At 71.1% G+C, this 47,535-nt stretch carries 44 protein-coding genes and 1 pseudogene; 17 read left to right on the forward strand and 28 right to left on the reverse strand.

What is annotated here, in order from left to right; genetic code table 11:
- Positions 1-309 precede the first annotated feature (309 nt).
- On the forward strand, positions 310-1,056 hold the full coding sequence (locus tag KZ829_RS41060; RefSeq protein ID WP_220149245.1) for a GbsR/MarR family transcriptional regulator: 747 nt from the start codon (positions 310-312) through the stop codon (positions 1,054-1,056).
- Here KZ829_RS41060 and KZ829_RS45055 read toward each other — a convergent pair.
- Both KZ829_RS45055 and KZ829_RS41065 read right to left on the reverse strand, forming a co-directional pair.
- Positions 1,026-1,109, reverse strand: a pseudogene (locus KZ829_RS45055) (DNA-binding response regulator); the annotation flags it as partial. The gene KZ829_RS41060 and the pseudogene KZ829_RS45055 sit on opposite strands and share 31 nt — an antisense overlap.
- Before the next feature lie 114 nt (positions 1,110-1,223).
- Complete coding sequence (locus KZ829_RS41065) at positions 1,224-1,712, reverse strand: hypothetical protein (protein ID WP_220149246.1); 489 nt, start codon at positions 1,710-1,712, stop codon at positions 1,224-1,226.
- Positions 1,713-1,812: 100 nt separating this feature from the next.
- Here KZ829_RS41065 and KZ829_RS41070 point away from each other — a divergent pair, with 100 nt between their 5' ends.
- Complete coding sequence (locus KZ829_RS41070) at positions 1,813-2,676, forward strand: AraC family transcriptional regulator (RefSeq protein WP_220149247.1); 864 nt, start codon at positions 1,813-1,815, stop codon at positions 2,674-2,676.
- Between the two features lie 6 nt (positions 2,677-2,682).
- On the opposite strand, the gene KZ829_RS41075 is transcribed toward KZ829_RS41070, so the two are convergent.
- From KZ829_RS41075 to KZ829_RS41085, 3 genes are all read right to left on the reverse strand, one after another.
- Entirely contained in the window at positions 2,683-3,747 is a 1,065-nt protein-coding gene (locus KZ829_RS41075; protein WP_220149280.1) for a sulfotransferase family protein, read from the reverse strand.
- 143 nt (positions 3,748-3,890) lie between these two features.
- Positions 3,891-4,658 (reverse strand): SDR family oxidoreductase, encoded by a 768-nt coding sequence (locus KZ829_RS41080; RefSeq protein WP_220149248.1) that lies wholly within the window; start codon positions 4,656-4,658, stop codon positions 3,891-3,893.
- A gap of 4 nt (positions 4,659-4,662) precedes the next feature.
- Positions 4,663-5,793 carry a hypothetical protein gene (locus tag KZ829_RS41085; protein ID WP_220149249.1) on the reverse strand — a complete coding sequence of 377 codons (1,131 nt, stop codon included), beginning with the start codon at positions 5,791-5,793 and terminating at the stop codon, positions 4,663-4,665.
- Between the two features lie 81 nt (positions 5,794-5,874).
- Between KZ829_RS41085 and KZ829_RS41090 the strand changes: the two genes are divergently transcribed.
- Positions 5,875-6,855: an alcohol dehydrogenase catalytic domain-containing protein gene (locus KZ829_RS41090; protein WP_246637109.1), complete on the forward strand. Its 981-nt coding sequence runs from the start codon at positions 5,875-5,877 to the stop codon at positions 6,853-6,855.
- 269 nt (positions 6,856-7,124) lie between these two features.
- Complete coding sequence (locus tag KZ829_RS44750) at positions 7,125-8,642, forward strand: TROVE domain-containing protein (protein WP_308285878.1); 1,518 nt, start codon at positions 7,125-7,127, stop codon at positions 8,640-8,642.
- Here the strand turns inward: KZ829_RS44750 and KZ829_RS41100 are convergent.
- Positions 8,636-9,205: a hypothetical protein gene (locus tag KZ829_RS41100; protein ID WP_220149250.1), complete on the reverse strand. Its 570-nt coding sequence runs from the start codon at positions 9,203-9,205 to the stop codon at positions 8,636-8,638. The two genes, KZ829_RS44750 and KZ829_RS41100, sit on opposite strands and share 7 nt — an antisense overlap.
- Positions 9,206-9,288: 83 nt before the next feature.
- Between KZ829_RS41100 and KZ829_RS41105 the strand changes: the two genes are divergently transcribed.
- The gene (locus KZ829_RS41105) at positions 9,289-11,175 is read left to right on the forward strand and encodes an ABC transporter ATP-binding protein (protein ID WP_220149251.1); all 1,887 of its coding nucleotides are present in this window, start codon (positions 9,289-9,291) and stop codon (positions 11,173-11,175) included.
- Here KZ829_RS41105 and KZ829_RS41110 read toward each other — a convergent pair.
- The gene (locus tag KZ829_RS41110) at positions 11,138-11,626 is read right to left on the reverse strand and encodes a hypothetical protein (RefSeq protein ID WP_220149252.1); all 489 of its coding nucleotides are present in this window, start codon (positions 11,624-11,626) and stop codon (positions 11,138-11,140) included. The two genes, KZ829_RS41105 and KZ829_RS41110, sit on opposite strands and share 38 nt — an antisense overlap.
- Before the next feature lie 1,046 nt (positions 11,627-12,672).
- Here KZ829_RS41110 and KZ829_RS41115 point away from each other — a divergent pair.
- Positions 12,673-13,236 carry a TIGR03086 family metal-binding protein gene (locus tag KZ829_RS41115; protein ID WP_220149253.1) on the forward strand — a complete coding sequence of 188 codons (564 nt, stop codon included), beginning with the start codon at positions 12,673-12,675 and terminating at the stop codon, positions 13,234-13,236.
- Between the two features lie 428 nt (positions 13,237-13,664).
- Here KZ829_RS41115 and KZ829_RS41120 read toward each other — a convergent pair whose 3' ends face one another.
- Both KZ829_RS41120 and KZ829_RS41125 read right to left on the reverse strand, forming a co-directional pair.
- Positions 13,665-14,750, reverse strand: a complete 1,086-nt coding sequence (locus KZ829_RS41120) for an NAD(P)H-dependent flavin oxidoreductase (protein ID WP_220149254.1) — start codon at positions 14,748-14,750, stop codon at positions 13,665-13,667.
- A complete protein-coding gene (locus tag KZ829_RS41125) occupies positions 14,740-16,323 on the reverse strand; it encodes an acyl-CoA synthetase (RefSeq protein WP_220149255.1) in 1,584 nt (527 codons plus the stop codon). Before KZ829_RS41125 ends, KZ829_RS41120 begins: the two co-directional genes overlap by 11 nt.
- A gap of 62 nt (positions 16,324-16,385) precedes the next feature.
- On the opposite strand from KZ829_RS41125, the gene KZ829_RS41130 reads away from it, so the two are divergent.
- A complete protein-coding gene (locus KZ829_RS41130; RefSeq protein ID WP_220149256.1) occupies positions 16,386-17,165 on the forward strand; it encodes a crotonase/enoyl-CoA hydratase family protein in 780 nt (259 codons plus the stop codon).
- A gap of 169 nt (positions 17,166-17,334) precedes the next feature.
- On the opposite strand, the gene KZ829_RS41135 is transcribed toward KZ829_RS41130, so the two are convergent.
- Positions 17,335-18,870, reverse strand: a complete 1,536-nt coding sequence (locus KZ829_RS41135; RefSeq protein ID WP_220149257.1) for an acyl-CoA synthetase — start codon at positions 18,868-18,870, stop codon at positions 17,335-17,337.
- A gap of 89 nt (positions 18,871-18,959) precedes the next feature.
- Here KZ829_RS41135 and KZ829_RS41140 point away from each other — a divergent pair, with 89 nt between their 5' ends.
- From KZ829_RS41140 to KZ829_RS41160, 5 genes are all read left to right on the forward strand, one after another.
- Entirely contained in the window at positions 18,960-19,889 is a 930-nt protein-coding gene (locus KZ829_RS41140; RefSeq protein ID WP_308285880.1) for a Zn-ribbon domain-containing OB-fold protein, read from the forward strand.
- The gene (locus KZ829_RS41145) at positions 19,886-20,842 is read left to right on the forward strand and encodes a thiolase family protein (RefSeq protein WP_220149258.1); all 957 of its coding nucleotides are present in this window, start codon (positions 19,886-19,888) and stop codon (positions 20,840-20,842) included. The genes KZ829_RS41140 and KZ829_RS41145 overlap by 4 nt, the downstream gene beginning before the upstream one ends.
- A complete protein-coding gene (locus KZ829_RS41150; protein ID WP_220149259.1) occupies positions 20,842-21,993 on the forward strand; it encodes a thiolase family protein in 1,152 nt (383 codons plus the stop codon). Before KZ829_RS41145 ends, KZ829_RS41150 begins: the two co-directional genes overlap by 1 nt.
- Positions 21,969-23,567, forward strand: a complete 1,599-nt coding sequence (locus KZ829_RS41155; protein ID WP_220149260.1) for an FAD-dependent oxidoreductase — start codon at positions 21,969-21,971, stop codon at positions 23,565-23,567. The genes KZ829_RS41150 and KZ829_RS41155 overlap by 25 nt, the downstream gene beginning before the upstream one ends.
- Positions 23,568-23,766: 199 nt before the next feature.
- On the forward strand, positions 23,767-25,569 hold the full coding sequence (locus tag KZ829_RS41160; RefSeq protein WP_220149261.1) for a right-handed parallel beta-helix repeat-containing protein: 1,803 nt from the start codon (positions 23,767-23,769) through the stop codon (positions 25,567-25,569).
- A gap of 110 nt (positions 25,570-25,679) precedes the next feature.
- Here KZ829_RS41160 and KZ829_RS41165 read toward each other — a convergent pair whose 3' ends face one another.
- The gene (locus KZ829_RS41165; protein WP_220149262.1) at positions 25,680-25,904 is read right to left on the reverse strand and encodes a hypothetical protein; all 225 of its coding nucleotides are present in this window, start codon (positions 25,902-25,904) and stop codon (positions 25,680-25,682) included.
- Positions 25,905-26,034: 130 nt separating this feature from the next.
- Between KZ829_RS41165 and KZ829_RS41170 the strand changes: the two genes are divergently transcribed.
- Positions 26,035-26,796, forward strand: coding sequence for an SIR2 family NAD-dependent protein deacylase (locus tag KZ829_RS41170; protein ID WP_220149263.1), 762 nt, complete (start codon positions 26,035-26,037; stop codon positions 26,794-26,796).
- A gap of 366 nt (positions 26,797-27,162) precedes the next feature.
- Complete coding sequence (locus KZ829_RS41175; protein ID WP_246637110.1) at positions 27,163-28,311, forward strand: AAA family ATPase; 1,149 nt, start codon at positions 27,163-27,165, stop codon at positions 28,309-28,311.
- Here KZ829_RS41175 and KZ829_RS41180 read toward each other — a convergent pair.
- The 4 genes from KZ829_RS41180 to KZ829_RS41195 are packed head-to-tail and all read right to left on the reverse strand — an operon-like array spanning position 28,296 to position 31,987.
- Positions 28,296-29,771 carry an acyl-CoA synthetase gene (locus KZ829_RS41180; RefSeq protein ID WP_220149264.1) on the reverse strand — a complete coding sequence of 492 codons (1,476 nt, stop codon included), beginning with the start codon at positions 29,769-29,771 and terminating at the stop codon, positions 28,296-28,298. The two genes, KZ829_RS41175 and KZ829_RS41180, sit on opposite strands and share 16 nt — an antisense overlap.
- Before the next feature lie 10 nt (positions 29,772-29,781).
- Positions 29,782-30,240, reverse strand: a complete 459-nt coding sequence (locus KZ829_RS41185) for a MaoC family dehydratase (RefSeq protein WP_220149265.1) — start codon at positions 30,238-30,240, stop codon at positions 29,782-29,784.
- Positions 30,237-31,154 (reverse strand): amidohydrolase family protein, encoded by a 918-nt coding sequence (locus tag KZ829_RS41190; protein WP_372454025.1) that lies wholly within the window; start codon positions 31,152-31,154, stop codon positions 30,237-30,239. The genes KZ829_RS41185 and KZ829_RS41190 overlap by 4 nt, the downstream gene beginning before the upstream one ends.
- Positions 31,106-31,987, reverse strand: a complete 882-nt coding sequence (locus KZ829_RS41195; RefSeq protein ID WP_220149266.1) for an SDR family oxidoreductase — start codon at positions 31,985-31,987, stop codon at positions 31,106-31,108. The genes KZ829_RS41190 and KZ829_RS41195 overlap by 49 nt, the downstream gene beginning before the upstream one ends.
- 128 nt (positions 31,988-32,115) lie before the next feature.
- Here KZ829_RS41195 and KZ829_RS41200 point away from each other — a divergent pair, with 128 nt between their 5' ends.
- A complete protein-coding gene (locus KZ829_RS41200; protein ID WP_220149267.1) occupies positions 32,116-32,541 on the forward strand; it encodes a MarR family winged helix-turn-helix transcriptional regulator in 426 nt (141 codons plus the stop codon).
- A gap of 31 nt (positions 32,542-32,572) precedes the next feature.
- On the opposite strand, the gene KZ829_RS41205 is transcribed toward KZ829_RS41200, so the two are convergent.
- The 3 genes from KZ829_RS41205 to lexA form a co-directional block, all read right to left on the reverse strand.
- Positions 32,573-33,598 carry an aldo/keto reductase gene (locus tag KZ829_RS41205; protein ID WP_246637111.1) on the reverse strand — a complete coding sequence of 342 codons (1,026 nt, stop codon included), beginning with the start codon at positions 33,596-33,598 and terminating at the stop codon, positions 32,573-32,575.
- Between the two features lie 34 nt (positions 33,599-33,632).
- Positions 33,633-34,811 carry an MFS transporter gene (locus KZ829_RS41210; protein ID WP_220149268.1) on the reverse strand — a complete coding sequence of 393 codons (1,179 nt, stop codon included), beginning with the start codon at positions 34,809-34,811 and terminating at the stop codon, positions 33,633-33,635.
- Between the two features lie 177 nt (positions 34,812-34,988).
- Positions 34,989-35,642, reverse strand: coding sequence for a transcriptional repressor LexA (gene lexA, locus KZ829_RS41215; RefSeq protein WP_220149269.1), 654 nt, complete (start codon positions 35,640-35,642; stop codon positions 34,989-34,991).
- A gap of 125 nt (positions 35,643-35,767) precedes the next feature.
- Here lexA and KZ829_RS41220 point away from each other — a divergent pair, with 125 nt between their 5' ends.
- Positions 35,768-36,283 (forward strand): hypothetical protein, encoded by a 516-nt coding sequence (locus tag KZ829_RS41220; RefSeq protein ID WP_220149270.1) that lies wholly within the window; start codon positions 35,768-35,770, stop codon positions 36,281-36,283.
- A 75-nt stretch (positions 36,284-36,358) separates the two neighbouring features.
- Here the strand turns inward: KZ829_RS41220 and KZ829_RS41225 are convergent, their stop codons facing one another.
- From KZ829_RS41225 to KZ829_RS41245, 5 genes are all read right to left on the reverse strand, one after another.
- The gene (locus KZ829_RS41225) at positions 36,359-37,654 is read right to left on the reverse strand and encodes an MFS transporter (protein WP_220149271.1); all 1,296 of its coding nucleotides are present in this window, start codon (positions 37,652-37,654) and stop codon (positions 36,359-36,361) included.
- Positions 37,651-38,199 carry an ArsR/SmtB family transcription factor gene (locus KZ829_RS41230; protein WP_220149272.1) on the reverse strand — a complete coding sequence of 183 codons (549 nt, stop codon included), beginning with the start codon at positions 38,197-38,199 and terminating at the stop codon, positions 37,651-37,653. Before KZ829_RS41230 ends, KZ829_RS41225 begins: the two co-directional genes overlap by 4 nt.
- A gap of 922 nt (positions 38,200-39,121) precedes the next feature.
- Complete coding sequence (locus KZ829_RS41235; RefSeq protein ID WP_220149273.1) at positions 39,122-40,585, reverse strand: hypothetical protein; 1,464 nt, start codon at positions 40,583-40,585, stop codon at positions 39,122-39,124.
- Positions 40,582-41,499: a hypothetical protein gene (locus KZ829_RS41240; protein ID WP_308285882.1), complete on the reverse strand. Its 918-nt coding sequence runs from the start codon at positions 41,497-41,499 to the stop codon at positions 40,582-40,584. Before KZ829_RS41240 ends, KZ829_RS41235 begins: the two co-directional genes overlap by 4 nt.
- Positions 41,496-42,506 carry a hypothetical protein gene (locus KZ829_RS41245; RefSeq protein ID WP_308285883.1) on the reverse strand — a complete coding sequence of 337 codons (1,011 nt, stop codon included), beginning with the start codon at positions 42,504-42,506 and terminating at the stop codon, positions 41,496-41,498. Before KZ829_RS41245 ends, KZ829_RS41240 begins: the two co-directional genes overlap by 4 nt.
- Before the next feature lie 230 nt (positions 42,507-42,736).
- On the opposite strand from KZ829_RS41245, the gene KZ829_RS41250 reads away from it, so the two are divergent.
- A complete protein-coding gene (locus tag KZ829_RS41250) occupies positions 42,737-43,609 on the forward strand; it encodes an alpha/beta fold hydrolase (RefSeq protein ID WP_220149275.1) in 873 nt (290 codons plus the stop codon).
- A gap of 47 nt (positions 43,610-43,656) precedes the next feature.
- Here KZ829_RS41250 and KZ829_RS44340 read toward each other — a convergent pair whose 3' ends face one another.
- From KZ829_RS44340 to KZ829_RS41275, 5 genes are all read right to left on the reverse strand, one after another.
- A complete protein-coding gene (locus KZ829_RS44340) occupies positions 43,657-43,791 on the reverse strand; it encodes a hypothetical protein (RefSeq protein WP_281428366.1) in 135 nt (44 codons plus the stop codon).
- A gap of 399 nt (positions 43,792-44,190) precedes the next feature.
- Positions 44,191-45,198 carry a branched-chain amino acid ABC transporter permease gene (locus tag KZ829_RS41260; RefSeq protein ID WP_220149276.1) on the reverse strand — a complete coding sequence of 336 codons (1,008 nt, stop codon included), beginning with the start codon at positions 45,196-45,198 and terminating at the stop codon, positions 44,191-44,193.
- On the reverse strand, positions 45,195-46,055 hold the full coding sequence (locus KZ829_RS41265) for a branched-chain amino acid ABC transporter permease (protein ID WP_220149277.1): 861 nt from the start codon (positions 46,053-46,055) through the stop codon (positions 45,195-45,197). The genes KZ829_RS41260 and KZ829_RS41265 overlap by 4 nt, the downstream gene beginning before the upstream one ends.
- Positions 46,056-46,128: 73 nt before the next feature.
- The gene (locus KZ829_RS41270) at positions 46,129-46,812 is read right to left on the reverse strand and encodes an ABC transporter ATP-binding protein (protein WP_220149278.1); all 684 of its coding nucleotides are present in this window, start codon (positions 46,810-46,812) and stop codon (positions 46,129-46,131) included.
- A partial coding sequence (locus tag KZ829_RS41275; protein WP_220149279.1) for an ABC transporter ATP-binding protein occupies positions 46,809-47,535 on the reverse strand: 727 nt, incomplete at its 5' end. The genes KZ829_RS41275 and KZ829_RS41270, both read right to left, overlap by 4 nt.

The following is a 47,535-nucleotide window of genomic DNA, read 5'->3' on the forward strand; positions in this document are numbered from 1 at the left end:
GCGTCCGTGCGGTCGGCGGCGATGACCTGGATGCGGCCGGCGGGGATGTTCAGGACGGCGGTGACGGCGGCGGTGGTGTCGAACTTGTTCATGATGCTCTCCCTGTGGAGTCGTTGTTTCCGATGCGAGAAACGCTACGTTGCGTTCGCGAATTCGGCAACAGGCTTGTTGCACTGGGCAAGATAACAGGCAGCTCAGTGCGGTCATTTCGTTGCAACGGCGGTTGAGCTAATGCAATGAAGGCGTTGCAATAGAGTGAGTTGAACGCTACGCTGGCGGGCGTCAGGAAGGCTTTGGAGGGAGATCACGGTGCCGGGCGGCAGACTCACCCAGCAGGAACGTCAACAGATCGCGCTCGGGCTGGCCGACAGCCTCGCGTATGCCGAGATCGCCCGGAGGCTCGACCGGCCCACCTCGACCATCACCCGTGAGGTGATGCGCAACGGCGGCCCCACCGGCTACCGCGCCGACCTGGCACACCGGGCCACCGAACGCCGCGCCCACCGCCGCAACCCGGCGCCGCCACGCACACCGGGCACACCCACGGCCCCGCACGGGCGCGACGCCGAGGCGGTCCGGGAGTTCGGCGAGACCATGACCACCCTGTTCATGCACCAGGGCCTGCCGAAGATGGTGGCCCGCGTGCTGACCGGCCTGTTCGTCACCGACGCCGGCAGCCTCACCGCGTCCGAGCTGGTCCAGCAGCTCCAGATCAGCCCGGCCTCGGTCTCCAAGGCCGTCGCGTTCCTGGAGGAGCAGGGCCTGATCCGCCGCACCCGCGACGACCACCGCCGCGAGCGCTACTTCGTCGACGGCGGGGTGTGGTACCAGTCGACCATCGCCAGCGCACGGGGCGTGGCCCGGGTCGCGGAGACGGCCCGGCAGGGCGTCAGCGTCCTCGGCGTGGGCACCCCGGCCGCCGTCCGCCTGGAGAACATCGCCCGGTACAGCGAGTTCATCAGCGAAAGCATGCTGCGCGCCGCCGAACAGGCCCGTGAGGTCCTCTACACCCGGCCCGACGAACCGCCACCGGGCGTCACCAGCCCGGTCTCATAGGCCGCGACCACCGCATGCACCCGATCCCGCGACTGGAGCTTGGTCAGGATCCGCCTGCGCTGGTCCCGGCCGGTTGGACGGTTCGCTCCCGTGCGTCCGCGGCTACCTGTTCTGGCTCCAGGAGCGCCGCGAACCCACCCCGGGCGACCGGATCCCGGACCTGTGGATCACGCGTCGCCGTACGGGTCGTGAGCCCAGGTGAGGACCCGGTCGACGTCGGTGCGGGTCCAGCCGATGGCCGGGTCGATGGAGACGAGCAGGGTGGGTGCCGGGCGGGCGGCGGCCCAGCGCAGGCCGGCCGCCGTGTGGTTGTCGTCGATCCAGGCGACGGGCCGGTCTCCGGCGACGAGGTCGACGGCCGGGACCTTGAGCTCCGGGTCGAACGGGACCGGCGGGAACTCGACGAACGGCAGCGGGCCGAGACCGAGGCAGGGCAGGTAGAGCTCGTTGGCGTAGGTGCCCCAGGCGGTCGCCCACCACAGCTCCCCGGCGGCGGCCAGCTCGCGGATCCAGTCGCCGTGCTCCGGGCAGTAGCGCACCGGCTCCTCGCCCTCGAAGAGCACCCGCTCCAGGTGGCCGTCCGGGCAGACCGGCGCGGCGAACGGGTTCAGCACCCCGTCGAGGTCGAGCAGAAGCAGCGGCGACTTTCGATCCACGGTCCGACCCTAGCCCTCCCGGCGGATGATCGGATCGGGCTCGAACGATCGGGCGCGGGGGTCCGGGAGCGGCCAGTCTTGAGAGCGGAAGGAGGACCTCGTGATCGCAGCGCTGAACCGTCTCACCGAACTGGTGGAGGAACCCGGTGACCTGGACGTCGCCGTCGTGGCGAAAACACTCGGCACCACCGAGTACCACCTGCGCCGGATGTTCTCGTCGCTGGCCGGGATGCCGCTGTCGGAGTACGTTCGCCGGCGCCGGATGACCGTGGCGGCCGCCGACGTGATCCGTGGCGAGGAGGATCTGCTGGGCATCGCGGTCCGGTACGGCTACGGCTCGACCGAGGCGTTCGGCCGGGCGTTCCGGGCGGTGCACGGCGCCGGCCCCGGTGACGTACGCCGTGACGGTGGTCCTCTCCGCACACAACCGCAGCTCAGGTTCCGCCTGACCGTCGAAGGGAGCACCCCCATGGACACCCGTATCGTCGACCGCCCCGCGTTCCGTCTGGTCGGCCACGCCGCCCGCGTCCCACTCATCCACTCCGGCGTCAACCCGCACATCCAGCAGCACATCGCCGGGCTGCCACCGGAGGCTCACCAGCGGCTCAAGGACCTCAGCGACACCGAGCCGGCCGGGCTGTTGCAGGTCACCGACGACGTCAGCCCGGACGCCGCGGAGGGCACCGAGCTGACCTACCTGCACGGGGCCGCGATCGCTGCCGGCACCACGCCACCGGACGACCTGGACGCCATCGAGGTGCCGGCCGGCCGCTGGGCGGTGTTCCACACAGCGGGGCCGTACCCGGCGGCGTTGCAGACGGCGTGGGCGGCGACCGCCACCGAGTGGTTCCCGTCGAACCCGTGGCGGCTGCGGCCGGGCCCGTCGATCGTGGCCATTCTGGAGCGGGCGGCCGATTTCAGCTCCGCCACCTGCGAACTGTGGATGCCGGTGGAGCCCGCCTAGAAGAGACTAGGCGAACGCACGGTCGACGTCGCCGGGGGTCAGGCCGAAGTCGGACAACTGGTAGGTGTGCGCGGGCTTACCCGTACCCCGCATGGTCTGCTCCTGGAAGGAGGCCATCGCGGCGCGCGCCGGGCCGGTGAGCCGGACCCCCAGGCGATCGTAGATCGACTCGACGGTGCGCTGCGGGGACGCGACGAAGTCCTCGTAGCGCACGTCGATGAAGCGCCCAGGATCGTGCCGGGCCCGGTCGGCGCGGAATCGGCGCAGTCCGCGCGACCAGAGTTCCAGCTGTGCTTTTCCGGCCACCGCGCCTTCGAAGACCGTGGACCAGCCGGCCGAGGCGCGGGTGTTGAGGCTGCACACCGAGGCGATCGCGGTTCGCGGATCCCGGTGGGTCTGGATGATCGTGGCGTCCGGATAGACGCTGAGCAGGGCGTCCAGTGCGAACAGGTGGCTGGGGTTCTTCAGCACCCAGCGCCGGCCGGGGTCGTTGAGGCCGATCAGCTGGAGGTTGCGGCGGTGCCGGCGATAGGCGGGCGTCCAGTCGATTTCGGACAGCCACCGCGAGTAGGACGGAATGTGAGCGGTGCACTCGAACGACACCGACGTCATCGACTGGCAGAGCAGCCGCCAGCACTCCTCCACCTGCTCGGGGCCCATGTGGTGCACGCCGTCCAGCCCGGCGCTCCGGTAGGCCTCACGCAGGGTGACGAAAATCGGGTCGTCCGGCCAGGTCTCGCGGGGCGGGCGCGGCTGCGGGACCTCGGTGAGCCACAGCTCCGGGCCCTGGTGGGCGGGGTCGGCGGCGAGCATCCGGTGCAGCGCGGTGGTGCCGGTGCGCGGCAGTCCGGTGACGAAGACCGGGTTCGGCAGCGTCACGCCGGCGTGTTCCGGAAATCGCCGCCACGCGGCTTCCGCCAGCAGGCGGGAGATCAGCGAGGCGCGCAACAGGCCGCGGGTCCGCTTGCTGCCGGCGGGGGTCAGGCATGCTTCTTCGGCGTACGCGGTGAGCAGCACCGACAGCGCGGACCGATGATCGTCGCCGGCGCCGAAGTCGTCGAGCCCGGTCATTCTGGTCGCCGAGGCGTGCAGGTCGTCGACCGTTCCCACGTCGGTGCGTTCGCTGGTGGTCGATGAACGTTTTTCAACGTGGCGAGGTCCCGACCGCCCGGCGCCGATCGACGAGTCCGGACCGATGCCAGGTTGAAAAATGTTCACCAGTGGAACTCCCCGCAGTTGACGTCGAGGCACGCTCCGGTGATGCCGCGGGCCAGATCCGAGGTGAGGAACAGGATCGCGTCGGCGACCTCGTCGGGTTCCGGCAGGCGGCGCAGGTCGGTGCCGGCCGCGACCTCGTCGTAGATCTGCCGGGCCGGGACGCCGCGCTGGGCGGCCTGGAACTCGAACCAGGCGCGCAGCGTGTCCGCCCAGATCCAGCCGGGGGCGACCGAGTTGACCCGTACGCCGTGGGGGCCGAGTTCGCTGGCCAGGTTCTGCGCCGCCGCGAGCAGGGCCGCCTTGGTGAGCCGGTAGGGCCCGAACGGGCGCCGCGAATGGCGTAGCACCGCCGAATTGACGACCACGATGGAGCCGCGCGTCTCGATCAGCGCGGGCGCGACCAGGCGGATCGTCCGGATCGCGGCCAGAACGTTGATCTCGAAGCTCTGCCCGGTCTCGTCCAGATCGACTTTGCGGAGGCTGCGCATCGGCGGCATCACGAAGGCGTTGTGCACCAGGGCGTCGATCCGGCCGAATTCCGCGATCGCCCGGTCGACCAGATTCTGGACAGCCGCGTCGTCGGTGAGGTCGGTGGGCACGGCCAGGGCGCGGCCGCCGATCTTGGCGGCCACCTCGTTCAGCGTCGTCTCGGTGCGGGCCGCGAGCACGACGTCGGCGCCCTGCTGAGCGGCCCGGAGGGCGACCGCCTGGCCGAGGCCGGGGCCGACGCCGGCGACCAGCACCACCCGGCCGTCGAGGAGCATCGGCTCAGCCCAGCATCCGGGCCGCGGTGGCGGCCTGCCGGGCGGCGATCCGTTCCCGCCACGCCTCGGGGCCGACCGGCCGGTAGTGCGGCAGCTGTTTGGGCAGGTCGTCGACGGCCATGATGTCGACCCGGGGCCCGTCCTCGGCGGTGAGCTCGCGGGACAGCCGCTGCCAGCGCAGTTGCACGTAGCCACGGCGGTGCCCGAGACGTTCCAGCCAGTTGGCGACGCCCGGGTTCCGTTCGCTCACCACGTACCGGATCATGCCGTCGGGGTCGATTCTGGCCTGGTCGCGGGTGAGGCTGGTCTGGTGGTTGATGTAGTCGAGCGAGACGTACCACATGCTGCCGAGCTGAATGCCCTGGTAGGGGGCGTCGCTGGCCGGGACGGTGATCACCATGGCCTGGTCGTCGTCCAGCTCGTAGTGGCCGGCCGAGGAGAACTGGGTGGTCAGGCCGCCGGGTGTGGAGCGGGGCGGGGTGAGCGTGTTGACCGGCAGGTTCAGGTAGAACCGCTCGGCGAACGCGAGGAAGGTACGCAGGCGGCTGATCAGGATCTTGCCGGCCACGCCGTACCGCTTGGTGAGCGCATCCAGCGTGGGCGGTGGTGGGGCCGCGCCGATCCGGTCGGCACGCTGGATGCGCAGCATCCCGGGCCGCTCGGTGGCCCAGTCGCTGAAGACCTCGCGGACCACCAGCATCCCGGCTCCGGGCAGGCCGGGGCCGAAGAACAGCCGGAAGGAACCGTCCGGTTCGGTGCGGATCTCCCGGTCGTCGAAGGCCGCGGTGCTGCCCGGCACGACGATCGGTGAGTAGGCGCCGTCGAGGATCTGGAAGCTCAGGTCGACGGTGCTGCCGCGCTGCCCGGTGACCACGTACTCGGCGTCGTCGCGCAGCCAGGCGTGGAAGTAGAGGGTGTCCGGGTTGTCCAGGCCCATCTTCGTGTACGGCCCGGTGGAGCGGACGAAATAGGGGAAGTCGCGCTGGTAGGCCCAGGCCATCTGCACCGAGGCGCGGATGCTGCCGGCCAGGTAGTCGTAGCCCTCGACGAGATCCTGCTCGTCACGGACGTGCGGGGCCGTGGTGATGACCCTCTCGGCCTCCTGGATCGCTTCCGCGAACGGTGTGGTTAGCACAGCATCGACGATAGAACTCGTTCTAGTTTTTGGTCAATCACGGATTGACTCCGCACTCACGGAGACTCCAGTCTGGACGGCATGCGCGCGTACCGGATGACCGAGTGGGGCGCCCCTCCGAGGGCCGTCACCGTGCCGGACCCCTCACCCCGGCCCGGCGAGGTGCTGGTCCGGGTCGCCGGTTGCGGGCTGTGCCGCTCCGACCTCACCATGCGGCGGATCCCGGCGGCCGCGGGCGCGGCGCTCGGCTGGCGGATGCCGTTCACGCTCGGGCACGAGACGGCCGGGTGGCGGGTGGACACCGGGGAGCCGGTGGCGCTCGCGTCGCCGTCGTCGTGCGGCGCGTGCCGGTACTGCGTGCGCGGGCAGGAGAGCGGGTGCCCGTACGGGCTGGCCGGGCGCGGCTACGGCCGGGACGGCGGGCTGGCCGAGTACGTGCTGGTCGACGATCAGCGGGCGCTGCTGCCGTTGGGGCCGCTGGATCCGCGGCACGCCGGGCCGCTCACCGACGCCGGGGCCACGGCCTATCACGCGGTGCGGCGGGCGCTGACCCGGATCGGGCCGGGCGGTACGGCGGTGGTGGTGGGCGCGGGTGGGCTGGGGGCTTTCGCGGTGCAGTTCCTGCGGGTGCTCACGGCGGCTTCGGTGGTGGCGGTGGACCCCTCTCCGGCGCGCCGTTCCTATGCCGCGTCCATTGGCGCCCATTCCTCCTGCACCGACTTATCCGATTTATCTGATATAGACGTCGTGCTGGACTTCGTCGGCACCGACGAGACGATCACCGCCGGGATCGCCGCGGTGCGGACCGGCGGCGCCTTCGGCCTGATCGGCTCGGCGGGCGGCCGGCTCACCGGCCCGTGGTTCTCGTCGCTGCCCCGCGACGGCGAGGTGTTCACCTTCCAGGGCTCGACGATCGCCGACGCGCAGGAGGTGATCGCCCTCGCCAGAGCCGGCCTCATCCGCAATCAGGTGGAGGAATTCGCATTCACCGAGATCGACGAGGCTTACACGAAACTGGCCACCGGCGCCCTCACCGGCCGCGCCGTCATCATCCTCGAATAATTCGGATGAACGTCGCCTGGGATCTTTGCTAATTTCTTCGCACGCGCCTCCCGGTGCCGTTTACCAGGGAGGTTCGGCAGGTCCGGATGCGGGCGCCCGGTGCGAAGGTGTCGGGTACTTCGAATCCTAACCGAGAGGTCGCGGGTTCGATTCCCGCTCCCCCGACTTTCCCCGGGGGATAGCTCAGCGGTAGAGCACTAACGTTTCCGCCGCCGATTCTGATCTCGGGCGCCCGTTTCCGGACCTGTATTTCGAGGGGAGTTCTTTTCGTGGCCAGGTTCAACATCGTCAAGGCCCGCCGCCCGGTGCTCGGCCACGAGGGCGCCCAGGGCGTCGCGCGGAGCCCGAAGAGCGAGCTGTTCCTTCTGGCGGTGGCCAACATGTCCGGGGAGAACACGTTCTACGAGGCCGCCGGTGATCGGGACCTCCGGTTCGCCGCGCTGATCCGTACGCTCGCCGTCCAGGATCCGGCGTGGACCCTCGCGTTCCTCGGCTGGCTGCGCGGCGCCGCCAACATGCGGTCCGCCTCCCTCGCCGGCGCGGCCGAGGCATCCCGCGCCCTGCTCGACGCCGGTCTGCCCGGAGGCCGCCGGATGATCGACGCGGTACTCCAGCGGGCCGACGAGCCGGGTGAGCTGCTCGCGTACTGGACCTCGCGGTACGGCCGGGCCGTGCCCAAGCCGGTCAAGCGTGGGATCGCCGACGCCGCCGAGCGCCTCTACACCGAGTTCTCCCTGCTCAAGTACGACACCGCGAGCAAGGGCTTCCGGTTCGCCGACGTCATCGACCTGGTGCACCCGTCCGCGTCCACCCCCGAGCAGGGCGACCTGTACCGGCACGCCCTCGAGCGCCGTCACGGCCGGCCGTTCACCCCGGCGCCGAGCCTGGAGATGGTCCACCGGAACGCGGCGCTGCGCGCCCGGGCCGTTGCCGACCCGTCCGTGCTGCTCGACACCGCGGCCCTGCGGGACGCCGGGATGACCTGGGAGGACGCTCTGTCCCTGGCCGGCTCCCGGGTGGGCAAGGCCGAACTGTGGACCGCCCTCATCCCGACCATGGGTTACATGGCTCTGCTGCGTAACCTACGGGGCTTCGACGAGGCCGGGGTGGACGACACGGTGGCCGCGACGGTGGCGGCACGGCTGGCGGACGCGGGACAGGTGGCACGGAGCCGGCAGTTCCCGTTCCGGTTCCTCGCGGCGTACCGGGCGGCGCCGTCGCTGCGATGGGGCCACGCGCTGGACCGGGCGCTGACCGCGTCGCTGGTCAACGTGCCGGCGCTACCCGGCCGTACGCTGGCGCTGGTGGACCGGTCCGGGTCGATGTTCGGCCAGATGTCGGCGCGGTCGCGGCTGACCAGCGCGGACGCGGCGGCGGTCTTCGGGGCGGCGGTGGCGATGCGCAACCCCGGCCGGGTCGACCTGGTCGAGTTCGGCAGCGACTCCAAGCCGGTCACGGTACGCAAGGGCGAGTCACTGCTGCGGGTCGTCGACCGGTTCCACAACCTCGGCGGCACCAACACCCTGGACGCGGTACGGCGCTGGTACAGCGGCCACGACCGAGTGCTGATCGTCACCGATGAACAGGCGCATCCGTACCAGACGGATCCCGGCTCGGCGGTGCCGCACGACGTGCCGCTCTACACCTGGAACCTGGTCGGCTACCGGGCCGGTCACGGGAAGACCGGGCCGAACCGGCACGTCTTCGGCGGGCTCACCGACGCGGCGTTCCGCATGGTGCCGCTCGTGGAGGCCGGTGTCCGCGGCGGCTGGCCCTGGAACTACTGACGCGCCGCCTCCGCGAACGGCACCGCCAGCATCGCGGGCGCGACCACGGAGAAGCTCGACCCGTCCGCGAAACCCAGGGCGAGCGTGCCCTCCGGGTCGCTGACACCGACCGCCGCCAGGACGGTCCGCGGGCACTGCCACAGCAGCTCCAGCCGGGGCAGCGGCGTGGGCTCGGCCCGGCCCAGCATCCGGCGCAGACGGTCGTGGAGCCCCGGCGGCCGGGCGGCAGGCGGCTCCTCGACCGGGGCGAACAGCAGCAGGCGGGCCCCGGTCAGTGCGAGTGCCGCCGCGGCGGCGGGTTCCGGCAGGTGCCGGTCCAGTTCGGCGGCGGTTCCCTCCAGTGCGCGGGGTGGGCTCGCCGTCGGGCCGGCACCGCCGAAGCCGAGCAGCCCTTCCGGCGCGCCCTCCCACCGAGTGATCCTGGCGATCGTCGACAGACCGGACTCCCGCGCGACCCACAACGCGGCGCGGAGCGTCTCGCCCACGTCCAGATGCTCACCGACCCGAAGCCGCAGTTCGCTCTGCCGCCGCGCCACCGGGTCGGCCTGCCGCATGAAGATCACTCCGAGATTCTGTCGTACCCCCGGCGCATCATCGACGGAAACCGGGTTGACCTCAACCTTGGATCAGGTGGGAGGTTCGCGTCATGAGCATGGATTTCGCGGCCTGGAATGCGATGTATCACCAGATGAACCAGCGGGAGGACAAGCGCCCGTTCTCCCGCGCCACGTTACGGCGCATCCTGGCCCTGGCCCGGCCACACCGGCGTAAACTCGCCGGATTCCTGCTGATCAGCGTGGTGACGGCGGTCCTCGCAGTGGCCGTCCCGGTGCTCGCCGGGCAGGTGGTCGACGCCATCGTGGAGGGCCGGGAGTACCGCCTGGTCCTCGCCCTGGCCGTGGCGATCGCGGTGATCGCGCTGCTGGAGGCAGGCCTCGGTCTGGTGCAGCGGTGGTTCTCGGCGCGGATCGGCGAGGGGCTGATCCTGGATCTGCGGACCCTGGTCTTCGACCACGTGCAGCGGATGCCGGTGGCGTTCTTCACCCGCACCCGGACGGGGGCGCTGGTCAGCCGGCTCAACAACGACGTGATCGGGGCGCAGCACGCGTTCAGCGAGACGCTGTCCGGTGTGGTCGGCAACCTGGTGGGGCTGGCCCTCACACTGGTCGTCATGGTCGGGCTGTCCTGGCAGATCACCCTGCTGTCGTTGGTGCTGCTGCCGGTGTTCGTGCTGCCGGCCCGGCGGGTCGGCGGGCGGCTGGCCGGCCTGGAGCGGGAAGCCGCCGAGCACAACGCGGCGATGAACACGCAGATGACCGAGCGCTTCTCGGCCCCCGGGGCGACGCTGGTCAAGCTCTACGGCAACCCGTCGGCCGAGTCGGCCGAGTTCGCGGCGCGGGCCCGCCGGGTGCGGGACATCGGCGTGCGCACGGCGATGGCCCAGTGGATGTTCCTTACCGCGCTCACCTCCGTGTCGGCGGTGGCGATCGCGCTGGTCTACGGGCTGGGCGGCTTCTATGCGCTGCGCGGCTCCCTCGACCCGGGCGCGGTGGTGGCGCTGGCCATCCTGCTCACGAGGATGTATGCACCTCTCACCTCACTGGCCAGCGCCCGGGTCGAGGTGATGAGCGCGCTGGTCAGCTTCGAGCGGGTCTTCGAGGTGCTCGACCTGAAACCGCTGATCGAGGAGAAGCCGGACGCCCGCCCGGTGCCGGACGGGCCGGTGACGGTGGAGTTCGACGACGTGCGGTTCGCGTACCCGTCGGCCGACAAGGTGTCGCTGGCCTCGCTGGAGGAGGTGGCGACGCTGGACACCCGCGGCGGCGAGGAGGTGCTGCACGGCATCTCGTTCCGGGCCGAGCCGGGGCAGATGGTGGCGCTGGTCGGGTCGTCCGGGGCCGGCAAGTCGACGATGGCGAGCCTGCTGCCGCGGCTGCACGACGCCGGTTCCGGTGCGGTCCGGCTCGGCGGGGTCGACGTCCGTGACCTGAGCGCTACCTCCCTGCGGCAGACGCTCGGCATGGTCACGCAGGACGGTCACCTGTTCCACGAGTCGGTGCGGGCCAACCTGATGCTGGCCCGGCCGTCGGCCACCGAGGAGGACCTGTGGGACGTGTTGCGGCGCGCCCACATCGCCGACCTGATCGCGTCGCTGCCGGACGGGCTGGACACGGTCATCGGCGAGCGCGGCTACCGGCTCTCCGGCGGGGAGCGGCAGCGGCTGACCATCGCCCGGCTGCTGCTGGCCCGGCCCCGGGTGGTGGTGCTCGACGAGGCGACCGCCCATCTGGACTCGACATCCGAGGCGGCGGTGCAGGCGGCGCTCGGCGAGGCGCTGTCCGGGCGCACGGCGGTGGTGATCGCCCACCGGCTGTCCACGGTCCGGGCGGCCGACCAGATCCTGGTCGTCGAGGACGGCCGGGTCGTCGAGCGGGGCACCCATCCGGAGCTGCTCGCCGCCGGTGGGCGATACGAGCAGCTCTACCGGACGCAGTTCAGCGAAGGGCAGCCGCCCGCCGTAGCGCGGGGGTGATCAGCTTGCGGGCCAGTGCCGGGTCGCCGCTGTCGGTCTCCCAGCCGGCGTCGGCGACCAGCACCACGGCCCGGCCTTTGCGGGCGACCACGAGGTAGGTGTGGTGGGTGATCCACTGGTCGACGTGCTCGAAGGTGTCGCTGTACCGCAGCAGCAGCGAGTCCGGGCCGGCGACACCGGTGGCCTCGATCCGCCAGGCGGTGTCCTCGCAGACCTTCAGGACGTCACGGAGTTCGCGCAGGTAGCGGCGGGCCGCACCGGGGCGGTAGACGCCGACGTACTCCATCACGGCGTTCGGCGCCCGGTTGGCGTCGATCACCGCGGTGACGGCGCGCTCGGCTTTGGCCTCGGGGTAGTCGCCCTCGCACGGCTGGGGTGGGCGCAGCCGGACCCAGCTGTCACGGTCCACCTCGAGCGGGGCGACACCGCCGAGGTCGTCGGGCCCGAGCATGGCCCCGTCCGGAATCGGGCCCGCCACGCCTCCGGGACGGGGCGCAGACCCGTGACCACCGCCAGGACCGGGCACAGACCCGTGACCACCGCCGGGAGCAGGCACAGAACCGCGGCTACCGTCGGGATCGGGCACAGACCCGTGACCACCGCCGGGAGCAGGCACAGAACCGCGACCGCCGTCGGGGGCGGGCACAGACCCGTGGCCGGCAGCACCGCCGGCCACAGGGCCGGTCGCGCTGCCCTGGCCGGCAGGGCTGGAGTGGGCGCGGATCCGGGCGGCCTGCCGCCATCGCGCTTCACGGGTCATCCAGTCGGGAATGTCGGCGGGCCCGTCGTCCGCCGGCCGCTGCACGGCGACCAGGACCGGTGGGGCTTCGACCGGAGCGCCTTCCCCGAACCCGGCGGGCCGGGCCGATGCCGGCGCACCCGACAGAGTGGTCACGCACACAACGGCCGCGAACAGGGCGAACGATCTCCGAATGGTCTGCATGTCAGCTCCAACGAGCGACGACGGTTACCGCTTCTCATCATCCGCCGGGCCGCCGGCGTCAGCGGCGTTTCCGCCCACCGCGGCCGAAAACTCACCCCACCGGCGGAGGCCACGCGATCCGGTGCCCGCTCCCAGCCGAAGCGCCGGTCGCGGTCGCCGCGCCCGAAGCGCTCGCCGCGGTCCCCGCACACGAAGCACCCGCCGCGGTCCCCGCACACGAAGCACCGGTCGTGGTGGCCGCACACGGAAGTCGCCGTGTGTGCGGTCCCCACGGCCATCGGCCACGTGGGCGATCACGACACCGCCATCGTGTGCGTCCACTCACCCGGGCGGAGCCGCGGCCGCCGGGCGGATCTGCCGGCCCGGCCTCACCCCCACGAGGACGTTTCAACTGCTAGGTTGAAAACACAGCTCGAGCGCGAACCCACGAGCCGGATCGAACGACGCTCCCAGAGCGCGAACCCACGAACCCGATCGAATCACCACGCAGCCGGATCGCAGACACACGAGCCGATCCCGAACCCACGCAGCCAGATCGAGAGAGGACGCACAGGATGACACTCGCCGAACTGTCGCCCGCCGAACGGCACCGCGAGATCGCCGCCGGCTTCACCGCCCGCGTGACCGGCGCGCAGGACTGGGACGCCCCGGCCCCGGTCGCCGGCTGGACCGCCCGGGACGTGGTCCGCCACCTGGTCGAGTGGCTCCCCGGCTTCCTGGCGTCCGGCTCGGAGGTCACCCTGCCACCGGTCCCGTCGGTGGATGCCGACCCGGTCGCCGCCTGGCAGGCGCACCACACCGCGGTCCAGGCCGTACTGGACGACCCGAAGACCGCCGACCGCACCCTGACCAACCCGCACCTCGGCGAGCTCCCCCTGGATCAGGCGATCGACCGCTTCTACACGGCCGACGTCTTCATGCACACCTGGGACCTGGCCCGCGCCACCGGCCAGGACGAGTCCCTGGACCCGGCCTACGCCACCCTCCTGCTGTCCGGCATGGAACCGATGGACGAGATGCTCCGGGCCTCCGGCCAGTACGGCCCCAAGGTCCCCGTCCCCGCAGACGCCGACCCGGTGACCCGCCTGGTCGGCTTCATCGGCCGCAACCCGGGCTGACCCCGAACCCGGCTGGCTACCAGGGCTGACCCTGCTGGTCGATCGGTCCTCTGTCCGTTCCCCCGGCTCGTTCGCGCCGGCCAGCGCACACGTAACGGTTCCCGTGGTCGCCCGCCCGCGTCATAGCGGCAGGCCGGGCACACGGACGGCGCGACGTGAGCGCCCGCCGGACCGGACAGCGCGGGCGGCGGATGGCAGTGGGGCAATCGACCAGCAGGGTCAGGGCTGTCTCAACCGGGTCGAGACAGCCCTGACGACCAGCCGGACCCGGTGACCCGTGCGGCGCCGGCCGCCCGGGTCGGACCGTACGGCGCCACCGCCCGGGCGGGCTCACGCCCGGCGGGCGCGGCACGGCCGTGAGGGAACGCCTGGCTCGCGGGGAGCCGCGGGGCTGTCCCGATTCGGCGGGGGCGGTCCACCTCGTACGATCAGAGAAGTTTGTGAATTTGAGAGAGGGTCTCGTCGGCTTCGGTGACCAGGTCGGTGAGGATGGCGGATACCGGGCGGACCTCGTTCATCCGGCCGACGATCTGGCCGACCGGCATCGGGACGACGGTCGGGTCGCCGGAGGCCATCAGGCGGTCGTGGGCGCCGGAGACGAGCAGGTTCTGCAACGGCATCGGGAGTGGAGCGGGCGCGTCCGATTCGGACCATGCCTCGGTCCAGCGGTTGCGCAGCAGGCGGGCCGGTTTGCCGGAGTAGATGCGGCTACGCACGGTGTCGCTGGAGCCGGCCTGGAGGAGGGCATCGCGCAGCGCCGGGCCGCTGTGGTATTCGCTGGAGCCGAGCCAGACCGAGCCCATCCACACGCCGCGTGCGCCGAGGGCGAGGGCGGCGGCGATCTGGCGTCCGCTGCCGATGCCGCCGGCCGCCAGGACCGGTACGCCGACCGCGTCGACGACCTCCGGGACCAGCACCATGCTGGCGATCTCCCCGGTGTGGCCGCCGGCCTCGTAGCCTTGGGCGACCACGATGTCGACCCCGGCCGCCACGTGGCCGCGGGCGTGGTCGGCCCGCCCGGCGAGCGCGGCGACCAGCAGGCCGCGGTCGTGGGCCTGGGCGATCACGTCCGGCGGCGGCGGGCCGAGCGCGTTGGCGATCAACCGGACCGGGTGCTGGAGGGCCACCTCGACGTGACTGCGAGCGACCGAGTGCAGCCAACCGAGGACGCCGGGCCGGTCCGAGGCGGAACCGAGCGGGGGTACGCCGAGGCGTTGCAGAGTCTGTTCGACGAAGTCGCGGTGTCCGGGAGGGATCAGTTCTCCGAGGTCGGCGGGCAAACCCTCGGTGGGCACCTTGCCGGGCATCACCACGTCGACGCCGTAGGGGCGGCCCTCGGTGGCCTCGTCCAGCCAGGTGAGGACGGTGTCCAGTTCGGCGGCGTCGTTGAACCGGACGCAGCCGAGCACGCCGAACCCGCCGGCCCGGCTGATGGCCGCGACGACGTGCTCGGACGGGCTGAACCCGACGATCGGATGGTCGACGCCGAGCAGGTCGCAGAGGTCAGTCCGCATGGTGCTCCCTCGCGTAGGTGTGCGCCCACCGGTAGTCGGCCTTGCCGCTGATGGTTCGTTGGATCCCGTCGACCACCCAGATCCGGCGCGGCACCTTGTAGCCGGCGATGCGATGGCGCACGTGGGTGTCGAGTTCGTCCAGGTCGAGGTCCGCGCCGGGGCGCGCCTGGACGAGGGCCACCACCTTCTGGCCGAGCAGGTCGTCGGGCGTACCGATGACCAGGGCGTCGAACACGTCCGGATGGGCTTTCAGGGCGCCCTCGACCTCTTCGGGGAAGACCTTCTCGCCGCCGGAGTTGACGCACGTGTTGCCGCGGCCGAGCAGGGTGAGGGTGCCGTCCTCCTCGATCCGGGCCAGGTCGCCGGGTATCGCGTAGCGGACCCCGTCCACCTCGGTGAGCAGCGCGGCGGTCTTCTCCGGGTCCTTGTAGTAGCCGAGCGGCACGTGCCCGCCGCGGGCCAGCCGGCCGATGACGCCGGGTGGGGCCTTGGCGCCGTACTCGTCGATGACGATGGTGTCCGGGCCGGGCATGACCCGCGGTCCGTCGACGGCGCCGCCCTGCACGTCGGCGACGATGCCGATGCCGGCGAACCCGGTCTCCGACGAGCCGATCGCGTCGGTGACCATGACGTTCGGCAGCGCCTCCAGGTACTGCCGCTTCACCGATGGCGAGAACAGGGCGGCACTGGACGAGATCGCCACCAGGGAGGATCCGTCGTAGGTGCCGGCCAGGTACGCCTCGATGATCGGCCGGGCCATCGCGTCGCCGATCAGGACCACCACGTTGACCTGGCGGCGTTCGATGACCCGCCACACCTCGTCCGGGTCGAAGTGGGGCAGGAACACCACGGTGTCGCCGCCGAAGAGCGCCGCTAGGGCGGCCCACTGGGCGTTGCCGTGGATGAGCGGGGCCAGGCAGAACCGGACCATCGGCGGCATCTCGGCGCCGCGCCGGGACTGGGCCCACTCGTCCTCGAGCGGGATGCCGGACATGAAGTCGATGCCACCGCCGAGAACCCGCCACACGTCCTCGTGCCGCCAGATGACGCCCTTCGGGTAGCCGGTGGTGCCGCCGGTGTAGAGCAGGTAGATGTCGTCGCCCTCACGGGGCTCGAAGTCACGGTCGGGTTTGCCGGCGGCGACGGCGTCCGCATAGGAGACGCCCGGGATGTCGGCATCGGTCCCGTCCGGCAGGGCGACCGTGGTGTGCAGGCCGCCGCCCACGGCCCGGACCTTCGCCGAGAATCCGCGGTCATGGATCAGCGCGGTCAGGGAGGCGTCCTCGAACAGGTACTGTAACTCGTTCTCCACATATCGGTAGTTGACGTTGACGACCACGGCGCGCAGCTTGTACACGGCGATCATGGCCACCACGGCCTCGATCGAGTTGCCCGCGTACAGCCCGACGTGGGCGCCCTTGCCCACTCCTCTACTTCGCAGGAAATGGGCCAAACGGTTGGCGCTCTCCTCCAGCTCCGCGTAGGTGATCTCACGCTCGCCGCAGGCCACCGCGACACGGTCGGAGAAGGCGTCGACCGCGTGCTCGAACAGGTCCGCAATATTGGCCGCCATCAACGCAAAGTAGAACCTGTTATCGTTCCGGAGCAAGAGTTTGGCACTGGGAGGGAAACCGGGTGGACGCTCTCGTCGAACAGCGCGGACCGATCCTGATCGTCACCATGAACCGGCCGGAGGTCCGCAACGCGCTCTCCCCCGCGATGATGGCGGTGATGCGCGACGCCTGGGACCGGGTCGACACCGACCCGTCGATCCGGGTGGCGATCCTGACCGGCGCGGGTGGCGCGTTCTGCGCGGGCGCCGATCTGCGCGCCATGACCGCCGAGCACCCCGGCGACGGGTTCCGGTCCAACGGCACCGACCTGTCCCGCATCGACGCGCTGCTCAAGGGCCGCCGTCTCACCAAGCCGCTGATCGCCGCCGTGGAGGGCCCGGCCGTCGCCGGCGGCACCGAGATCCTGCAGGCCACCGACGTGCGGGTGGCCGGCGAGAGCGCCCGCTTCGGTGTCTCCGAGGCCCGGTGGGGGCTGTTCCCGCTCGGCGGTTCGGCGGTCCGGCTGCCGCGCCAGCTGCCCTACACGGTCGCCGCCGACCTGCTGCTCACCGGCCGGCACCTGACCGCTTTCGAGGCCCGCGACGCCGGCCTGATCGGCCATGTCGTCCCCGATGGCGAAGCCCTGGCGCATGCCCTGAGAATCGCCGAGACGATCGCCGCGAACGGCCCCCTCGCCGTACAGGCCATCCTCCGCACCATCCGCGAGACCGAGGGCCTGCCGGAGAACGAGGCGTTCGCCCTCGAATCCCGCATCGGCACGCGCGTCTTCATGTCCGAGGACGCCAAGGAGGGCCCGCGCGCCTTCATCGAAAAACGAAAACCCCACTTCAAAGGCGCTTGATCGTACGGACGTGCCCGTTCCCGCCAACCCGCCCCGTCCCGTGGCGCACCGCGAGCGATTGCCGGGTCCGGCCCGCGAGGCCCCGCCGGGCGAAGATCGGTGCTCCGGCCGGCTCCGGAAGCTGTTTCGAGGGCCTTGATACAGCTCGGGGAGCCAGCCGGGATCTTCCTCAGATCGCGCGGTCGCGGCCGGACCAGTACGGGTCGCGGAGGAGGCGTTTGTAGAGCTTGCCGTTCGGGTCGCGGGGCAGTTCGGCGACGTAGTCGACGGTGCGGGGCAGTTTGAAGCGGGCCACCCGGCCGGCCAGGAAGGCGAGCAGCTCGGTGGTGAGGGCGGGACCGGGGTCGATGCCGGGCTGTGGCTGGACCACGGCTTTGATCTCCTCGCCCCACTCGTCGTGCGGGATGCCGAAGACCGCGGCGTCGGCGACCGCCGGGTGGACGGCCAGTTCGTTCTCGATCTCGGCGGGGTAGACGTTGACGCCCCCGGTGATGATCACGTCGCTGGCCCGGTCGCAGAGGAACAGGTAGCCGTCGTCGTCGAGGTAGCCGATGTCGCCGACGGTGAACATCCGGTCCCGCCAGGAGGCGCGGGTCTTCTCGGCGTCGCCGTGGTATTCGAAGGTGGCGTCGCCCATCTGGAGGTAGACGGTGCCGGGTTCGCCGGGCGGCCGGTCCTTGCCGTCGTCGTCGAGAACCCGGACGCGGGAGCCGGGCCAGGCGCGGCCGACCGAGCCGGGCCGCTGGAGCCATTCGGCGGCGGTGATCAGGGTGCCGCCACCCTCGGAGGCCGCGTAGTACTCGATCACGACCGGCCCGAACCAGTCGAGCATGTCCCGTTTCACCGGCTGCGGGCAGGGCGCGGCCCCATGGATCATGGCGCGCATCGAGGATACGTCGTACCGCCGGCGCGTGTGTGCGGGCAGAGCGAGCAGCCGCCGGAACTGGGTGGGCACCATGTGGCTGTGGGTGCCCCGGTGCGTACTGACCAGCCGGAGGAACTCCTCGGCGTCCCAGTGGTCCATCACCACGACGGTGTGCCCGAATTGGAGCGAGATCACGGCGAAGTTCATGACGGCCGTGTGGTAGAGCGGTGAGCAGCACAGATGCACGTGATCGTCGAACGGGCGCAGACCGAACAGGCCGAAGAACCACAGCGACACCGGCGGCACCTGGTCGGGGTCGAGGCCGAGCAGCGGACGGCGTACCCCTTTGGGCCGCCCCGACGTGCCGGACGTGTAGACCATGAGCGCGCCGAGCGTACGAGGGAAGGGTCTGCCTGATCCGCCCGCGCCCAGGGTGGGCAGGGGCGCGAAGCCCGGGATGTCGCCGACCGCGAAGCGGGATGGCACGGATCGTCCGGCCTCGCGGGCCGCGTCGGCGAAGCGTTCGTGCGCGATGAAGGCGCGGGCGCCGCAGTCGCGCAGGATGTAGCCGATCTCGGCGGCGGTGAGGTGCCAGTTCAGCGGTACGACGTGGAGCCCGATCTGGGCGGCCGCGAAGTAGGCGGTGAGGATGTCGGCGCCGTTGGGCAGCAGCAGGGCGATGGTGTCGCCCGCCTCCAGCCCGGCGTCGCGCAGGCCGCGCCCGACCCGGTCGGCCTCGGTGGCGAGTTCGCCGTAGGTGAGGGTGCGGCCGTCCGGGTCCACGATGGCCGCAAGCTGCGGCCGCTCGGCCGCGATGGTCCACATCCCGATGCCCGTCATGGCCCGACTCTATAACTGGTTCCATCGATGAGAAAGCGTCTGCACACGGTCCTTGCCCGCCGAGATTGGAACGTGTTTCACTCATCGACGTGGATACCCTCGCGGCACCGCTGACCATCGCCTTCGACTACACGCGCTCGCTCGGGCCGGTGTTGGGCCGGTTCATGGCGGGGCTGCGGGAGGGCCGGGTGCTGGGTGCGCGGACGTCGGACGGGCGGGTGCACGTGCCGCCGCTGGAGTACGACCCGGTCACCCACGAGCCGGTCACCGACCTGGTCGAGGTGTCGCCCAGCGGGACCGTGGTGAGCTGGACGTGGAACCCGCGGCCGGTCGAGGGGCAGCCGCTGGACCGGCCGTTCGGGTGGGCGCTGATCCGGCTGGACGGCGCGGACACGCCGCTGTTGCACGCGGTGGACGCCTCCGAGTTGCACACCGGGATGCGGGTGCGGATTCGCTGGGCCGGTTCGCCGAACGGGCACATCCGGGACATCGAATGCTTCGAGCCTGGCGAATCAGACATTTTGCCAGGAAGAGAGGGCGCGCCGGTGGAGATCATGACGACGCCCATCAGGCTGCACTACACGCACACCACCTCGGTCGAGGAGGACCGCTGTCTGCGGGCCCTGGAACAGGGGCGGATCATCGGCCAGCGCTGCCCGGCCTGCCGGAAGGTGTACGTCCCCCCGCGCGTCTGCCCCGCCGACGGGGTGGCGCCGGACGAGGTGGTGGAGGTTGCCGACCGCGGCATGGTCACCACCTTCTGCGTGGTCAACGTGCCGTTCGCGGGGCAGCGGCTGACCCCGCCGTACGTGGTGGCGCAGGTGCTGCTGGACGGCGCCGACATCCCGATCTCGCACCTGATCCTCGGCGTCGAGGCCGGGGACGTGCGGATGGGGATGCGGGTGGCCGCGGTCTGGCGGGACCGGTCGAAGTGGTCCACGACGCCGGAGAACATCGACCACTTCGAGCCGACCGGAGAGCCGGACGCCCCCTACGAGTCGTACGCGGAGCACCTGTGAGCGCCGTCGCGGTCGTCGGGTTCGCGAGTGCGGACACCTCGCTCACCACGAGCGGGGTGGAGACGCTGGTCCCGGTCATCACGGCCGCGCTGGAGGACGCCGGGCTGGGCCGCCGCGAGGTCGACTTCTGGTGCTCCGGATCGTCGGACTACCTGGCCGGGCGCGCGTTCTCCTTCGTCAGCGCGGTGGACGCGATCGGGGCGGTGCCGCCGATCGCCGAGTCGCACGTGGAGATGGACGCGGCGTGGGCGCTGTACGAGGCGTACCTCAAGATCCTGGCCGGTGAGGCGGAGACCGCGCTGGTGTACGGGTTCGGCAAGGGCACGGCCGGCGATCTGGACCGGGTGCTGTCGTTGCAGCTGGACCCGTACACGGTGGCGCCGCTGTGGCCGGGCGCGGTGAGCGTCGCGGCGTTGCAGGCCCGGCTCGCACTGGACGCGGGACTGTTCACCGAGGACGACATGGCCCGGGTGGCGGGACGGCGCGCGGAGGGGCCGTACCTCTCCTGCCCGTTGCGGGAACACGACGTGGCGCGCGTCGCCGACGGTGTCGCGGCGGTCGTCCTGGCCGCGAGTGATCGTGCCCGCGGTCTGCGGGAGCGCCCCGCCCGGATCTCCGGTTTCGCGCACCGGGTGGATCCGCAGGGCCTCGGTGAGCGGGATCTGACCACGGTGCCGTCGGCGGTCGCGGCGGCACGGGACGCGGGACTGGACGGCGCGGTGGACGTGGCCGCGCTGCACGCCCCGTTCACCCATCAGGAGCTGCTGCTGCGCGAGGTCGTACGAGCCGGCTCCTACCTGCCGTTCGGCGCGAACGCGATGTTCTCGGCCGGGTTGTCGCGAATCGGGGCGGCGGCCGGCGAGGTGATGTCCGGGCGGGCGCGGACCGCGGTGGGGCACGCCACGAGCGGGCCCGCGTTGCAGCAGAACCTCGTCTGTGTGCTGGAGGCGTGATGCGCAGGGCCGCTGTACTCGGAACCGGGCAGACGGAGCACCGCACCCGGCGCACCGACGTGTCGATGGCCGGGCTGTGCCGGGAGGCGATCGACCGGGCGCTGGCCGACGCGGGGACCGCATGGGATCAGATCGACGCGGTGGTGCTGGGTAAGGCGCCGGACCTGTTCGAGGGCGTGATGATGCCCGAACTGTTCCTCGCCGACGCGATCGGGGCGGCCGGGAAGCCGCTGCTGCGGGTGCACACCGCCGGGTCGGTGGGCGGGGCGACGGCGATCGTGGCGACCACCCTGATCCGGGCCGGGGTGCACCGGCGGGTGCTGGCGGTGGCGTTCGAGAAGCAGTCGGAGTCGAACGCGATGTGGGCGCTGTCGATCCAGCCACCGTTCAGCGCGCCGATCACCGCGGGGGCGGGCGGGTACTTCGCACCTCACCTACGCTCCTATATCCGGAAATATGATGCTCCGGCCCACATCGGCGCGATGGTGGCCGTGAAGGACCGGCGCAACGGGGCCCTGAACCCCTACGCGCATCTGCGGCAGCCGGAGATCACGCTCGAATCGGTGCAGAGGTCCCCGATGCTGTGGGACCCGATCCGGTACGACGAGACGTGCCCCTCGTCCGACGGCGCGTGCGCCCTCGTCATCGGGGATCAGGCAGCCGCCGAGGCGTCGTCCCGGCAGGTGGCGTGGATCCGGGCCACCTCGATGCGGACCGAGCCGACGTTCTACGCGGGTAAGGATCACGTCAATCCGCGGGCGGGTTCGGTCGCCGCGGCCGCTCTCTGGGAGACCGCGGGGATAAAACGGCCGATGGAAGAGATCGATGTAGCAGAGCTTTACGTTCCTTTTTCATGGTTCGAGCCCATGTGGCTCGAAAATGTCGGATTTGTCGGACAAGGGCAGGGCTGGAAGCTGGTCGAATCCGGTGAGACCCGGATCGGCGGAGCGCTGCCGGTCAACCCGTCCGGCGGGGTCCTGTGCTCCAACCCGATCGGCGCCTCCGGCCTGCTGCGGTTCGCCGAGGCGGCCATGCAGGTGATGGGCCGGGCCGGGGAGCACCAGGTGCCGGGCGCGGCGACGGCGCTCGGGCACGCGTACGGGGGCGGGTCGCAGTTCTTCTCCATGTGGGTGGTCGGGAGGCAGCCGTGAAACGCCGGACTCTTCTGCAAGCGAGCGCCGCGGGGCTGTTCCTGCCCGGTCTGGCCCGTCGCAACCTCCAGGGCCGGACCGCCCTGGTGATCGGCAGCGGGTTCGCCGGCGCGGTGGCCGCGTACCGGCTGGCCCAGGCCGGGATGGAGGTGACCGTTCTGGAACGGGGCCGGCGCTGGGATCTGGACGGCTCCGGGAACACGTTCTGCACGATCAGCAACCCGGACTGGCGGTGCGCGTGGTTCGCCGACAAACCGCCACTCGGCCTCGACGTCAGCAAGACCATCGAGCGGGGCGCCGGGCTCATCCAGAAACACGTGGGCGACGGCATCCAGGTGATGTGCGGAGCCGGGGTGGGCGGCGGGTCGCTGGTCATCGGCATGTACCTGCCGCAGCCGCGCCGCGCCGACTGGGAGCGGGTCTATCCGGCCGAGCTGTCGTACACCACGTTCGAGGACGTCTACTGGCCACGCGCGCGGCAGAATCTGGGCGCCGCGCCGATTCCCGCCGACATTCAAAATCAGCCGGGGTACGCGGGGGCGCGCGCGTGGCTGGAGTACATCGCGGAGTTCGGCCGCACGCCCGTACCGGTGCCGTTCGGGGTCGACTGGAACGTCATCCGGGACGAGCTGGCCGGGCGGGTGCGGGCCTGCCACACGATCGGCGAGGGGCCGTTCGGCAGCAACTCGGGCGCGAAGAACAGCGTCGACCACAACTATCTGGCCTGGGCCCAGCAAACCGGGCATGTCACTATATATCCGCTGCACGAGGTGACCGAACTTCGCGAGGTCTCCGGATCCTCGACGATGGAGGCGGCCGCCCGGCAGATCGACGAGCGCGGTGGAGTGCTCGCGAACAAGACGTTCACGGCCGAGTTCGTCTTCCTGGCGGCCGGCTCCCTGAACAGCACGTCGCTGCTGCTCACCTCCCGGGCGCGCGGCCGTCTCCCCCGGCTGACCAGCACCGAGGTGGGCAAGGGCTGGGGCAACAACGGCGACTTCCTGATCGCCCGGCTCAACCTGCGCAAGGCGGTCGGGCACGCCCAGGGCGGGCCGGGCAACGTGCGGTTCTTCGACGACGCGAACCCGTACGCGCGGGCCGCCATGGCCTGGGAGGCGGCGCCGATCCCGTCCTGGCTGCCGGCGACCACCGCGCATCTGATCACCACCCTGATCCCGGAGCGTGGCGAGATCCGGTACGACGCGGCCACCGGCGCCGGGAAGGTCTACTGGCCGTACGCCGAGATGGAGACCGCCGGTGACAAGGCCGGGCGGGATCTGGCCACCCGGCTGTGGTGGCGCACCGAGGGCTCGAAGGGTTCGCTGCTGACCGGGCTGCCGTCCTACGACCGGAACACCGGCATGGGTCTGGGGTCGCGCAACACCTACCACCCGCTCGGCGGTCTGGTGATGGGCAAGGCCACCGACTTCACCGGAAAGGTGGCCGGATATCAGAACCTGTACTGCGTGGACAGCGCCCTGCTGCCCGGCTCCGCGTGCCTCGCCAACCCGGCCCTGACGGTCACCGCGAACGCCGAGCGCTGCCTGGACGAGTTCCTCGCCGCCAACGTCTGAAAGCATTACTGCAACAAACCTGCAAATGGATTCCGTTGACGGGCGGTAATGCCCGGTGGCAGATTCCAACTCGGAATCCGTCCCCAACGGTGCCCCCGCCGGAACATCCCCCACGCTGCACGTCCGCCGTAATTCAATGCGTTCGCGGACGGCTGCACCGCGCCCGGCGGGATCCATTTGCGACAAGGAGAATCCCCCCATGTCATCCCATCCACGGGCCCGCGGACTGCGCCGTTCACTCGGCGCCGCCGGACTCGCCGGCCTGGTCGCGGCCGGTGTCTTCGTCACAATCGGCACCGCCGAGGCGGCCACCCTGTTCTCCGCCGACTTCGAGTCCGGCAGCACCAGCGGGTGGTCGAAATCGGGCGGCACCTGGTCGGTGGTGAGCGACGGCACGCAGGTGTTCCAGCAGTCGGACAGCGGCAACACCAGGGCCCGGCAATTCGCCGGAACGACCTCGTGGACCAACTACTCGGTCCAGGCGAAGGTGAAGGCGACCGCGTTCAGTTCGACCTCCGGCGTGGTGGCGCTGACCGCCCGCGCCGCCGGGGCGACGAAGATGTACCGGCTGTCGCTGACCGGCGCCAACCGGGTTCAGCTGGAGACCATGAACGGCAGCAGCGTCACGGTGCTGGGCAGCCTGAGCCAGACCATTTCGGCGAGCACGTTCTACACGCTGAGGCTGACCGTCAACGGGACCACGATCAGCGGGTCGGTCAACGGCACGAGCGTCGGGTCGGCCACCGACAGCACCATCACGGCGGGCCGGATCGGGCTGCTCACCGAGTACGCGGCGGGCCGTTTCGACGACGTCCTGGTCGATGACGGGGTGTCCACGCCCACCTCCTCCCCCACGTCTTCGCCGTCCACCTCCACCTCCCCCTCACCGTCGGCCAGTTCCTCCCCGCCGCCGTCGAGCAGCGCCCTCTACGTGGCGCCGAACGGCACCGACAGCGCGGCCGGCACCGTGGCGGCGCCGACCACGCTCACCTCGGCGATCACCCGGATCGCCGCGGGCGGCACCATCTACCTGCGCGGCGGCACCTACGCGCACGCGTCGACGGTCACCATCGCGCCCGGCAACAACGGGTCGTCCGGTGCTGTGAAGACGATTTCCGCGTACCCCGGTGAAGTGCCGGTCTTGAACTTCTCGGCGCAGGCCGAGGACACCGCGGCCCGTGGTCTCGCCGTCAACGGCAACTACTGGCGGGTCTACGGCGTCGTCGTCGAGCGCGCCGGTGACAACGGCATCTTCGTGGGCGGCAGCAACAACGTCCTGGAGCGCACGATCACCCGGTACAACCGGGACACCGGTCTCCAGCTGTCCCGGATCGCGTCGGACACTCCGGCCGCCCAGTGGCCGGCGAACAACCTGATCCTCAGCGCCGAGTCGCACGACAACGCCGACTCCGACGGTGAGGACGCGGACGGCTTCGCGGCCAAGCTGACCGTCGGGCCGGGCAACGTCTTCCGGTACGCGGTCTCGCACAACAACATCGACGACGGCTGGGACCTCTACACCAAGACCGACACCGGGCCGATCGGCGTGGTGACCATCGAGGACTCGCTGGCCTACAACAACGGCACGCTCAGCGACGGCTCGCAGGCCGGCAACGGTGACCGCAACGGCTTCAAGCTCGGCGGCGAGGACATCGGCGTCAACCACATCGTGAAGCGGACCGTGGCCTACAAGAACGGCAAGCACGGGTTCACCTACAACAGCAACCCGGGTTCGATGACGATCGCCAACAACCTGAGCATCGACAACGCCGAGCGCAACTTCAACTTCGACGCCGGCACGTCGGTCTTCACCAACAACACCTCGTGCCGCGGCTCCAGCGGCACGAACGACCGCATCATCGGCACCGCCGGCAGCACCAACCAGTTCTGGTCCGGCACGAACGGCGCCCGGTGCGCGAACTTCACCGGCGCGCTGGCCTGGTCGTTCGCCTCCGACGGCCGCCTGGCCATCACCCTCGGCGGCAGGGCCGTCTCACTCTGATCGACTGACTCGCCCGCCTGCCACTTCCGGCAGGCGGGCGATTCCTTTTGTACGGGGGAGCCGCCATGCCGTTGAACGCCGCCCTGATCGACGTCTCCCGCGTACCTCGCTCAGGAGCGGGCGAACCAGATGACCAGCATGGCGGCCAGAAAGAAGAAGCCGGCGGCCGCGGTGACCGCGCCGACCAGGGTGCTCATGCTCGACTCCGACCACTCCGGACGCTGCGGGCCGGGCGCGGTCCACTCGCCGACGACGGTGAGCAGACGGTCGCCGGCCGCGCGCAGACGGCGGGTACGGTCCGCGCCGGGGGGCGGTTCGGTGGCCTCGTCGCTCACCGGCATCCCACTTCGGACATTCGACCGACCACCTCCGCGCGCTCTCCGTGAGTCAACGACCCATCTGCTCCCGCGGTGATGCGACACTCGTTCGTGCTGGTAACACGTTCGGACGGCGCTGGGGGATCGAATGGTTGAGGTGCGCGAGGCCGCGAAGGTCCTCTCTCAGGCGCGACGGGTGGTGGTGTTCACCGGCGCGGGGATCTCGGCGGAGAGCGGCGTGCCCACCTTCCGGGACGCGCTGACCGGCCTCTGGGAGCGCTTCGACGCCCAGGCACTGGCCACCCCGCAGGCCTTCCAGGACGACCCGGACCTGGTCTGGGGCTGGTACGAGTGGCGCCGCACCGTGATCCGCCGGGTCCACCCCAACCCCGGCCACGAGGCGGTCGCCGCCATCGAGGCGCGCACCCCGCGCAGTGTCGTGATCACCCAGAATGTGGACGACCTGCACGAACGTGCCGGGTCGGCAGGCCCGCTGCACCTGCACGGCAGCCTGTTCGAGCCGCGCTGCGCATCATGCGCCCGGTCCGCCCCGGTGCCCGGCGGCGAGGAGCCTTCGGAGGGCCGGCGGCTGGCCCCGCCGCGCTGCGAGCACTGTTCCGGCCCGGTGCGCCCGGGCGTGGTGTGGTTCGGCGAGGCCCTGCCGGAGCAGATCCTGGAGACGGCCGTCCAGGAGGCGACCGACTGCGACGTCCTGCTGACGATCGGCGCGTCCGGCCTGGTCTACCCGGCGGCCGAGATCCCGAAGGTGGCGGCCATGTTCGGCGGCACGGTGATCCAGGTGAACCCGCAGCCCACCCCACTGGACGCGGTCGCCGGCATCAACCTGCACGGCACCGCCGCCACCATCCTCCCGACCCTGGTCGCCGCAGCCTGGCCCGATCTTTCATAACTGCGGTTATCATAACTGTAGTTATGAAAGAGGTGGAGGGTGCTGGAACGACCCACGGAGATGTTCGACCGCGAGCGTGAATGGGCCGCACTGACCGAATTCGCGACCGACCCGCAGCCCGGTGCGCTGCTCGGCGTCGTCTCCGGGCGGCGTCGACAGGGCAAAACGTTCCTACTTCGCTCCCTGTGCCAGGCGACCGGCGGCTTCTACTTTCCGGCGGACGAGGCCGCTGACCGCGAGTCTCTCAATCAAATCGGGGCGCGCTTGGCGGAACATGTGGGCGCACCGGCACCCCTGGCCTTCGACAGTTGGCATCAGGCTATCGACGCGCTCCTCAGTATCGGGCGCGACCGGCGAATCCCGGTTGTGATCGACGAATTCCCCTACCTGGTCCGGGCCAACGCCCAAATTCCCTCGATCATTCAGAACGCCCTGGCTCCGCTCCGAGCGGAACGTGACCAGAGCAGATCCAGCATCCTGCTCTGCGGATCGGCGATGTCCTTCATGGGCCGGCTGCTCAGCGGCAACGCGCCGCTCCGTGGCCGGGCCGGTCTCGAACTGGTGGTTCCTACTCTCGATCACCAGCTCGCCGCTCAGTTCTGGGACATCGAGGACCACTCGACCGCACTGATGGCCAACGCCATCGTCGGTGGCACACCCGCCTACCGTCGCGAGTTCGCTCGCAACGACACCCCCTCCGGCCCGGACGACTTCGATGCCTGGGTGGTCCGCACCGTCCTCTCCCCGACCAGCCCGCTCTTCCGGGAGGCCCGCTATCTGCTCGCCGACGAGCCCGACCTGCGCGAATCGGGTCTCTACCACTCGGTCCTCGCGGCGATCGCCTCCGGAAACGCCCACCGCGGCGGTATCGCCTCCTATCTCGGCCGCAAAGCGGGCGATCTGGCCCACCCGCTGACGGTGTTGGAGGACTGTGGACTGGTCACCCGGGAGGCCGACGCCTTCCGGGAAAACCGGACCACCTTCCGGATCGCCGAGCCGCTGGTCGCGTTCTACCACGCGGTGATGCGCCCGATCTGGTCTGATCTGGAGCACACTCGCGACACCGGGCGGCTGTGGCAACGCAGCCGGCGCCGCTTCGTCAGCAACGTCCTGGGGCCGCATTTCGAGCAGGTCTGCCGCTACTGGACCCGGCACCTGGCCGGGCCCGAGGTGTTCGGCGACTACCCGAACCGGGTGAGCAGCGGCACCGTCAACGACCCGGCGAACCGGACCTCCCACGAGGTCGACGTCGCCGTGTACGGGCTCGACGACGACAACCGGCAGCCCCTGTTGGCGATCGGCGAGGCGAAGTGGGGCGACATCATGGGGCTGGGCCATATCGACCGGCTGCGCCGCATCCGTTCCCTGCTCATCGCCCAGGGCCGTCCCGGCGCCGAGTCAGCGCGCCTGGCCTGTTTCAGCGGCGCCGGGTTCACCGATGAACTGCGTACGGCCGCCACCGCGGACACCGGCATCGTCCTGATCGATCTGGCCACCCTCTATCGGGCGGGCTGAGGCAGGGGAAGGTCGCGGAGGGGGCCCTTGCGGACCTTGCCGGAGCCGGTTCTCGGGAGGTCGGTGACGATGTCGACGTACACCGGGATCTTGTATCTGGCCAGGCGCCCGGCCAGATGGGCCGGGATGTCGCCGGGGCTGAGGCCGGCGCCGGGGACCGGGACCACGAAGGCGCGGCCGACCTCGCCCCACTTCTCGTCGGGGACGCCGACGACGGCGGCCTCGGCGACCGCCGGATGTTCGAAGATGGCGGCCTCCACCTCGGCCGGGTAGACGTTCTCGCCGCCGGAGATGTACATGTCCTTGGTGCGGTCGACGATCCGGAAGTGGCCGTCCTCCCCCACGACGGCCAGGTCGCCCGAGCGGAACCAGCCGTCGGTGAAGGCGGCGGCGGTGGCGGCCGGGTCGTTCCAGTAGCCGGGGGTCACGTTCGGGCCGCGGACCAGCACCTCGCCGGGTTCGCCGGGTGGGGCCGGGGTGAGGTCGGGCCGCACGCAGCGGACGTCGGTGAAGAAGACCGGCAGGCCGGCCGATCCGACGTGGTCACGGCTCTCCCGCGCTTCCAGGAAGGTGGCGCCGGGCGCGGTCTCGGTCATCCCGTAGCCCTGGCAGAACGCGAGCCCCCGGTCCTGGTAGGTGCGGATCAGCGCCTCCGGCACGGCCGCGCCGCCGGTCATCAGGCAGCGCACCGAGGACAGGTCGGCGGTCGGCCAGCGCGGTGACCGGGAGAGGCCGGCGAACATGGTGGAGACGCCGAACATCCAGGTCACGCCGTACCGGGAGATGGCGTCGAAACAGCCGTCGACGTCCCATCCGGGCATGATCACCGAGGTGCCGCCCTTGAGGAACGTGGGCAGCAGGCACTGGTTGAGCGCCGCCACGTGGAAGAGCGGGGCGCTGAGAAGGGTGACCTCGTCGCCGGCGATGTCGACGCAGACGAGCAGGTTGTAGCAGTTCCACACCAGGTTGCCGTGGGTGAGCACGGCGCCCTTGGGGTGGCCGGTGGTGCCGGACGTGTAGAGGATGCATGCCACGTCGTCGAGCGTGACCGGTTCGTCGAAGCGCGCGAGATCTGCGAGAAAGTCCTCGTATCCGGAGAGTCCGACCTTGATCGGGACTTCGAAGGACACCGGCAGGGCGTGGATCAGCGCGACCGCCCCACTGTGCCGGAGTTGGTACTCGATCTCCGGCTCGGTCAGCCGGAAGTTCATCGGCACGAAGACCGCGCCGAGCGCCCAGGCCGCGAACATCGTCTCGACGAGGGACGGATGGTTCGGGCCGAGGTAGGCGACCCGGTCCCCGGGCCGAACCCCGGCGGCACGCAGGGCCGCGGCCAGGCGCGAGGTGCGTTCATGCAGTTGGGCGTACGTCGTACGCCGCTCCTCGAAGATCAGGGCGGTGCTGCCGGGCGACATGGCCGCCCGGCGGACCGGCCAGGACCCCAACCCCGCGTTGCGCATGTCCGGTCCTCTAGGCGTAGTGGCGGTAGACGGGGCGGGCGACGCAGGCGGGCTTGTCCTGGCCCTCGACCTCGACGGTGAAGTCGAAGACGCTCTGCACGCCGTTGCCGGCCACGTCGTCGACGCTGACCACGGTCGCGGCCAGCCGGATCCGGGAGCCGACCTTGACCGGGCTGGGGAAGCGCACCTTCTCCAGGCCGTAGTTGACGCCCATCGTGATGCCCTCGACCACGAGCAGTTCACTGAAGAGTGGGATGACCAGGGACAGGGTGAGGTAGCCGTGGGCGATCGGCGCGCCGAACGGGCCCTGCGCCGCCTTCTCCACGTCGACGTGGATCCACTGGTGGTCGCCGGTGGCGTCGGCGAACGTGTTCACCCGCTCCTGGGTGATCTCCAGCCAGGCGCTGCGGCCGAGGTCCTTGCCGGCCAGGGACTTGAGGCCGTCGAGGCCGTTCGCGGTGGTGGTCATGGGTTCTCCCGGAAGAGTAGGCGGGCTGCGTTGGTCTTCAGGATCTTGGGGCGGACCGTGTCCTTGAGGTCGAGCTTCCCGAAGTCGGCGAGCCACCGGTCCGGGGTGATCACCGGGTAGTCGGAGCCGAACAGCACCTTGTCCTGGAGCAGGCTGTTCGCGTACCGGACCAGTTGCGGTGGGAAGTACTTGGGTGACCAGCCGGACAGGTCGATGTGGACGTGCTCCTTGTGGGTGGCGACCGCGAGGGCCTCGTCCTGCCACGGGAACGACGGGTGCGCCAGGATGATCCGCAGGTCGGGGAAGTCCACGGCCACGTCGTCGACCAGCATCGGGTTCGAGTACCTGAGTCGGATCCCGCCGCCGCCGCGGACCCGGGCGCCGATGCCGGTCTGCCCGGTGTGGAACAGGGCGACCGCCCCGAGCTCATGGATCGTCTCGTAGAGCGGGTAGGCGATCGGGTCGTCCGGTGCGAAGCCCTGGATGCTGGGGTGGAATTTGAATCCCTTGACCCCGTAGTGCTCGACCAGGCGGCGGGCCTCGCGGGCGCCGGCCTTCCCCTTGTGCGGGTCGATGCTGGCGAACGGGATGAGCACGTCCGGGTGGGCCGCGCAGTCCTCGGCGATCTCCTCGTTCGGGATGGCCGGATGTCCGGTGGCGTGTTCGGCGTCGACCGTGAAGACGACCGCGGCCATCCTCCGCTCGCGGTAGTAGGCGGCCGTCTCGTCGATGGTGGGCTGCCGGTGGCCGTGCGCCTTGAAGTAGTCGGCGGACGCCCCGAGCAGGGCGGGACTCAGCGACGTGCGGCCGTCGCGGCCCACCTCGGCGTGCGTGTGCACGTCGATGGCGGTGAGCTCGTCGAGGTTCACCTCTTCGGCGCCGGGATGCCGTAGGTCTCCAGCGGGAAGTCCCACCCGGCGGCGATGGCCTCGGCCGTCCAGCCGCCCTCGGCGTACACAATGCTCTTCTCGCTGGGGTGCGCCCAGAGCGCGAGTTTGTCGCCGCCGATGCCGATCGCCTGGCCGGTGATGTCCTTCGAGGCGTCCGAGGCGAGGAAGGTGATCAGGCCGGTGACGTCCTCGACGGTGCCGAGGCCCTCGTCGTGGCGCATCCAGGCCGGGAACGGCTGCCCGGTCCGCCCGGCCTCCTCGATGGCCGGCCCGAACGCCGGGATCGTCCTGGTCATCTCGGTGGCAGCGATCGGGATGACCGCGTTGACGGTGATCTCGCTGCGGGCCAGTTCGAGGGCCCAGGTGCGGGCCATCGCGGCGATCCCGGCCTTGGCGGCCGCGTAGTTGGTCTGGCCGAAGTTGCCGCGCTGCCCGGCCGGGGAGCCGATCAGGATGATGCGGCCGCCTCCTGCCTGCTCGCGCATCCGGATCGCGGCGGCGCGGGCGCAGGTGAAGGTGCCGCGCAGGTGGACGTCGACGACCGCGTCGAAGTCCTCGTCGGTCATCTTCCAGAGGACCCGGTCGCGCAGGATGCCGGCGTTGGTGATCAGCACGTCGAGCCGGCCGAACGTCTCGACCGCGGTGGCGACCAGCTTCTCGGCGCTCGCGGTGTCACCGACCGTGGCCGCCACGCCGACCGTCCTGCCGCCGATCCCGGCGACCGCCGCGTCCACGACCGCCTGGTCCACGTCGTTGACCACGACCGCGGCGCCGGCCGCGGCGAGCGCCCCGGCATAGGCGAGACCGAGCCCTCGCCCGCTGCCGGTCACGATGGCGACCTTGCCATCCAGATCCATGCTCTTCAACCTCTCACGAATGTCCGGCCGCGCACAATCAACAGGATTCCTGTTCGTCCCGAGTTTTGATGACGATCAGGTTTCCTGTCAATGGGGTAATCTGGCGGCACCTGCGAGAGGAACCCGCCATGACGACCGGCCCATCCCTGCTCTACCTGGTCAAACAGCTCGAACTCGCGGTCCGCGCGAGCCTCGACGACCTGGTCCGCCCGGCCGGCGTCACCGCCCTGCAATACACGGCCCTCACCGTCCTGGAACGCCACGACGGCCTCTCCGCGGCCCAGCTCGCCCGCGACTCGTTCGTCACCGCCCAGTCGATGGCCGACATGGTCCGCGCCCTGGAGACCCGCGGCCTGATCCGCCGCGAACGCAACGCCGGCAACCGTCGCGAACTGCTCATCCGCCTCACCGGCGAGGGCCGTGCGCTGCTCGCCACGGTCGCCGCCGACGTCCGCGCCCTAGAGACGCGCATGCGGTCCACACTGACCGACGAGCAGGCTGCCGATTTCCGCCAGTCGCTCATCACGGCCTGGCAGTCACTCAATCCAGCCTGACCAGGTGGCCCGTGCGGCGCCGGCCGCCCGGTCAGGCTCCGGCCGCGTCCAGACGGGCCAGCTGTCCGGCGTCCAGCTTGACGTCGAGCGCGGGCACCAGATTCTCGAACTGCTCCGGCGTACGCGGCCCGATCAGCGGCACCACGGTCGGCGCCGTCTGGTGCAGGTGCCACGCCAGCACCGTCTGGTTGGGAGTCGCCCCGACCTCGGCGGAAACCTCGGCCAGCGCCGCCAGCCGGGCCTCACTGTCCGGACCGGTGTAGGACGCCATCATCCAGTGCCCGGCCCGGCGGGCCGCGTCGTCGTAGACACCCTTGAGGATCGGCGAGTAGGCGACCAGACCCAGGTCAGGGTGCTCGGTCAGGTAGTCCCACTGGTCGTCGTCGACGATCGACGCGTTCTCCAGGCCGGCCCGCCGCCGCAGGTAGGTGTGCTGCTGCTGCACGGCCACCGGGGCGGGCCAGCCGTACCTGTCGCACAGCTGCCGGATCCGCTCCAGCCGCCACGTCCGGACGTTCGACCAGCCGAGATACCGCACCTTGCCGGCGGCGACCAGCCCGGCCAGCGCTTCCAGGGTCTCCTCCAGCGGCGTCGTCCGGTCGTCGACGTGCACGTAGTAGAGGTCGACGTGGTCGGTGCCGAGCCGCTTCAGGCTGCCGTCCAGCGCGTGCCGCAGCGTGTCCCCGCCGGCGCCGGCGAAGGTGCGCCGGGCCAGCTCCCAGTCCGGGGTGCCGTCCGCCTGCCACAGATCGGGCGAGTAGGACGGCAGCGCGCTGCCCTTCGTGGCCAGGAAGATCTCGTCCCGGTTGCCGCGGTCACGCATCCAGCGCCCCAGCAGCTCCTCGCTCTCCCCGCCGCGGCTGCCCCGCCGCGACCACCACTCGTAGCAGTCCGCGGTGTCGACGAACGATCCACCCAGTTCCCGGTACCGGTCGAGAATCCGCGCCGACGACGCCTCGCCGGTGGCGTTGCCCATCTGCATGGCCCCGAGGGCGACGCTGCTGACCTGCTCTCCGGTCCGTCCCAGTTCGACAGTTGCGATTCTCGTTGCGCTCATGTGGACGACGCTATGACCTGGAGCGCGCTCCAGGTCAAACCCTCACCCGAGCGCCGAGGGTCGCCGCGGACATGGCGGCCACGGCCAGGAGGCCGGCGATCGGGGCGAACGCGAAGCCGTACCGGATCCCGTCGGAGACCAACGGGCCGGTGATCGCGGCACCCGCCGCGCTGCCCACCGTGAAGGCGGTGATGATCCACGCGAAGGCCTCGACCGCGGTGCCGGGCGGCGTGAGCCGGTCGGCCGCGAGGAAGACCGCGGTCAGCAGCGGCGGCAGCGACAAGCCTGACACCGCGAGCAGCGCCGCCATCAGCGCCGGGCCGGGAACCAGCAGCAACGGTACGAAGCCGGCCGCGAGCGCCGCGGCGGTCAGCGGCAGCCGCCCCGGCCCGCCCGGCGCGGCCCGCGTGTAGAACAGGCCGCCGATCAGCGCGCCGGCCGCCTGCGCGGCCAGCAGCCAGCCGCTCAGCGCACGGCTCCCGGCCGCCTCGGCATAGCCGGTGACGGCGACGGGCAGGCTTCCGACCGCCGCTCCCGCACAGATCACCCCGGCCACGATCACGACGAATCGGGGTACGCGCAGAGGCCCCGCCCAGTGCCGGGCCCCCGCCTCGCCCCGCCAGGTCCGCACCACCGGGGTCAGCGCGAACCCGGCCACCCCGGCGATCTGCAGCACCGCGGCGGCGAGCAGCCCCGCGGGCGGCCCGGCGAACCCGACCGCGGCGAGCGTCACCAGCGGCCCGGTCACGTAGATGACCTCCTGCACCGCGAGGTCCAGCGAGTACGCGGCCGCCACGTTCTCCGCCGGAACCAGGTTCGGCCAGAGTGCCCGCAGGCAGGCCTCCAGCGGCGGCGTCCCGAAGCCGGCGCCCACCGCCCCGGCCAGCATGATCGGCATGCTGTGCCCGCTGGCGGCGACCACCACGAAACCGGCGCCGGACAGCACCGCCGACCCCCACAGCACCGGCGGCTGCCGCCATCGGTCGACGATCCGGGCCAGCAGGGGCGCGCTCACCGCCATCCCGGCCGTGTAGGCGGCCACGACCAGGGCGGCGAGCGTGAGCCCGTGCTCCTCACGGGCGAAGAGCAGCAGGGCCAGCGGTGCGGCGGCCATCGGCAGGCGGCCGGTCTGGCTGAAAACCAGAAGCCGGCGTACGAACGGGGCGCGCAGGACGGTCCGCAGACCGGACGGCGCGGAAACGGCAGAGGACATGACGGATCGCTCCCGAAATCCGAGGGGTAATGGGCGCGTCAGGACCGTCGAGCGGTCCGGCGCCGATCAGGGAGCGAAGTCGGCCCGGTCGTGATCGTTGCCATAGAGCGGCAGGTCAGGCGTGATCCACCGCGCATAGGCGGCGGCGATGGCCTCGACCGGGATCACACCTGCACCCTACAGGCGGCGGAGGACGCAGACGACCTTGCCGAGGATCACCGCGCTGTCGGCCGGGATGGGGGCGTAGGCCGGGTTCCGGGGCAGGAGCTCGGCGTGCTCACCGGTGTGGTGGAAGACCTTGACGGTGGCCTCGCCGTCGAGCATGGCCGCGACGATCTCACCGTTCTCGGCGACCGGCTGCTTGCGGACCACGACCACGTCGCCGTCGCAGATCGCGGCCTCGACCATGGAGTCGCCCTTGACGTTCAGGGCGAACAGGGTGCCGCTGCCGACCATGCCGGCCGAGACGGTCAAATAGTCCTCGACGTGCTCCTCGGCCAGGATCGGGGCGCCGGCGGCGATGGCGCCCAGCACCGGGACGGTCACCACTTGGTCGGCGCTCTGGGTGCCCGCGGCGGGGCGCAGCTCGACCGCCCGGGAGTTGTTGGGCTGGCGACGGATCAGGCCGTGCTTCTCCAGGACCCTGAGCTGGTAGGACACCGAGGACGGGGAGACCAGGCCGACGGCCGCGCCGATCTCGCGGACGGTGGGTGGGTAGCCACGCTCGCGGACCGAATCGCGGATCACCGCGAGGATGCGCAGCTGCCGGGTGGTCAGTGGCGGCTGCCCGGGATTGATCGGGGGCTGATCTGCACCGCTGTCGATGCTCATTGCCGCACCTTACCCCATGATTAGATCAGATGTACGAACCGTGACCGGTTTCCGCCCGTTCGGGGGACGCCCGGCCCGACCCGATGACCGATGCCGATCATGTCGCCGGGCGTGAAGATTTTCGGATGCCGAGCATCTGGGAGTACGCGGACCAGGTCGCGGCGGGCGACACCGGCCTCTGGCAGGCCGCGACCCGGCGGGCCGCCATCCTGCTCGCGCCGACACATCCGGTGATCTCGCTGCCGTACCGCATGCCGGTGCACCAGGTCCTGGTGCAGACGACGGCGCTGGTGGTCTACGGCCGCACCCGGACGGCCGGAACTCCCGGCCACGTGGTGACCGGATTCGAACTCGCCGCGTGGGTGGCCGAGCACGTCCTGCCCGGTCCGGACGCCGGGCCCGGAGCGGTGGCGACCGCGGTCCGGCGGCAGCTCGACTGCATCGCCGGGATGCTCCGCTCGACCGGCCATCACGTGCCCGAGCCGGGTCCGCGGGCACTGCACCGCTACTCCCCCGACCCGGTGGTACGCCTGTGGCACGACCTCGCCGACGTCGACGACGCGCCCGGCCTCGGTGGTTTCCCCCTGCTCTGCCTCGGCGTGGCCGCCATGTCCGACACCTTCGGCCCCGCCATCGTCTGACGATCTCCCCGGCTGGCTTTGGGGGCTGTTTCGGGCCCCTCGAAACAGCCCCCACAGCCAGCCGGACCACCGATCTCAGCCCGGCGGGCGCGTCGCGGGATCGAGTGGCAATTGGTCGCGTGGCGCCGGCGGAACGGGCGGAGTGTGGTCGGGGGCGGCGTCGTCCGTACCGGGCAAGGGGCTTGATTTTCGGATCGTCGGGCTGATCGTCGCGGCAATCGCTGTGGTCAGCATGATCGCGGAGAGTGCGCCGATCGCGCCGACCGGGCCGACGGCGGTGAGCAGGACGCCCGCGCCGAGGGAAGCGATCGGCATGACACCCCAGGTCAGCGTGTTGGCGGCGCTCATCACGCGGCCGAGCAGCTCGTTGGGGACCGTGATGCTGGCGTAGGTGAGGATCATGACGTTCCAGATCGGGCCGACGAAGGCGGTCAGGGCGCCGATCGCGCCGATCTGCCAGGGGCTGGACGCCCACGCGAAAAGGGGTAGAAGGACAGACCAGATCCAGTACGTGCCGATGAGCACCACACGGAGCGACAGCCGGCTGTGGACACGCGCGGCGATCAGGGCGCCGAGCAGGCCGCCGACGCTGTAGAGGCCCAGCATCAGGCCGATCCGCGCGGGGGTGGCGCCGTGATCGCCGGCGTGAACCACCAGGACCAGGATCAGGGCCTGGAAGACCAGGTTGCTCACCGCGATGAGCAGCAGTGACGCGCGGATGAAGCGGTTGCGCCAGACGTAGCGGAGGCCGGTCAGGGCGGAGGTCCACAGGGGTTCGGCGGGGCCGCGGGCCGCCGGGCGCAGGTCGCGGCGCAGGAAGAGGATGCTGACCGCGGCCAGCAGGTAGGAGATGCCGTCGACCAGGAACGGGAGTGCCCGGTCGACCGTGAAGAGGAAGCCGCCCAGCGGTGGGCCGGCCAGGGTGACGCCGCGGCTGCGGGCCTCGTTGGTGGCGAACGCGGTGGCCAGTTGGCCCGGTGGCACCACCATCGGCAGGGCGGCGTGTTCGGCGAGTTCGAAGAAGACGAGACACAGTCCCTGTACGAAGACGACAGCGCACATCTGGGCGACCGTGAGCACGCCGGACCAGATGGCCAGAGGTACGGTCAGCAGCGCCACGGCGGCGACGAGTTCGCTGGCCAGGAGGATGCGGTGGCGGTTCCAGCGGTCGACCAGCGGGCCGGCGGGCAGGCTGGCGATCAGGTGCGGGAGGGTGCCGGCGGCCCCGACCAGGCCGGCGTCCAGTGGGGAGCCCGTGGCGGCCAGCACCAGCAGGGGTGTGGCGGTCGCGCTGATCCGGGCGCCCAGGGTGGAGATGACCTGGCCGGTCCAGAGCGCGGTGAAGTCACGGTTGCGGCGCAGCGGGGTCATGACGGCGTGGGGAACGCGTTGAAGAGCACGGTGATCGGCCGGGCGTCCGCGGGGGCGGTGGCCGGGTCGCGGATCCAGCGGGAGGCGAAGGCGATGTACTCCTCGCCGAACTCGGCCAGTTCGTCGGCGGTGAGCCTGGTGTTGCTGAACGAGTTCATGGCGGCCTCCGCGAAGGCGCCGAAGGACTCCCGGTTCGCCAGGTAGGTGATCAGGTCGTGTTGTGCCTGCTCGAACCACTGGCGGCCGATCGCCTCGGCGGCGGTGGTGACCTCGGGGTCCTCGGCGGTGCGCGGGAGCCGCAGGTCGAGCGGGACGGCCCGCCAGTAGCGGCGGCGGCCGGCGGAGCGCTCGGTGTCCTCCTCGACGAAGCCGAAGCGCTCCAGTTGGCGCAGGTGGTAGCTGGTGGCGCCGCGGTCGGCGTCGAACGCGGTGGCCAGGTCGGCGGAGGTGGCGGGTCCGAAACGGTTCAGGTGGGTGAACATCCGCTGCCGGAGTGGGTGGGCCAGGGCCTTGAGGGAATCGATGTCGGTGAGTTCGCGTCGCACGAATGAGAAGGTATCTATGCAAAGACTTCTTCTCAAGGGACTGTCAGTGCGAAGTCGGTTTCAGTTGTCCTCGCCTCCAACCGCGATCTTGGACGTTTCCCCGCCCCCACGAGCCTTCTTCTTGGGTGTTTGCGGTTCTACGTCAAGCGCCCGGTCGGGCGAATCGCCGATTGGGGGCCGCCGTCCGCCGCGCTTGGTGGAAATGCGGCTTTCGCCGGAGTTAGGCGACCGTTTCGCCCGCTTTGCATGCCAAGGTTTGGCGATCTTGGATGATTCGCCCGCTTTGCACGCCGAGGTTAGGCGATCTTGGACGATTTGCCACCCACAAGAGCCTTCTTTTTGGCTGCCCGCGGCCGAGTCCGCAATCCCTCGCCGTAGGACGTGTCACCCGGAGCATTCTTGAACGATTTACCACCGCTGTGGGTGGCCAATCGTTCAAGATCGCATAACGTTGGCATCCAAAGCGGGCGAAACGGGCGCCTGATTCCGACCAAAGACCCATTTCAGCCTGGTGCGGTGGCCTGCGGCCCCATTCGGCGATTCGCCCGACCGGGCGCTTGACGTAGAACCGCAAACACCCAAGAAGAAGGCTCAAGACGGTGGCAAATCGTTCAAGGTCGCTCCGGGTGACGCGTCCGCTGGCGAGGGATTGCGGATTCGGCCGTGGGCGGCCAAGAAGGAGACTCCCACGGGTGGCCGATCCCCCAAGATCGCGCCTGGCGCGATGGCGACTCTCGCGAAGCACCCCGCCGCCGCGCGATCTTGGACGTTCTGCCACCTCGGGAAGTGGTCAATCGTCCAAGATCGGGGCCGGAGCAGGCAGCGAGCACGCGCCGACCGGACGGGACGGCCATGATCAGGCGGGGACGAGGTCACGCGTACCGCAAAAGGAGCGACACGCGGCCTTGACCACGAAGGGTCTCTAGCGGACGAAGAGCAGGAACAGTCCGGCCCAGGTGCAGCCGATCATGAAGAGCACCATCGGGAACTCGTCGGCCAGGACGGCGAGCAGCGGGCGGCCGGGATGCTCGGCCAGGGCACGGTCGTGGGCCACGATCACGCCTACGGCGTGTCCGATCAGGATCAGAGCGATCTGTACGGCGGAGATCAGTGGCGGGGACGGGGTGATCGTCGCGGTGGTGTCCGAACCCGCCAGCAGGAGAAGGCCGCGCGGGCCCTCGGTGATCAACAGGGACAGGTAGTGGGCGAGGGTGTAGCCGGCCGCGATCGGGATCAGCGACATGGTCACGTCCAGGCGGCCCGCGGTCCAGCGGACCGCCAGGAAGACCGATAAGCAGAGGAGTACGAGGCCCGCGGTCCCCGAGAGCAGAGGGGAGCCCAGGTTCCGGGTCAGTGTGGTCCAGGCCGGGGAGGACGAGGCGCTGTCGAAGACGGTCGAGCCCCACCAGACGGCGATGAAGGCGGCCGGACCGGCGGTGGCCAGCGACTGGCGGGACCGCGTCGAGACGGCGACCCCAGCCGCCGCGCTCGGTGCCGGAGCCTCGGCCGCGCCCGGCATCGGGACCGAATTCGCAGGCGCAACCGACGTCGGGACCGGGCTCACGGGTGTGGCCGACGTCGGCTCGCCAGTTGTGGGGCCGGCGAGGCCGGAGAGGAGCGGGCGCCAGCGGAAGGGGCTCAGGCGGCCGGCCAGGTCGGAGTAGACCTCGAAGCTGTCGCCGCGGGCGAACCACTCCTCACCGCGGAGGGTGGCCAGGAGGAGTTGGCTCACGGCGTACGCCAGAAGGAAGAGACCGACCGCGACCGGATCGCCGTGATGGGGCACCACCAGCTCGAACCAGACGAACGCCAGGAGGAACGCGGCCGCCGGCCAGGCGGAGGCGGAGGTGCCGGGCGGAAGCGGGCGCAGCCCGCGACGTGGGAGGCCGAGCAGGGTGAAGAGGGTGCGCAGCGGGTTGACCGTCCGCCAGACCGGGCCGACGATCATGCTGACCGGCACCAGGCCCACCCAGAGCAGGACGAACAGGGCGTGCGGGGCGGGGTTCTCCGGGCCGCGCGGGCCGACGACGGCGTAGCCGGTGACGTAGAGGGCCAGCAGGAGGACCGGGTAGCGCAGGTAGTGGCCGATGCCGAGGGAGCGTGGCACGGATGGTTTGAGGCGTGGTTCGCGCCACCAGAGGCCGGCGATCAGGAAGGACAGCACGAGGGTCGCGGCTCCGGCCTGCAACACCAGATCGAGCGGAAGCGGCAGGTCCGCTGACTCCCCCACGCCGTGCGCGAGCGGCAGGTCCGCTGACTCCCCCACACCGTGCGCGAGCGGCAGGTCCGCTGACTCCCCCACACCGTGCACGAGCGGCAGGTCCGCGGGAGCCGTGATGCTGTGCCCGACCGGCGGCTTCACGGACGCGCCCAGGCTTGGAGTCACACTGTTTCCTCGGCTCTGCGGGCCAGGTCGCGCAGCACGCCGGCGCCGGCGACCGCGACGCCCGCGCCGAGGCCGAGCGCCAGGACGACCAGGATGCGTTCGAGGTCGGCGGGACCGGCGAACGGCAGGACCGCACGGTGGAACGAGGTCACGTCGGGCAGGACGAACACCGCGGTCAGGGCCGCTCCCCCGCAGACCGCGAGAAGCCCGGCGGCACGGCCGCGCAGGGCGGTCACCGCTCCGCCGATGATCAGCGGCCAGGCGAGGAGGTTGATCCCGGCGGCGCTCAGGAAGGTTCCGGCGAGTGGCGCGGATTCGACGGCCAGGGTGGATCCGGTCACGTGCACGATCGAGGACAGTGCGGCGACACCGCCCGCGGCGGCCAGCAGCAGGTCGGCGCGGCGCAGCCTCCGGGCGAGAAGCACGAGCGCGGCGCCGGTGAGCGCGGCGGCGGCCCACCACCCGACCACGGGTGGGCGCTCTTCCCCGATCAGTACGCCGTCAACGGTGACCGGGGTGCCGTTCGCGTCCAGGGTGATCGTCCAGGGGATGGTCTCGCCCGCCGCGACGGTACGGCCGTCGGGCGTGGCGGCTTCGTCGGCCCAGGTGTGTTCGGCGCCGGGCGCGACGGTGACCCCGCCCGGGATCGTCACCGGTCCGGTGGTGCCGTTGCGCAGGCGGAGCCGGGCGCCGTCCTCGATCGCGGCGACCTCCAGCCCCGTCACGGCCGGGCTGACGGAGACGACGCTGCCGCGGGAGTCGGTGGCGGTGAGACCGCCGGCGTGCGCGGCCGCCGGCCCGCCGGTCACCGCCAGCAGACCGGCGACCATAAAAAGCACGGAGAAGAGCCGGGCGATCCGCCGCGCAGCGGAAGACTGGCGGGCGGTGAGCGGATGGCGATGCGGTGGGGTCACTCGGCGAGACGGTGGATGCTGCGGGCGACGAGCACGGTGCCCACCCCGGTGAAGGCGGTCAGGACCATCAGCCCGCTCACCATGTGGATGTTGAAGCCGGTGGTGCCGGTCTGGATCTTGCCGACCAGCAGCACGGCGCCCCACACGGCCGGCGGCGTGATCAGGCCGAAGAGGATCCAGCGGACGTTGGCGCCGAGCCGGACCAGCGGGTTCACGGCGCGCAGCACGATCTCCAGGGCGATCGCGGCGGCGGCCACGGTCAGCGCCGGCCACCAGGCACGCTGCGAGTCGAACATCAGGTGCATGAAGACGGCGATCAGGCTGACCAGCGCGGCCGGCAGCCCGAGCGGCAGCGGCCAGCGGCGGCCGATGGCGAGGAAGGGCACGAGCAGCAGGACGGTGCTGAACAGGTAGCCGTGCACGAGCTGCGCGTCGGGCGAATACACCGGCACCGGGTCGAGGTCGGCGCCCAGGTGGCGGAAGCCGAGGGCGGTGGCGTGCAGCGAGTAGATGTGCACCGGCAGGGCCGCGAACAGGGTGGAGGTGCCGACGAGGAAGCCGTCGGCGAGGCCGAGCCGGTCGCCCGGGTTGGCGGCGAGCATCAGCGTCGGGCCCATGGCGACCAGCACCATGCCGAGGATGATGAACTCGTGGCTGGGGCTCACGAAGATCTCCATGCCCTCCTCGATGCCCCAGATGTTGTGCCAGAGCGTGTCGACACCGCCGCCGACCAGGAGGAACGCCATGCCGGCGAGCGGGATGCGCAACGCGTTGGGCAGGGCCAGAACACTCTGGTACGTGGGGATGCCGGGCAGCCGCGAGCGCATGATCCACAGCAGGGTGAAGCCGGAGGCAGCGATGCCGGAGTAGAGCACGCCGTGCCACGGCGTCCAGAAGGTCTCCAGCTCCGGGGTGGTGGCGTGGGCGTACGCGTCCAGTTGCAGCCCGATGACCAGCCATGCGCTGGCGACCAGCAGGATCCACCGCTCGCGCGCACTGAATGTCACGGTGGGCGTTTCCACCGGCACTGCCCGTTCCACGGACGTTGTCACGATCGCTCCCCCTCTGATCGACTCGGCGACCGTAACCTACATCGCTGTCGTTACATGGTTCGATCAGACGCCGGACGATGCGACGAGGATCGCCGGCGGAGGCCTCCTACGATCTCGCGGGCGGACACGCCGGGCAGATCGCGGTGGAGCCGTGGTCGCCCGGTTACGGCGGATAGTGTCGGGTCATGACCGAACCCGTGACGCACACCCTCGAGGTTCCCGGCGCGGTTCTGCGCTACGACGTCCGTGAGCCGGACACCCCGGCCACCGCTCTCCCGCTGTTGTTGATCGGCTCGCCGATGGACGCCTCCGGCTTCGTCACCCTGGCCGGCCACTTCACCGACCGGACCGTCATCACCTACGACCCGCGCGGCACCGGCCGCAGCGTTCGCACCGATCCGGCGCCGGAGTCGACGCCGGAGCAGCACGCCGACGACGTACGCCGGGTGATCGAGGCGGCCGGCGGCGGCCCGGTCGACCTGTTCGCCAGCAGCGGCGGCGCGGTCAACGCGCTGGCCCTGGTGGCCGCGCGTCCCGGCCTGGTCCGGGTGCTGGCCGCCCACGAACCGCCGACGACGCGGCTGCTGGACGACCACGAGACCGCGGTGGCCGCGGTCAACGGCATCCGCGAGCTGTACCAGAAGTCGGGCCTGGGCCCGGCGATGGTCAAGTTCATCGAGATCGTCTCGTTGAAGGGCCCGGTCCCGGCCGACTTCGTCTCGCGTCCCGGCCCCGCCCCGGCCGCCTTCGGCCTGCCCGCCGACGACGACGGCTCCCGCGACGACGTGCTGCTCGGCCAGAACCTGGTGACCTGCTGCCTGTACGAGCCGGACTTCGACGCCCTGCGCGCCGCGTCGACCCACATCGTGATCGGGGTGGGCGCCGAGTCCACCGACGAACTGGCCCACCGGGCCGGCCTCGCGGTCGCCGGCCGTCTCGGCCTCGAACCCACCGTCTTCCCGGGCAACCACGCCGGCTTCCTCGGCGGCGAATTCGGCCAGCACGGCGACCCGGGCCCGTTCGCCGCCACCCTCCGCGACACCCTCGACCGTTCCTGATCAGGCAACCTGCTGGAGGTCGTCACCGTAGAGCGTGGCGACCTCGTTTACGTCGGCTCGGGACCCTGCTTCTCCTCAGCTAGGTGGCATGCTTCGGTCAGCGCGCGCTCCTTCGCCAGGGCCTCGTCGTCGCCGTCGTGCAACTGCGCCCGAATGTCGTCCCAGTCGTGAAACTCGGTCACGGCCAGCCCACCTTCGTCAGCCGGAAAACCTTCATGGTCAAGGTCCGCGCCCACGGTTCCCAGACGTCACTCAGCGCGTCCGCTGGCCCGGCCTCGTGGAGAATCCGAGGCTCTCCAGAGCCTTCTTCCTGGGTGTTCGCGATTCCAGGTCAAGCGCCCGGTCGGACGAATCACTGAATAGGGGCGCCGTCCGCCGCGCTAGGCAGAAATGAGGCTTTCGCCGGAAACAGGCGACCGTTTCGCCCGCTTTGCCCACCACCGTTGTGCGATCTTGAACGATTTTCCACCCGCAACGGTGGCAAATCGACCAAGATCGCTCCGGGCAACGGGTCCTGCTGGCGAGGGATTGCGGATTCGGCTGAGTCTGGCCATGGCTGGACAGCCGCCGGAAAGTGATGGTCACGGCTGGGTGAGTGGTGGTGGGCCGGCCGGGTGGGCCGGCGGTTTGCGGGTGCCGGTCAGGCGGGTGGTGGCGGTTCGGATGGCCGGGACCAGGCCTCGGGGCAGGTAGAGGACGCAGACGATCAGGACGACGGCGTAGACGGCGTAGGAGAGGACGGCCGGGGCGTAGCCGGGCATGCCCGGCTGGGTGCCCAGGGTGTTGAGCAGTTGCACCAGCAGGACGATCACGGTGGCGCCGACCAGCGGGCCGGCAATCGTGCCCAGACCGCCGACCACCGCCATCACCACGAACTCGATGGACAGCAGCACCGGGAACGAGCCGGGCGCCAGATATCCCAGGTAGAAGGCGTAGACGCCACCGGCCAGGCCGGCGAAGGCGGCGGACAGGGCGAACACGGCGAGCCGGTAGCCGCCGATCGCCACACCGCTGGCCGCGGCGGCCGTCTCGCTCGTGGCGGCGGCGCGCATGCCGCGGCCCGCGCGGGACTCGATCACGTTGCGCGCGATCAGCACGGCGACCATCAGGACGAACCCTGCGGCGTACGCGTAACCGAGGTCCTCACGCAGTTCGAAGCCGCCGATCGAGAACCGTGGGATGCCCTGGAGGCCGATCGCGCCGCCCGCCCAGTCGGCCTGGGCGAGCAGTGACAGCAGGATGAGCTGTACCGCCAGGGTGGCGAAGGCCAGGTGGTGGCCGCGTAGCCGGAGCAGTGGCGCCCCGAGCAGGGTGGCCGCGACCGCCGCGATCACCGGGGCGGCGAGCAGCCCGAGCAGGGGCGGGACTCCGTGGACGGCGAGCAGGCCGGCCGCGTACGCCCCGATCGCGTAGAAGGAGGCCTGTCCCAGCGAGACCTGTCCCGCGTACCCCATCAACAGTGAGACGCCGACGGTGACCGTCGCGGCGAGCGCGAGCAGCACGAACGTCGCTAGATGCCGTTCCGGGAGGAGCGGCGGCAGCAGGGTGAGCACCGCGAGCAGCAGTCCGGCCGGGATCCACCGCCTCATCGGGCGGACTCCGCGACCGGGCCGGTGCGGGCCCCCTGGACGATCATGACGATGAGCATGAGCACGAGGGCCACCTCCACCTGGTAGGCGCCGCCGCCGTAGCCGGCGGCCAGGGTCTGTGCGACGCCGAGCAGGAGCCCGCCGGCGAGGGCGATCACCGGCCGGGTGAGGCCGCCGAGGACGGCGGCGGCGAAACCGTTGACGATCAGGGCGACGTCACTGTCGAACGTGACCTGCTGCACGGGTGTGGTGAGCACTCCGGCGAGGCCGCCGAGGGCGCCGCCGATGGTGAAGGCGAGCAGGCCCATCCGGCGTACGTCGATGCCGACGACCTGGGCGGCGTAGCGGTTGGAGGCGCAGGCGGACAGCGCCCGGCCCAGGTCGGTGCGGGTGAAGAACCAGGCCATCAGGGCGAAGACCGGCGCGGTCACCGCGATGATCAGCAGGTAGTGGGCCTGGAGCCGGGCGCCGGCCAGGTCGGCCACGCCGGGCACGCCCGGGTAGGAGCGTGGCTGGTCTCCCCAGATCAGGATCTCGACGGCGTACGCGAGCACGCCCAGTCCGAGGGTGACGATGAGCGAGGTTCCGGGGCTGGTGCCGGGGCGCCCGATCGCGACGGCGCCGACGATGAGGCCGGTGAGTGCGCCGAGCGTGACGCCGCCGAGTTCGGCGAGGCCGTGCGGGACGCCGGCGCCGAGCAGGGAGGCGGCCAGCATGGCGGCGAGCACGGCGAACGCGCCCTGGGCGAAGTTGACCACCCGGGTGACCCGGTAGATCGCCACGAGCCCGCTGGCGACCAGCGCGAACCCGGCCCCGATACCGAGCCCGGTGACCAGGTATCCGATGAGGTCGCTCATGTCGTCCCCTCTTCAGCCGGCTGCCAGGGCTGTCTCGACGGCGTTGAGACAGCCCTGAGCGCCAGCCGGGTTCTCATCGGGTCACCTCGATGTGGCCGCCCAGGTAGGCGGCGGCGACGCGGGGGTCGCGGGCCAGGTCGGCGGCGCGGCCGTGCAGGGCGATCCGGCCGGCTTCCAGGACGTAGGCGCGGTCGCACAGGTCGAGGGCGAGGCGGGCGTTCTGTTCGATGAGCAGGACGGCGAGGCCGCGGTCGGTGTTGAGGGCGCGCAGATGGTCGACGAGGGTGGTGACGATCAGCGGGGCGAGGCCGAGGCTGAGTTCGTCGATGACCAGGATGTCGGGGCGGGCCATCAGGGCGCGGCCGATGGCGACCATCTGCTGCTGTCCGCCGGAGAGCGTGCCGGCCCTGCGGGTGCGGATGCCGGCGAGTTCGGGCAGCAGTTCGTAGGCGCCCGTGGTGTCGCGCCCGCCGCGGCCGTTGCGCCAGCCGCCGAGGCGCAGGTTGTCGTCGACGGTGAGGTCGCCGAACATCTCGCGGCCCTCGGGGACCTGGGCGAGGCGGCCGGTGACGGTGATCGTGCCGGAGTCCGGCCGGAGCAGCCCGGAGAGGGCTTTGACCAGGGTGGACTTGCCGGCTCCGTTTGCGCCGATGAGGGCGACCATCTCGTGTTCGTGGACGGTCAGGTCGACGCCGTCGAGGGCGGTGGCGCCGGAGTACCGGACGGTCAGGGCACGGGTCTCGACGACGGGGGTCACGGGTGGACCTCTCTTTCGCCGGATCGTGGCGCGGGTGTCCGTACCGTCGCGGGGTCGGTCTTGATCTGGGGGTCTTCGGCCGTCGGGCCCAGGTAGGCGGCGATGACCCGGGGGTCGGCGCGGACCTCGGCGGGGGCGCCTTCGGCGATGACCCGGCCGAGGTCGAGGACGGTGATCCGGTCGGCGAGGCGCATCACGAAGGCGACGTCGTGTTCGACCAGGAGGATGGTGAGGCCTTCGGCGCGCAGGTCGGCGATGAGGGTGGCGAGGTGTTCGCGTTCGGCGGCGCGCAGTCCGGAGGCGGGTTCGTCGAGCAGCAGCAGGCGGGGCTTGCCGCAGAGGGCGCGGGCGAGTTGCAGGGCGCGCTGCTGGCCGAGGGGGAGTTCCTCGGCGGGGCGGTGTGCCCAGGCGGCGAGGCCGGTGCGGTCGAGGCAGGCGAGCGCGCGGTCCCGGATGTGGCGTTCCTCGCGGTGGTGGCCGGGCAGGCGCAGGGCGGCCGAGAGGAAGCCGGACCGGGTGGTGGCGTGCGCGCCGACCATGACGTTCTCGAGGGCGGTCATGCCGTGGAAGGTGCGGGCGGCCTGGAAGACGATGCCGACGCCGCGGGTGGCGCGGCGGTGGGCGGGGAGGCGCTCGACGGGTTCGCCGTCGAGCGCCACGCTGCCGGTGTCGGGGGCGAGCTGGCCGCCGATCAGGGCGAACAGCGTAGACGTTCCCGCGCCG

The sequence above is a fragment of the Actinoplanes hulinensis genome (assembly GCF_019429605.1).
GTDB classification, from domain to species: Bacteria; Actinomycetota; Actinomycetes; order Mycobacteriales; family Micromonosporaceae; genus Actinoplanes; species Actinoplanes campanulatus.

What these genes read in the sequence shown, in the direction of transcription:
- KZ829_RS41125 (WP_220149255.1), bottom strand. Translation starts at nt 16,323, where the DNA reads ATGGCGGCCAATATTGCGGACCTGTTCGAGCACGCGGTCGACGCCTTC.
- KZ829_RS41105 (WP_220149251.1), top strand. Translation starts at nt 9,289, where the DNA reads ATGAGCATGGATTTCGCGGCCTGGAATGCGATGTATCACCAGATGAAC.
- KZ829_RS41180 (WP_220149264.1), bottom strand. Translation starts at nt 29,771, where the DNA reads ATGCGCAACGCGGGGTTGGGGTCCTGGCCGGTCCGCCGGGCGGCCATG.
- KZ829_RS41110 (WP_220149252.1), bottom strand. Translation starts at nt 11,626, where the DNA reads ATGCTCGGGCCCGACGACCTCGGCGGTGTCGCCCCGCTCGAGGTGGAC.
- KZ829_RS41200 (WP_220149267.1), top strand. Translation starts at nt 32,116, where the DNA reads ATGACGACCGGCCCATCCCTGCTCTACCTGGTCAAACAGCTCGAACTC.
- KZ829_RS41225 (WP_220149271.1), bottom strand. Translation starts at nt 37,654, where the DNA reads ATGACCCCGCTGCGCCGCAACCGTGACTTCACCGCGCTCTGGACCGGC.
- KZ829_RS41150 (WP_220149259.1), top strand. Translation starts at nt 20,842, where the DNA reads ATGCGCAGGGCCGCTGTACTCGGAACCGGGCAGACGGAGCACCGCACC.
- KZ829_RS41195 (WP_220149266.1), bottom strand. Translation starts at nt 31,987, where the DNA reads ATGGATCTGGATGGCAAGGTCGCCATCGTGACCGGCAGCGGGCGAGGG.
- KZ829_RS41220 (WP_220149270.1), top strand. Translation starts at nt 35,768, where the DNA reads ATGCCGAGCATCTGGGAGTACGCGGACCAGGTCGCGGCGGGCGACACC.
- KZ829_RS41075 (WP_220149280.1), bottom strand. Translation starts at nt 3,747, where the DNA reads ATGACCGGGCTCGACGACTTCGGCGCCGGCGACGATCATCGGTCCGCG.
- KZ829_RS41210 (WP_220149268.1), bottom strand. Translation starts at nt 34,811, where the DNA reads ATGTCCTCTGCCGTTTCCGCGCCGTCCGGTCTGCGGACCGTCCTGCGC.
- KZ829_RS41090 (WP_246637109.1), top strand. Translation starts at nt 5,875, where the DNA reads ATGCGCGCGTACCGGATGACCGAGTGGGGCGCCCCTCCGAGGGCCGTC.
- lexA (WP_220149269.1), bottom strand. Translation starts at nt 35,642, where the DNA reads ATGAGCATCGACAGCGGTGCAGATCAGCCCCCGATCAATCCCGGGCAG.
- KZ829_RS41170 (WP_220149263.1), top strand. Translation starts at nt 26,035, where the DNA reads ATGGTTGAGGTGCGCGAGGCCGCGAAGGTCCTCTCTCAGGCGCGACGG.
- KZ829_RS41135 (WP_220149257.1), bottom strand. Translation starts at nt 18,870, where the DNA reads ATGACGGGCATCGGGATGTGGACCATCGCGGCCGAGCGGCCGCAGCTT.
- KZ829_RS41115 (WP_220149253.1), top strand. Translation starts at nt 12,673, where the DNA reads ATGACACTCGCCGAACTGTCGCCCGCCGAACGGCACCGCGAGATCGCC.
- KZ829_RS41260 (WP_220149276.1), bottom strand. Translation starts at nt 45,198, where the DNA reads ATGAGGCGGTGGATCCCGGCCGGACTGCTGCTCGCGGTGCTCACCCTG.
- KZ829_RS41120 (WP_220149254.1), bottom strand. Translation starts at nt 14,750, where the DNA reads ATGCGGACTGACCTCTGCGACCTGCTCGGCGTCGACCATCCGATCGTC.
- KZ829_RS41250 (WP_220149275.1), top strand. Translation starts at nt 42,737, where the DNA reads ATGACCGAACCCGTGACGCACACCCTCGAGGTTCCCGGCGCGGTTCTG.
- KZ829_RS41265 (WP_220149277.1), bottom strand. Translation starts at nt 46,055, where the DNA reads ATGAGCGACCTCATCGGATACCTGGTCACCGGGCTCGGTATCGGGGCC.
- KZ829_RS41185 (WP_220149265.1), bottom strand. Translation starts at nt 30,240, where the DNA reads ATGACCACCACCGCGAACGGCCTCGACGGCCTCAAGTCCCTGGCCGGC.
- KZ829_RS41160 (WP_220149261.1), top strand. Translation starts at nt 23,767, where the DNA reads ATGTCATCCCATCCACGGGCCCGCGGACTGCGCCGTTCACTCGGCGCC.
- KZ829_RS41080 (WP_220149248.1), bottom strand. Translation starts at nt 4,658, where the DNA reads ATGCTCCTCGACGGCCGGGTGGTGCTGGTCGCCGGCGTCGGCCCCGGC.
- KZ829_RS41205 (WP_246637111.1), bottom strand. Translation starts at nt 33,598, where the DNA reads ATGAGCGCAACGAGAATCGCAACTGTCGAACTGGGACGGACCGGAGAG.